Origin of the sequence: Janthinobacterium silvisoli (assembly GCF_014200725.1) — a bacterium.
Lineage (GTDB): Bacteria > Pseudomonadota > Gammaproteobacteria > Burkholderiales > Burkholderiaceae_D > Janthinobacterium.
In genome coordinates, this window is record NZ_JACHCL010000002.1 from 1316977 (window position 1) to 1374647 (window position 57671).

The window sequence follows — 57671 nt, forward strand, 5'->3', positions numbered from 1 at the left end:
TAGTAATTCACCCGGGTCTGCATCTGGGCCGGCCCCTGATACGCAGTGCCGCCTACGCATTCGCGATTGCCGTTAATGGCATTGATGGTCTGGCCGAAACCGTATCCGCCGACCATCGAATCATGCGCCGACCTCCCGGCGCGGCCAGGTTGGGTCATCCAGTACCAGATCGCACTTCTCCACGCGATGGTGGCGTTGGTGGCCAACAATTCCGGATTGTTCACCAGTTGCTCGCCCAGCCCCATGGCGTTGCCCAGACTGCGGTAATTTGAGGTCCAGCTGATTTGGATCGGGCCACGACCGAAATACTGGTCGCCCACGTTATTGCTCTTGCAGGGGACTTGTACCCAGTTCACATCGCAGTACAAGGGCCAGTTGGCGGTGTTGTATTCCCTGACTGCCTTCAGGTTGTCCGACTCGTGCTGCAGGTTGGCGAAGAAGGCGGCCACTTCCTGCTTGTCCAGGGTAGCGTTGCCCGACTTGGCAAAGCTTGGATAGTACGCTGCTGCAGCGACGAAGTCGGCGTATTGGTAGAACGAACTGCGGCTCGGGAACCATGATTCGAACTGAGCTTTTGACAGGCCGGCAAAACTGCCTCCCGGGTCGGGAGTCGGCGTCGGCGTAGTGCCGCCACCGCAAACAGAATCGGTGATCCACGGCTGGCCACTGTTAACGGGACCACTATTGGTCGATGGATTGCTGCCTTGCGTCCAATACGCGGCCCTGTAATTAACGCCGTTGTAGCTCACCGTCGCGCCGCCACTGTAGGCGGTGGCAGGCGACCAGGGGGCATAACATACAGCTGTAGTAGCGAGCAATGCAGTTGTGCTCGCTGGCGAGGACGGGTCGCCACCGCCGCAGGCGAGGAGCGAGCCCCCCATCAGTCCAGCGACAAGCGTGTTCATGAGAGTTCGATTCAAAGCTGACTCCATATTCAAGGTGTTGATATATCAAAAACGAGCGGACGGCAGGTCAAGTACCGGTGCTCCAGGCGTGGCGTTCACTGCGATATCGCGCGGTTTCCAAAAAAACAAATCAGTGATGTTGCCAGAATGCAAGTCTAACCATGGCCAGTCAAGTGGTTTTATCAAGTCATTAAGCTGGGCATACCAGTAGCCTCTCCAAGCACATTTCCGGGGCGGTTGGCCCCGTAGAGACTTGCTTTGGCAGACCATACCAATTTAATGCCTTTGTGCAGTGGTATTGCAGGGCAACTCAGGATGGATAGCTGACCTGCGCCGGCAGGGTAGGTAATCCAGCCAAACTGGACACGCGGTCCAGCGGCAATGTGTCACATTTCAAGAGTCGTGGTCGGGCGGGCAGTACGAATATCGAGGAAAAAATCGGGGCACGAAAGTGGGGGAATATTCCGCGGCCAAATTCGCTATTGCCAAACTAGCTTGCTGCCGTCATAATAGCCGCCCTTGGGTCGTTAGCTCAGCTGGTAGAGCAGCGGACTTTTAATCCGTTGGTCGCAGGTTCGAATCCCGCACGGCCTACCAAGAATTTGCAGTAAAGAAAAAGCCAACCGCATGCGGTTGGCTTTTTTTCATTGTGCGGCCCGTGCCCCCACCTACTCCCACCCTTCCCCATACTTTCCAGGCGTCACGCCCATCACGCGCTTGAACATCGCGATGAAGGCGCTCACATTGTCGTAGCCCAGGTCCAGCGCGATGCTGGTGACGGCTTGGCCGGCGGCCAGCAATTCCAGGGCGCGCAAGATGCGGGCGCGCTGGCGCCAGGCGGAAAAGTTGAATCCGGTTTCGGCCGTGAAACGGCGCACCAGGGTGCGCGGCGACAGGCCGGCCCAGGCCGCCAGGGCAGCTACACTGTGTTCGCCCGCCAGGTCGTCCAGCACGGCCCGCGCCACCCGCAGCAAGCGCGGGTCGGAAGGCAACGGCAAGCCCAGCGCTTCATGCGGTGCGGCCGCGATTTCATCGAGGATCACGCCCGCCACCCTGGCTTGCCGCTCGTCCTGCAGCTGACCGTTCCAGCTGGCGGCACGGACCACGGCCACACGCAGCAAATCGGACACGCGCAGCACGCAGGGTGTGGCAGGCAAGCGATCGCAAGCGGCTTCATCTATATACACGCTCCAGCCCGCAAATGGACCATGCGAGCGCAAGGAGTGGGAGTGATGGGGCGGCATCCACACGCAATGGCTGGCAGGCACTACCCACTGCGCCGCCTCGGCACCGATGGACAGCAAGCCCTGCACGGCGCCAAACAGTTGGCCGCTGGCGTGGCAGTGGGCGGGTGTCAGCCTTTCCTGCGGCTGGGAGATCAGCACAGCATAAAGTGGCACCAGCACCGACGTTGGCTGATTTAACGTATCGATAGTCATAAACAAGGCAGACAAGACAATCGCTCCATCATACAGTGGAGTCTCTCAACCACTACAGGAGTCCATCATGCGCGCAGAAGATCTTTTACCGGATGAACAAAACCAGGGGCAATTCAATGGTCTCACCGTACGCAAGGGTACGGTAGGCGCTTTCCTGCTCAACGCCCGCTCCTGGCTGGACCCTGCCAGCAGCGCCGACCAACGCAAGGATGCGGAGCGCGATATCGTCGAAGCGCTGCCGGCCCTGCACGCGCTGGGCCTGTTTGATCTATTGCAGGTGCGCGATGCGAAACTGCGGGAGCTGGTGTCAAGGCCGGCAGCGTGATCGAGCCAGCCTCGTCCGCCGCATGTATTTCCTCTATCATGCTGCTTTGCCTGCCGCCCTACCCCTTATGCCGTCCACCATTGCCACGCCTGTCCACAGTGAACTCATCATCAAGAAAAGCCGTTTTATCGGCTGCGTACAACCCATGACGGACAGGGCCAGCGCGCAACAGGTGGTGAACGGTTTGAAGGCGCAGCATCCTGGCGCCTGCCATGTGTGCTGGGCGCTGCTGGCAGGTGGACAATCGGCGGCCGTCGATGATGGCGAACCGAGCGGCACGGCCGGGCGGCCCATGCTCGACGTGCTGCGCCACCAGGACCTGGAAGGCGTGCTGGCGACGGTGGTGCGTTATTTCGGCGGCGTAAAGCTGGGTGCGGGCGGCCTGGTGCGCGCTTATACCGATAGCGTGGCGCAGGCGCTGCTGCAGGCAGAGAAAATAGCCATCGTGCGCCAGCGCGCACTGCGCTGCGCCCTGCCCTACGCCATGGAAGGCATGCTGCGCCGCGAGCTGGACGCGGCCGGCGCCACCTTGCTGGAAGTACAGCATGGTGACGCCGTGCTATTCGATTTCAGCCTGGCCGACAACGCCGCCGATGCGCTGCTGGCGCGCCTGGATGAGGCAGGCAATGGGCGCATCGTCTGGCACGACACGCCCGATCCAGACTAATTACTGATTACTTACTGTACGCGGCGCACCTTCGGCGAATTGTTGGTGCCTTCGATCTTCAGGAAGAAGGTGCCGAGAAAATTACGTTCGACCGTCACTTTTGGGTTACTCACCGGCGATAGCGTGGCCGAGCTGCCATCGACGATGCGCCATACCTGTCCATTGCTCAACTTAATTAATTCATTACCGCTCCAGCCATCAAAGTTACCGGTGATGGTGCTGGTGATGGAATTGCTTTCCTGCTCCTTGACTGCTTGCGGCACCTTGACTGTTTCCATGCCAAAACGCTGTTCGCGCTGTGCGGGTGTGGCAGCAGCATTGGCAGTAACAGTAGCGACCGGAATGGCGTCATAGCATTGCACGCGGCTGGCAACCTCGCTGATAGTACGGCATTGCAATAGGGCGGCGTCATCGGCCAGCGCGGCGCCAGAGACGAATAACAGCAAAAACAGGGCTTTCATCGACATTCTTTCCAGATCAGGGTGGGGGCAGACCAGCTTTGCCACACGGGGACGAAATTATATCGCTATCCATCCCCGGTATCGGCAAGGACTCAGCCCTGCTTGGGACGCTTGGCCTGCAGCAAAATAAAATGCGTCCACGCCAGTGCCGGCAAAACCATCAACAGCAGCGCCACGCCGGCCGGCATATCGGGCAGGAAGCGCACGGCGCAAGCGAGGAAGCCGGCGATGGCAAGCCAGAAGCGCCAATTAAAAGCATAGGCCTTGCGCGCCACGGTGGCCAAAGCGATACGCCAGAATTCCAGCAAGGCCCACAGGCCGCCAGCCAGCAAGAGCGCAGCCAGACTATTGACGCCAGGCGCGTCGGCATAGGTGCGTATGAGGTTGTAGAACAGCACGGGGTAGCCGGCCGTGATGGCCAGGGTGGCGGGGCCGGCCGCGATGACGGCTTCGATAAGTTGCCCTTTGGAACGATGATCCATTTTCTCCTTCTGTTCAAATACAGCCGCCCACGGGAAGCGGCCCAACATGCCATGCTGGCATGAAATAAGCGAATCTACAATGCTGTGCAGGTCTTTTATACCTGAGAGGAATATCCTTATAAGGTAATATTCTCAGCCACATCAAGCAGTCCGCCCCCATAGTAAGGTAGAGTGTTTGCCCCTTCCGCCCAGGGCTGGTGCGGATGTTATCAAAGGCAAAGTTCTATAGAATGCCCGTTGCAGTCCAAATAAAACCAAGATAAGGCCCATTATGGCAATCAACATTATCCTCAACCTGCTGGCCGCGCTGGTCGTTATCGGCTTCATGTTCCGCCAGCAAAGCCGCCACGCGACGTTCACCGTGCGCGTCTTCACGGGCCTGGGCCTCGGCGTGCTGCTGGGCGCGGCGGCGCAAGCCATCTACGGCATCGACTCGCTGGCCATCGCCGGCACCAATGAATACCTGGGCATCATCGGCAATGGCTATGTGAAACTGCTGCAAATGATCATCATGCCGCTGATCATGGTGTCCATCATTTCCGCCATATTGAAACTCAAGGATGCCAGTTCGCTGGGCAAGATCAGCGCGCTGACCATCGGCACCCTGCTGATCACCACCACGGTGGCAGCCGCCATCGGCATCCTGATGGCCAAGCTGTTCGGCCTGACGGCTGTCGGCTTGACGTCGAGCGCAGCCGAAGTGGCGCGCGGCATACAGTTGCAGGGCTCGCTGGAAACGGCCAAGGCCCTGTCCTTGCCGAAACTGCTGGTCAGTTTCGTGCCGACCAACCCTTTCCTCGACATGACGGGCGCGCGCAAGACCTCCACCATCGCGGTGGTCGTGTTCTCGATCTTCATCGGCGTTTCAGCCACCGGCATCGCCGCGAAAAAACCGGAAATCTTTGCCTCGTTCGAACACTTCATGAAGGTGGCGCACGCCATCGTCATGCGCATGGTCACCCTGGTGCTGCGTTTGACACCGTACGGCGTGTTCGCGCTGATGTTTGAAGTGGTGTCAAGCTCCAGCGCCGCCGACATCTTGAAACTGATCAACTTCGTGGTCGCTTCCTACAGCGCGCTGTTCCTGATGTTCCTGGTGCACCTGGCGATCATTTCCGGCGTGGGCTTGAACCCGGTGCGCTTCGTGAAAAAAGTCTTCCCTGTACTGGCCTTCGCCTTCACCTCGCGCACCAGCGCCGGTTCCATCCCGATGAGCGTGCAGACGCAAACCAAGCGCCTGGGCACGCCGGAAGGCATCGCCAACTTCGCAGCCTCGTTCGGCTCGACCATCGGCCAGAATGGCTGCGCCGGCATTTATCCTGCCATGCTGGCCGTGATGATCGCTCCGACCGTTGGCGTTGACCCGTTCACCATCAGCTTCCTGCTGCCGTTGCTGGCCATCATCACCATCGGTTCCGTCGGCGTCGCCGGCGTGGGCGGCGGCGCCACCTTCGCCGCGCTGATCGTACTGTCGGCGATGGACTTGCCAGTGGCCCTGGCCGGTTTGCTGATCTCGGTCGAACCGCTGATCGACATGGGCCGCACGGCACTGAACGTCAGCGGCTCGATTACGGCTGGCACGGTGACCAGCCGCGTGATGGGGCAAACCGACCTCGATGTCTATAACAGCGACGACGCTCCCGATCTCGACGAAGCCGAACACACTGTGTAATTTGTACCGAAGGCGCCCATGACGATATGGGCGCTTTTTTTTGGATGATGCAATATGGCAACAACATAAGCATATCCATAAAGAATCGTTAGCCCTGGCAATGGCCTGCCTTAAGCTCGTGTCAAAGTTTCCACAAACACCAGACCGAGATTGAGGACCGCCTTGCCATCACACCACGCCCGCACCTACCCCGCTCCCACCACGCCCCTGCGCACCATCGTCCTGGCCTGCGCCATGCTGGGCGCCGCCCCTGTCTGGGCCGATGACACGCCTCCGGCTGTTTCAGAAGCAGCATCGAATATCGACCAGGTGACCGTGGTCGGTTCGCGCGCGCGCAACCGCACGGTGTTCGACAGCAGCGTGCCGATCGACCGCTTTGGCACGCGCGAGGTGGACAATGCGCTGGCTTCGGGCGACGTGGGCGCGGCCCTGCAGGCGCTATCGCCATCGATCAATTTCCCGCGCATCGAATCGAGCGGCGCGTCCGACTCCGTGCGCGGCATCCAGTTGCGCGGGCTGGCGCCCGACCAGGTGCTGGTATTGATCAACGGCAAGCGCCGCCATACCAGCGCCGTGCTCGATACGGAAAGCAGCTTTGCCGGCACGGTGCCGGTCGACATCAATGCGATACCACCGAACGCCATCGACCATATCGAGATCTTGCGCGACGGCGCGGGCGCCCAGTACGGCAGCGACGCGGTGGCTGGCGTGATCAATATCGTGCTCAAGAAAGCGCGCACGGGCGGTTCCGCCTCCGTCAGCTACGGCGCCAACCACACGCATTTTGACCCGACGAATCAAACCCTGACCGATGGCCAGACCGTCATCGTCAATGCCGACTATGGTGTGCCGCTGGGCGATACGGGCTTTTTCCGCTTCGGCGCCGAGTCGCGCCGCCGCTCGCCCACGGAACGCGCCGGCCCCAGCGACGCGGGCTGGACGTCTTCCAATTCCACGCCGGCCGACCTGGCGCTCGATGGCAAGGTGCTGTTCAAGTCGGGCGACTCGCGCCAGCACAACAACTATCTGTTCTACAACACGCAGTTCACGCTGGACAATGGCATCGACCTGTATTCATTTGCCACTCTGAATGACCGCAAGTCCGACGGCAGCGCCTACTTCCGCTATCCGGGCGACCCGTCGAATGTCTTGTCGCTCTACCCGAATGGCTATCGCCCCGTGACCAATGGCAACAAGCGCGATATCAGCGTAGTGGCCGGTGCGCGCGGCAGCATTGCCGACTGGAACTGGGATGCCAGCGCCCGCCACGGCAGCGACCGTTTCGACTATGGCGTCAGCCATTCCGTCAACGCCTCGCTGGGTGCCGCCAGCCCCACCAGTTTCCACCTGGCCAGTTTTGATTTCCGCCAGAACGCACTGAACCTGGACGCCACCCGCACTGTCGACATCGGCTTGCCTGCCCCCTTGAATGTGGCGGTGGGCGCCGAATGGATGCGCGAAACTTACCAAAGCTCGTCCGGCGACCCGGCGTCATATGCGGCTGGCAGCATCACCGATGCGCCACCGGGAGCGCAGGCCGGTCCGGGCTTGCGGCCTTCGGACGCGTACGACGGCAGCCGCCAGATCCGCTCCATCTATGCCGACGTGGAAAGCGATATCACGCAGCGCCTGCTGCTGGGCGCGGCCGCCCGCTATTCGGACTACAGCGATTTCGGCAGCGCCAGCACCGGCAAGCTGTCGGCGCGCTATAAAGTCACCAACGATTTCCTGCTGCGCGGCTCGTTGTCGAACAGTTTCCGCGCACCGGCTTTGGTGCAAACGGGTTTCCGCTTCGCCACCCTGAACTTCAATAGCGATGGCACGGCCCTGCAAACCTCGGCCCTGTTGCCAGCCAGCGACCCGCTGGCGCGCAGCTTTGGTGCGCAACCATTAAAACCGGAAAAATCGACCAATCTGTCGCTGGGCCTGGCCTGGAAACTGGCCAGCGCCACCAGCCTGACGGTGGATGCTTACGTGATCCGCATCCGCGACCGCATCACGCGTTCGAGCGACTTGCAAAGCGACGCCGTCACGACCTACCTGGAATCGGTGGGCCGCAGCGATATCCAGTCCGTCGCTTATCTGGCCAACTTGCTCGACACCCGTACCAAAGGGCTGGACGTGGTGCTGAACCATGATCTGCCATTTGCCAACGGCAAGCTGAACCTGAACGCGGCCCTGAACCTGAACAAGACCAGCCTGGACAAGGTACGCCAGAGTTCGGCCGCCCTGTCGGCCATCGACCCGAGCTTGACCTTGCTGACCGACACCAGCTTGTTCCGCATCAAGAATGCCTCGCCCACCAGCAAGCTGATTTTGGGCGCCGACTGGCAAACGGCAGGCTGGGGCGTGCAAGTGCGCGCCACCCGCTTCGGCGAACTGAAAGATTTCTCGTACGATAGCGATGCACCGCTGATCGACGGCATTCCTGCGCAGCGCTTCGGCGCTGTCTGGTCGCTGGATCTGGAAGGCCAAATCAAGCTGAGCAAGCAACTGACCTTGAGTCTGGGCGGCAACAATATCCTGGACCGCTATCCGCAAAGGGTGCGGGAAACCAATAACGCCACCTATGGCGGCGCCCTGCCCTACAACTTTATCAACCCCATCGGGGTCAATGGAGCTTACTTTTATGGCAAGCTCAGCTACACGTTTTAAGCGCAACACATTATTATCGTAGACAAGGAAAATCATGCTTCGCAAACATCTCTCCCAACTCGTCGCTGGCGTCTGCCTGAGCGCTGTCATGCTGTCCGCCGCCCAGGCAGCGTCGCCACTGGTGCTGATGACGGACTTCGGCACGGCCGATGGCGCCGTCTCGGCCATGCACGGCGTAGCCTATGGCGTGGACCCGAACCTGAATGTATCGGACCTGACGCACCAGATTCCCGACTACGATATCTGGCTGGGCGCCTACCGTTTGTATCAGACCGCCAATTACTGGCCGCAAGGCACGGTGTTCGTGTCCGTGATCGATCCTGGCGTAGGCACCAACCGCAAGTCGGTGGTGCTGAAAACCAAGGGCGGCCGTTATTTCGTCGGCCCGGACAATGGCTTGTTTACCCTGATTGCTGAGCGCGATGGCGTGGCCGAGCTGCGTGAAATCGATGAAAAGGTCAACCGCCTGGCCGGTTCCGGCGAGTCCTACACCTTCCACGGCCGCGATGTGTACGCCTACGTGGGCGCGCGCCTGGCCTCGGGCACCATCAGCTACGAGCAAGTCGGCCCCGTGCTGCCCAGCGAATCGGTGGTGAAGATTGCTTACCAGCACGCCGTGCGCGACGGCAATACCATCCGCGGCATCGTGCCCGTGCTGGACGTGAAGTATGGCAATGTCTGGACCAATATCCCGAAGGCTCTGCTCGATGAATTACAGGTCAAACTGCATGACCCGCTGCAAGTGCGTATCTTGCACAAAGGTAAGCAGGTGGCCAAGGTCACGGCGCCGTTCGAACATACGTTTGGCGGCGTCGCCAAGGGCAAGCCGCTGGTCTACCTGAACAGCCTGCTGGACGTGGCCGTCGCCATCAGCCAGGGAGACTTTGCCGCCAAGCACCATATCGAATCGGGCGTGGATTGGGAAGTGGAAGTGAGCAAGGTTCCCGCCACCAAATAAGCATTGCAGCGTTGGAGCACGATGGCCAGGCGAACCCACGTCATGGCCGCTTCATTTCCATTCTTCTGCGCTAGCGCAAACGTCTGCCCTGCACCGATTGGTAAATCCGGTGAACCTGTGGCCGTCTCCCCACTCTAATTTTTACAAGCGATGCCAGCCTTGTGGCAGCTACCCAGCTTTTCAACGAGAAAGGAATAATCATGACGGCCCCACTCCTTACCACCAGCAGGCTAGTCCTCGGCACCGCCATCGCATGTGCGCTGCTGGGTGGCTGCAACAAGCACAACGACGCCAATACGGCCCCGGCCGCCACGCCGGCTACCACGCCAGGCTCGGGCAACAGCGGCACCTCGGGCACGAACGGCACGTCCACGCCAGACAACACACCGCCTGCCACTCCATCGACGACGCCAGGCGCCACACCCGGCACCACCAATCCCGACGGCACGACTATGCCGCCAACCACGCCACCGAACAATAACAGCACACCGGGAACAGGAACAGGGACGACGACGCCACCACCCAGCGGCAGTTAGCCACTACGGCGCGTGACAGATGTAGCGTTACTGAGAATAGAAAAGAGCCTTCCGAAGAAGGCTCTTTTCCTGAGTATGCCCCATCAATGCGTGGGCAACTCCTTCACTTCCTGCGGATCATCCTTGCCCGGCGCCGGCGCCTTGATCGCCTGGTGGTCGGCTGCCAGGAACAGATACATGGCCGGCACGACGAACAGGGTAAACAAGGTGCCGATGGACAGGCCCGTAAAGATCACCAGCCCCATCGCGTGGCGGCCCGCAGCCCCCGCGCCCGAGGCGATCACCAGCGGCAGCACGCCAAACACCATGGCTGCTGTCGTCATCAGGATAGGACGCAGACGCACGGCAGCGGCTGCTTCCACCGCTTCGCGCTTGTTCATGCCTGTCTTTTGCAGCTGGTTCGCCACTTCCACGATCAGGATACCGTGCTTGCTGATCAGCCCCATCAGGGTCACCAGCCCCACCTCCGTGTAAATATTGATGGAAGCAAAACCCAGGAAGATGAACATGGTGGCGCCAAACAGGGCCAGCGGCACGGAAACCAGAATCACCACAGGGTCGCGGAAACTTTCAAACTGCGCCGCCAGCGCCAGGAAGACGATCACCACCGCAAACAGCATGGTCACGACGAAGCCGCCCGATTCCTGCACGAACTGGCGCGACTGCCCGGAATAATCGACCGTATAGCCGCTGGGCGCCACTTCAGCCAGGGTGTCGCGCATGAAACCCAGCACCTCGCCTTGTGAGGAACCGGACACGCCCGACAGGGTGACGGAATTTAATTGCTGGAAGCGGTTGATCGACTCGGGCACCACGTCGTACTTGATATGGGCCACGGTGCTGGCCGGTATCATGCTGCCGTCCGGTGTCTTGATGTAAAAGTTCAAGACCTCGGATGGATTCAGCCGGTCCGTCTGCAGCACTTGCGGGATCACCTTGTAAGAGCGGCCCGCGATGGAAAAGTAATTGACATAGCCGCCGCCCAGCGCCGCCCCCAGGGCCGAGCCGACATCTTGCTGCGTCATGCCCAGCGCGGCCACGTTGTCGCGGTCGACCACTACGGTCGCTTGCGGCTTGTCGACTTTCAGGTCGGTGTCGATGAAATAAAACTTACCGGAAGAGCGAGCCTTGTCGAGCACCTGCTGCGCGATGGTATTGAGGTTTTCAAACGGCTCGGTGGTGGTGATCACGAATTGCACGGGCAAGCCCGAGGAACCTGGCAAGGCGGGGAACTGAAAGGCGGCCACGCGTGCACCGGCGATCTTGTTCCAGCCCGCCTGCAAGTCTTGCTGTATTTCCTTGGCGCTGCGCGTGCGCTCGTCCCAGGGCTTGGTCAGCATGCCGCCTATGCCGGCATTGACGGTCGGCACGCCCGTGATCTGGAACATCTGGCTGTATTCAGGCATGGACTTGGCCACCTTGTAGACCTGGTCGGCATACACTTGCATCTGGTCCGAGGTTGCCGTGGGGTCGCCCACCACTTGCGACAGCACCACGCCCTGGTCTTCCTCGGGCGCAAGTTCGGACTGCGACATCTTGAACATCAGCCCCAGTATCAGCATCAGGATCACCGCCATCACGACCAGCACCGGCCAGGTGTCGAGCAGCGAATGCAGGATGCGCTGGTAGCGGTGGTGCACTTTCTCAAACACGCGGTCGATCGCCTGCACGAAGCGGCCCGTGTCCTGTTCCGGCTTGAAGAAGCGCGAACACATCATCGGCGACAGGGTCAGCGCCACGATGCCCGAGACGGCCACGGCGCCGGCCAGGGTAAACGCGAATTCCGTGAACAGCGCCCCCGTCAGCCCGCCCTGAAAGCCGATCGGTACATACACGGCGATCAGCACCACCGTCATCGCCAGGATGGGGCTGCCCAGTTCGCGCGCGGCCAGCAAGGAGGCATCGAGCGGCGACTTGCCCTCCTTCATGTGGCGGTCGACGTTTTCCACCACGATGATGGCGTCGTCGACCACCAGGCCGATGGCCAGCACGATGGCCAGCAAGGTCAGCAGATTGATGGAGTAGCCGAAGGCCAGCATGATGGAAAAAGTGCCGATCAAGGACAGCGGCATGGCGATCACGGGCACGATCACGGCGCGGAAACTACCGAGGAACAGGTAAATCACGATGGTGACGATGAGCAGCGCTTCGACCAGGGTCTTGATGACTTCGGTAATCGAGGTGTTGATGAACACCGTGGAGTCATACACGATTTCGCCCGTCAGGCCCGCTGGCAGCTGCGACTGGAGTTCCGGAAAACTGCTGCGCACGCGCTTGGCGACGTCGAGGATATTGGCTTCCGGCGCCACCTTGATGCCGATAAAGACGGAACGCACGCCGCTGAAAGCGACGTTGAAATCATAGTTTTCCGAGCCCAGCACCACGGTAGCCAGGTCTTCCAGGCGCACGATGGAGTCGCCGCTGCGCTTGACCACCAGCTTCTTGAATTCTTCCACCGAATGCAAATCGGTGCCGGCCGTCAGAGGGATGGTCACCATCTGGCCCTTGCTCGACCCCAGCGCCGCCAGGTAGTTATTATTGCCCAGCGCCGTGCTGACATCGGCCGCCGTCACGCCGAAGGCCGCCATCTTCGATGAATCGAGCCAGGCGCGCAGGGCGAACAGGCGCGCACCCAGCAGTTCGGCAGTCTGCACGCCCGAGATGGAATCGAGCTTGGGCTTGACCACGCGGCTCAGGAAGTCGGTGACGTTATTGGTCGGCAGGGTCTTGCTGTAAAAACCCAGATACATGGCGTCCGTGGTCTGGCCCGTCTGCACCGTCAGCACGGGCGCTTGCGCCTGCACCGGTAACTGGTTCTTTACGGAACTGACCTGGGTATTGATTTCCGTCAGCGCCCGGTTGGCGTCGTAGTTCAGGCGCAAGGTGGCCGTGATGGTCGATACGCCACTGCTGGACGAGGACGACAGGTAATCGATACCCTGCGCCTGCGCGATGGCCGATTCCAGCGGCTGGGTGATAAAGCCCGCCACCGTCTGCGCATCGGCGCCGTAATAGGTAGTCGAAATCGTCACCACCGCGTTCTGCGTCTTGGGATACTGGTTGATGGGCAGGCTGAACAAAGAGCGCAAGCCCAGCACCACCAGCAGCATGCTCACCACCATCGCCAGCACGGGCCGGCGGATAAAGATATCGGTGAAGTTCATGGCGGCGCCTTATTGTTCCTGCGGCGTGGGCCGCGGATTGTTGAGCGGCTGGACCACGTTGCTGATCACCACGGGGCTACCATTCTTGAGCTTGATCTGGCCGCTGGTGACGACTTGCTGGCCTTCGGTCAAGCCCGTCAGCACGGCCACCTGGTCGCCGCGCGTCTCGCCGGTGGTGACAAATACTTGCTGCACCACCAGGTCGCCCGCCTTCGGTGGTGGCGCGGCTGGCGCAGAGCTGGCCGTAGCCGGCTTGGGCGCCTGTGACGCTGCTTGCACCACGAACACGGTGGAACCGTAAGGGTTGTAGGTGATCGCCGTCTGCGGCAGGGTCAGATACAGTTTTTTATCGCCCACTTCCACATTCACATTGGCAAACATGCCCGGCAGCAATTGCCGCTTGGGATTGGCTACCGTGGCTTCCACCTGCACATTGCGCGTGGTGGGATCAACCTTGGAACTGATGGCGCTGACCTTGCCGGCAAAGACCACATTGGCATAGGCGTCGCTGGACAGGTTCAAGACCTGGCCCACTTGCAAGCCGCTCAGGTTCTTTTGCGGAATATAAAAATCGACGTAGATGGGATCGATGGTTTGCAGGGTCACGATCTTGTCGCCGGGATTGAGATACTGGCCCGGATTGACGGTGGTAATGCCCAGCTTGCCGGCAAACGGCGCGCGTATGGTTTTTTTCTGCACCAGCGCCGCTTGCTGGGCGGCCAGGGCCTGCTTGCTTTTCAGGTCGGCCAGGTCACTGTCGATCTGCGCCTGGCTGATGGCTTGCACGGCAAACTGTTGCCGGTCGCGCGCCAGCACGGAGGCGGCCAGTTCGGAGGCCGCTTCCAGTGCGCGCAGCTGGGCGATGTCGGCATCGGCGTTCAGTTGTACCAGCAATTGCCCGGCCGCCACATCCTGGCCAGACTTGAAGTTAATCGTGCGCACCAGGCCCGCAATTTCAGTCGTCACATCGACGCCGCGCACAGCCACCATGGTGCCCACCGATGATAAATGCGGTTGCCAATCGACTTTGCGCACGATGGTCGACGAGACGGTTTGCGGCCCCGGCTTGGGCGCGCTGGCCATCAGTTGGCGGATATGCAGGAAAAATCCCAGCGCCAGCAAGGCGACCAGCAACACTACCGCCCCCAGCATGATCAGCATGCGTTTAGTCATGGATACACTCCTTGTTATTCTTCGTCTTGTCGGGTTTTGCCGAACGGATAAGGATGATTAGTCTGCGCTGACCGTCACCGGCAACTGCGTGCTGGTACTGGCGGCGTCCAGCGCGGGCCGGTTCCACCAGCCGCCACCGAGCGCCTGGAACAGTGCAGCGCTATCGGCATAACGCGCCGCCTGCGCCTGTACCAGCCCTACCCTGGCTTGCTGATAGGTGCGCTGGGCGTCCAGCAAGGTCAGGTAGCTGATGGCGCCCAGCTTGAATTGCTGGGTATTCAAGTCCAGCGAGGCACGCGCCAGCGATTCCACCTCGGCCTGCTCTTTCAGCGCAGAAGCATCGCTGTCGAGCGCGCGCAGGCTATCGGCCACATTCTGGAAGGCGACCAGCACCGTGGAGCGGTAATCGGCGGCCGCCCCCTCATAGGCGGCGATGGCGGCGCGCCGCTTGGCGTTCAGGGCGCCGCCATTGAAGATGGGCTGGGCCAGCCCGGCGCCCAGGCCCCAGATGGCGGAACTGCTGCGCAGCAGCGAAGGGAAAGTTGTGGCTGTCGAACCGTAGCTGCCCGACAAGGTCAGCTGGGGATAGAGATTGGCCGTGGCCACGCCGATCTGCGCGCTGGCCTGGTGCAGCAAGGCTTCACTGGCGCGCACGTCGGGGCGCTGGCGTACCAGGTTCGATGGCAAGGAAACGGGTAAATCCTGTGGCAGTTGCAGCGAGGCAAGGTCGAACTGGGGCAAGCCTGATTCACTGGGCAACTGGCCCGCATACACGGACAACTGGTGGCGGGTCTGGGCCAGGGCCTTTTCCAGCGGCGGCACGGTGGCGCGCGTCTGCGCGACCGTATTTTGCTGTAACAACACCGTGCCGCGGCCTATCGCACCAAACTTGAATTGCTGCTCGATCACGTCCAGCTGTTTCTGCTGTGCATCGAGGATGTCCTGGGTGGCTTGCAACTGGGCGCGCAGCGAGGCTTCGCGTATGGCCGTCGTCACCAGGTTGGAAGTGAGGGTCAGGTAGGACGCTTCCAGTTGGTATTGCTGATAGTCAACTTGGGCCGCCAACCCCTCCAGCTGCCGCTTGTTGGCGCCAAACACGTCCAGGGTGTAGGACACATTGACCGAGGCATTGTATAAATTGAAGACACCACCCGTGCCCGTCAGGCGGCTGGTCTTTTCGCGGTTGAAGCCCAGCTGGGCATTCACGCTGGGATACAGCAGTTCGCCACTTTCGGCACGGTAATTTTCATTCGCCTGGCGCAGGGCCGCCTGGGCTGATGCCAGGCTGGGACTGCGCTTGAGGGCGTCGCGCACCAGCTGGTCCAGCGCCGGCGACTGGAATAGCGACCACCACTGGCCGGGAATGTCCTGGCCCGGCACGAAGCGCTGCGCCTGGCCGGCAGGGCCAGGCGCCGACGCGGTTTGTGGAGGTAGGGCGGTAGGCGTGTAGCTGTCGCCACCGTCCGGCGGCGCGGGAGGCTTGAAGTCGGGCCCCACGGCGCAGCCAGCCAGCAGGCTGGCCATGAACAAGGGAAAAAGGAAACGCAAGGGGCGTGGCGCGGCGCCACTCCTGACGCGCAAGCCGATACTGGACAGCCGGGTTCTGGGGACCATTATTCTTATCCGATACTTTGCATTACAACATCATGACAACGTTGAGGAGCTGCTGGGATACTGGACACGACTAAAACTGGACTGACTGAAACGGGACTTGCCTGGAGACGAGAGACTGGAGACCATACAACTGTGCTGGCCGAGTTTATTCTAGCATCAAATATCGCCTGCGCTCACACCATGATTAAAAAGTTCCTGGCATAAAAAAAGCCTTCCGAAGAAGGCTTTTTCTTGCATAAAACATATGCCGTGCTGAGGTTTACCTTACTTGTTCAGGCTGACCGGTGTGCCTGGTGGCGTACGGCCTTTCAGCAGGAACAGGACGCCTTTTTTCAGCATGCGGTAGACGAAACGCAACAGCAGCAAGGTCAGCACGCATTCGAGGAAGGTCAGGATCAACGCGAACGTGACATGCATGCGCTCGTGGCGCCAGTGGAACTTGGCAACGGCGCCGTCGCGTGCAATCTCGATGCTATCGTAGAAAGTCGGCACCACCAGCAAGGTCAGAATCGTCGACGTGATCGTGCCGCCGATGATGGCAATCGCCAGTGGACGGTAGAATTCGCCGCCCTCGCCCAGGCCCAGCGCGACCGGGAACATGCCGGCGATCAGCGCAAAGGTGGTCATCAGGATGGGGCGCAGACGCATGCGGCCTGCATACATCAGCGCATCTTCACGGCCATAACCTTCTTCTTCACGCTTGCGCGCCGCGTCCAGCAACAGGATGGCGTTCTTGGCCACCAGTCCCATCAGCATGATGATGCCGATAAAACTCATCAGGTTGATGGTATTGCCCGTCAAGACCAACGCCAGCATCACGCCGATCAAGCTCAGCGGCAAGGACATCATCACGCCCAGCGGCGCCGTGAAGGAATCGAACTGCATCACCAGGATCAGATACATCAGGCCGATCCCCATCACCAGCGCGATCAGCATTTCCGTGAACAGCTCCTGCTGATCCTGGCCGGCGCCACCCAGCGACAAGCCATAACCTGGCGGGAAATCCATCGAATTGGCCAGCTTCATGGCGTCCGACGTCACTTCGCCGTTCGAGCGGCCCTGGGCATTGGCCGACACGGTGATCGTGCGCTTGCCATTCTTGTGCTCGATACCGGATGGTCCCTTGCCCATGGTGATGGTGGCGATCTGATCCAGCGGCACCATTTGCGAAGTACCCGTCACGCTGATCGGCAGGCGCTCGATATTTTCGGACGCCACGCGGTCATCAGGATGCAAACGTACGGCCACGTCACGCGTCTCGCCGGTCGGATCGACCCAGTCGCCCACTTCCACGCCGGCAAACGCCACGCGCAAGGATTGCGCCGCATCGTTGACGGAAATACCCATGGAGTTGGCCAGGCCACGGTTCAGTTCAATCTTCAGCTCGTTTTTCGGATCTTGCTCGGACAGGCCCACGTCGACGGCGCCCGGCACCTGGCGCAGCTTGTCCATATAGGCGTTGGTGATTTCCATCAACTTGCGCGAATCCGGGCCCGTAAATTCCACCTGGATCGGTTTTTGCGAACCGTTGCTCAAGTCATCCTGCACCACGTATTCGGCGCCCACCAGGCGCGACATTTTCTCGCGCAGTTCGACCGCGATTTCCTTGGCCGAACGTTTGCGGGTATTGCGCTTGCCGATATCGACATACACGCGCCCGCCGCTGACATTGATGGAGCTATTGGTTTCCTTGGTTTCAGGCAAGGTACGCGCCAGGGCCGCCGCCGCTTCCAGTTTCAAGCGCGAATACTCGATGCTGCTCGACGAAGGCGTACGCACATTGATCATCAGGTTGCCCGAATCCGACGCCGGCAAGAAGCTGGTGCCGCCGTGATTGATATGCACATACACGGCGCCCACCAGGCTGCCGACGGCGATCAGGGCCATCGAGCGGCGGTGATGCAAGGCCCACGCAATCACATTGCCATAGCGGTCGGCCTGATGGTCGAACCAGTTGTTGAAACGCTCCAGCACCCGGCTCAAGCCTTTTTTCGGCGCCGTATGGTGGTCGGCCGGGTCGCCCCAGTAAGCCGACAGCAGCGGATCGAGCGTGAAGGAAATGCCCAGACTGACCAGTACCGAACAGGTTACCGTCAGGGCGAATGGGCGGAACCACTCACCGGAAATGCCGGGCATGAAGGCCACCGGAATAAACACGGCGATGATGGAGAAGGTGGTGGCGGCCACGGCCAGGCCGATCTCGGCCGTGCCTTCCAGCGCCGCCGTGCGGCGGTCCTTGCCCATCTGCATGTGGCGCACGATGTTTTCCCGCACCACGATGGCGTCATCGATCAGCACGCCAATCGCCAGCGACAAGCCCAGCAAGGTCATGAAGTTCAGCGTAAAGCCGCACAGCCAGACGGCGATAAAGGCCGCGATCACGGACGTCGGCAAGCTCAGTGCCGTGATCAGGGTCGACCGCCAGGAATTCAGGAAGGCGTACACCACGAAAATGGTCAGCACGGCGCCCAGCACCAGCGATTCGATCACATTGTTCAAGCTATGCTGCGCGTTTTCGCCGCCATCGCGCGTCACTTCCAGGGACGTGCCTTTGGGCAAGGTCTTGTTGATTTCCTTCACCATGTCGCGGATCTTGTTGGCCACGCTGACGGTGCTGGCGTCACGCACGCGGGTGATCGAGATACCCACGTTCGGCTTGCCGCTGCGGATGCTCATGCTGTTGACTTCGGCAAAGCCATCCTGGATGGTCGCCACCTGCGCCAGGCGCACGATTTCCTCGCCGCGGCGCTTGACCACCACTTGTTCGAAGTCGGCAGGCGACTCGATGCGGCCCACCAGGCGGATGCTTTTCTCATCCATGGTGCCGCGTACCTTGCCGACTGGCGCATTGGTATTCTGGTTGCGCAAGGCGTTGACTACGTCGCTGACCGACACATTGTATTCACGCAACTTTTCAGCGCGCAACAAGACCGATAACTCACGTTTCAGCGAACCGCCCACATTGACCAGCGCCACGCCATCGACGGCGCGGAAACGGTCTGACAACACGTCTTCAGCCAGGCGCGAAATTTCCGCATGGCTTTGCGTATCCGACGACAGCGCCAGCTGCATGATGGGGTCGGCGGCTGGATCGATGCGCTGCAGTATCGGCTCGCGCATTTCCAGCGGCAACTTGTAGCGCACGGCGGCAATCGAGTTGCGGATATCATCGGACGCTTCGATCAAGTTGGTCTTGAACGAAAACTTCAGGAAGATGGTGGCCGAACCTTCGTCGGCGCTGCTATTGATTTCCGTGACGCCGGAAATGCTTTGCAAGGACTTTTCCAGGCGGTTGACCACTTCGCGCTCGACCGTGTCGGGCGAGGCGCCTGGATAGGGAATGCTGACCACGATGAACGGGACTTCCACATCGGGATTCTGGTTGACGCGCAATTTCTTGAGCGCCAGCAAACCGACGCACATCATCGCCAGAATCAGGACGATGGTGGCGGTCGGCCGTTTGATACTGAAATCGGAAAGAAACATGGCTTAGTTTCCTTTAGCAGCTGCAGGCACGTCGGTGCTGGCCATGGCGGCCGGCGCTGCCTTGACGGGCACCAGATCCACTTTCTGTCCATCCTTGAAGGTCGAACCTGGCGTGCGCAGCACCTTGTCGCCACTGGCCAGGCCATTGGTCACTTCCCATTGGCCAGTGCGCACGTCGCGCGCACCGATGCGCAAGGTAGTCTTGCGCAAAGCCTTGTCCTTGACGGTCCAGGTGTAAGTCTGGTCGCCCGCCTTCACCAGGGCTGACTCCGGTATCATCAGGGCGCTGACGCTTTCGGCTTCGATGCGGCCTTCCGCATACAGGCCGGCCACGCGCGGCTGTTCCTTGCCCGTGAAATCGACCAGCACGGCAACCTGGCGGGTCACGGCATTGGCGGCCGGATCGACACGGCGCACCTTGCCCGTAAAATCCAAGCCAGGATAACCATTGATGCGGAACAAGACGGTCTGCCCCACCTTGACGACGCCGATCTTGTCGGCCGATACCAGGCCTTCCAGGCGCATGCTGGTAGGATCGATCACCTTGATCAATTCCTTGCCGATTTGCGCCGTATCGCCATTCGATACCTTGCGCTCGCTGACGATACCGTCAAACGGCGCGCGCACCAGGGTGCGCTGCAATTGCTGGCGCGCCTGGGCAGCGCGGCTCTTCGCGGCCGACAGGTCGCTCTGGGCATTGTTGCGGCGAATTTCCGCGTCTTCCTGAGCCTGCGTCGAGGTCATGCCCGAAGCGCGCAGGGTTTTCATGCGCTCGAACATGCGCTGCGCCTGCTCCAATGTCTGGGTTGCGGCACGGGTCGCTTCATCGGCCGAATTGAGGCTGTCGCGGATGGCCGTCTCGTCCAGGCGCACCAGCACGTCGCCACGCTTGACGGCTTCGCCATTTTCCTTCATGACCTGCACCACCACGGCCGACACTTCGGCGCGCAGGTCGGCATTGCGCTCTGGCTGCACGGAACCGGTAATCACCGGGCCGGACGAAAGCGCGTTGCTTTGTATGGTCAGCACATCTTCCGGAGAGATCAGCAGGTTGCTGGCAACAGTGGCAGCGTTGCCCTTGCCGGGGTCTTTGGACTCCTTGCCACAAGCGGTCAAGGCAGCGGCGATTGCCACAACTAACAGGGTTTTGCGCAACATGGATATTTCTCCGAAATGATAGTACCGCCTACCTGGCTGACAACTTTTTGAATTGCGGCTGGGCATACGGGCGTTATTTTTATTAAAACTACAAGCCGCAGAGTATCCATGAGTGCCTCTGGCAGTGTCAATCGGCGGCTTCCTGTAATGCCTGATTCCGGGGATGAAACGTAGTTTTTACGCCCTGAAACGCAAAACCCCGCCTTGCGGCGGGGTTTTCAGATGAGGGGAAAGTTCTGCTTATCGGCCGAACACCGCATTCACCAGGAAGCCGATCGCTACGCCCGTGCACAGGCCGCCGGCAATTTCCACCAGGGTATGGCCCATGCGTTCGCGCAGCCAGGTGTGCGCAGGGCTGGCCGTTTCCTTGGCCACGCGGTTGATGGCGGCGGCTTGCTTTCCCACGTGCTGGCGCAGGCTGTTGGCGTCGATGATGACGATGAAGGCCAGCGTGACGGCCACGCCGAAGGCAGGATTGCCTATGCCTTCGCGCAAGGCGATCAGGGTCGCCATGCTCGATACGACGGCGCTATGGTTGCTGGGAAAGCCGCCATTGCCGACCAGGCCAAACGCCCATTGGCGCGTGCGGGCGCTGTTGATCAGGAATTTGATCGGTCCGACCAGGATCCAGGTGATCAGGGGAGTGACGAGGTAAGCGATGTCCATGCGGTATTCCTTGTGCAATATAAGTAAGAAAAACAATCCGCCATTATCGCAGATCCCCTACCGCCATAGACAGAAGGCCGTTGGCCACAGCCATCACTGTTTCATCAGCCATAGTTTAAAGTCGGCAACAAAATCACTTTCGCTGACACCAAAGCTAGTCTTAAACGCCAGCTGATGATTCTGGCCCGCATGGCCGCTCAGGCGGTAATAATTGGCCAGCTCCGAAAAGAAAGACTCGCCGCTGACTGCCTTCAGATACATCATCATCAAGGTCGCCATTTCATAATTGCCGCGATGCTCTTTCATCATCTTCAGCCAGTCGGGCCCGGTTCCTGCATTGACCAGGTCTTCCGGCGTCAAGCCCGTCCTATTGCCTGTCCGCCACCATTTAAGGGAAGTCTGGCGCCAGGCATAAGCGCGCTCCGGCTCGCTGCCATCGAACAGCATCTGTTCCGAAAACAGGTATTCGATCAGCTTGGCCGGCCCTTCCATCATCCAGTGCGGCGGGCGAAAGGCTGACTTGCCTTCGGCCAGCTGGTACTGGATCTGGTGTGTCAACTCGTGCATGGTGGTGCGCACGGCCCGCTCATTGAGTTTATTCAGATTGCCCTTGCTATCGAACTTGATGGCGATCTGCCCGCGCCGGTTCGACATGCCACCGCTCACTTCGCTCTCCACTTCGGCAACCTCAGCCTTGGTGTGCATATCCTGCGCCAGCACCTGCTGATAGTCTTGCGGGCCTGCGGCCAGATAGACCGTAACGTCATGCTCAAGCTGGACATGCCACAAATCGTGCACCAGCTCATCGAAGCGCAGCGTAGCCTGGCGCACCAGTGGCAAGGAATTTTGCTCGATGCTGGCGGCAAAAGCGTCCTGGACATAACCGCCCATGCGCACATGGATGTGCGGGCTGACATCGCCCACAGCCTGGGCATAACCTGGCTGCAGCGCACGCGTATCCCGTTGGCGTTGTTCCAGGCCAGCCAATTCGTGTTCGCTGATGCCAAAGCAGTTGCTGAATGCGGCCGGCTGATTAAAATCGCTGCGCGCGCTGGCCAGCAGATAAGACTTCACTGCCTGGTGAAAGCCATCCCCCAGGCGCTGGCGCAAGATGGCCATGGCGATCCGGCTTTTGGGCGAAGGACGGGCCACTACGCGGGCCATGCTGCCGGCAGGCGCCGGCTGGTGCTGCGCCACCTTGCCCATATCCCAGACGGGAATCTCGGCTTCCAGTTCCGGCGCCGGCGGCAAATGCAAGGCGCACAGCGCATCCTGGGCCAGGGTATCGGCCAGCGCCGACAATAACCAAGGCGGCAAGCGATCCAGATTGCCTGCGCTCAAACGCTCGAAGGCCTGGTACATCAGCACCCGCGATGGATACAACAAGGCACGTTCACGCAGTTCCGCTTCGCTCAAGCCCGCTTCAAGCACGATGCGCGCAGCGGGCGCATCGACCCTGTCGGTGGGCGAAGCGGCGATCACCCACTGCCGCAGCGGGCCCGGATCAATCTCATAGTGATCGCGCAATAATGCGGATGCCGAAGCCAGGACTGCCTGGGTACGCGAAGGCCAGTCGCGCGCGACTGCCTGCGACCAGCGGTCCTGGCCCGCCACCACCTGTACTGTAGTCATGGGGGCTGCCATTAATGGCGCAGACAAGGCAAGCAGGGACAGCAAGGGAAACACATAGCTGGCGCAGCGCGTCGGTGCAGAAAAGAAAGGGAACATGGAATGATGGCTATGTTTTTAGTGTAAAGGTCCCGGGGCGGGATCAGCGTCTCGTTATTGACCAGATATCACAATACAGGAGTAACCGCGCGCATATTCTACGCGAGGGTCTTCATGCTGCAAGTCCTGTCATCTTCTTTTACAAACACACGCGTCCACCCAACAATTCGCCAATGGCGAGTTAACTAATATAAAATCCCCCGCGTTATAGACAACAATTCCAATGTATTAATGCGGCTATCGCTATCCATAGGGCCGATAGCGCATTCATAAGAACAATTTCTTTCAACGGGGTTAATCCATGCAGCATTTCAGGCTTTCCTTTATCGTCACCTTCCTCCTGATGGCCGTCGCCGGCTGGTGGGGTTATAGCCATGGCGGTGTGCCTGGCTTGCTGCAAGCGCTGTGGATCACGGGCGTGCTGGGCATCATGGAAGTATCGCTGTCATTCGACAATGCCGTGGTAAATGCCTCGGTGCTGCGCCACTGGAATGAATTCTGGCAAAAGCTGTTCCTCACGGTCGGTATCCTGGTGGCCGTGTTCGGCATGCGCCTGCTGTTCCCGCTGGTAATCGTGTCGGTCGCCACCGGCGAAGGCTTGCTTGCCGTATGGACCATGGCCACCACCACGCCCGACATCTATGCGCAGCACCTGACCAACAACCACGCACAAGTCGCAGCCTTCGGCGGCGCTTTCCTGCTGCTGGTATTTCTGAACTTCCTGTTCGATGATGAAAAAGAACTGCACTGGCTGGGCTGGGCCGAGGAAAAAGTCAACGCCCTGGGCACCGAAAGCCTGGCCGTGCTGATCACCATGGGCGCCGTCGCCGCCTGCGTTTCCATGGGGCCAGAGGCTCAAAAGTACAGCGTGCTGGCTTCGGGCTTGGTCGGCATCGCCGTATATATCGGCGTGAACTGGATCAGCGGCCTGCTGGAAGAAAATGAACCGGATTTGCAAGATGAAGACGACGAAGAAAATGCAGCACCTGCCAAAAGCGGCAATGGCGATTTGATCAAGACAGTGGCGCGCGGCAGCATCGGCGGCTTCCTCTACCTGGAAGTGCTGGACGCCTCCTTCAGCTTCGACGGCGTGATCGGCGCGTTTGCCATTACCAATGATGTCGTCATCATCATGCTGGGCCTGGCCATCGGCGCCATGTTCGTGCGTTCGATGACAGTTTTCCTGGTACATAAAGGCACGCTGGACGAATTCGTCTACCTGGAACATGGCGCCCATTACGCGATCGGCATACTCGCGTTGATCATGTTCGCCTCCGTCAAGTACCATATACCGGAATGGTTCACGGGCCTGTCCGGTGTGGCCTTCATCCTGGTGTCGCTGTGGTCTTCACTGCGCCATCGAAAACAACAGGCTGCATTAGCTTGAAATCGGGGCAACTGTCCCCATGTAGGAAAGTAATGGCTGGAGTAATAAAAACACTCCGCCATGCTGGTAAAGAAACACCACTTTTAAGTCTTAACTAAAAAGGAGCACGACATGGCAATCAGTTTGCAAAAAGGCGGCAACGTCAACCTGAGCAAGGAAGCACCGAATCTGCGCAAGATCATCATCGGCCTGGGCTGGGATCCGCGTTCGACCGACGGCGCCACCTTCGACCTTGACGGCAGCGCCTTCCTCCTGAAAAGCGACGGCAAGGTCCGTGGCGACTCCGACTTCATCTTCTACAACAACCTGAAATCGACCGACGGTTCCATCGTCCACACGGGCGACAACCAGACCGGCGAAGGCGAAGGCGACGATGAGCGTATCGAAATCGACCTGTCGCGCGTGCCAGCCGACATCGACCGCATCAGCATCACCGTCACCATCCACGACGCCGACGCGCGCCGCCAGAATTTCGGCATGGTCTCGAAGGCCTACATCCGCTGCCTGAACGCGGAAGGCGAACGCGAGATCGCCCGCTACGACCTGTCCGAAGACAGCTCGACCGAAACGGCGATGATCTTTGGCGAAATCTACCGCTACAGCGGCGAATGGAAATTCAAGGCGATCGGCCAGGGTTTCAACGGCGGCCTGGGCCCCCTCGCCCGCTCGTTTGGCGTGAATGCTTAAAAGTCACGCTCATTAAACCTACTGCGCTACTCAACCCGACATTGAGCTTGCTCGCTACGGTTTTCTGAGGTGACTTGCGCTAGTATCTATACCGCCGCCTGCACAGAGTTCAGGCGGCTTTTTTTTGGAGATTACCATGCCAGTATTTAGTGTCACGGGTGACGTCGATCCCTTTTTGCACGTCAGCCTGAAACAGGGCGAGACCATTTATTGCGAATCGGATGCGATGGTGATGATGGAAACGGCGCTTGACCTGAAGGGCAAGATGACCGGTGGCCTGGGCAGCGCCATCATGCGCCGCTTTGCCAATGGCGAATCGTTCTTCCAGCAGCATATCGAAGCGGTGCGCGGCAACGGCGATTGCCTGCTCTCGCCTACCCTGCCCGGCGCCATCGAAGTGGTCGACGTGGGCGCGCGCCAGTATCTGCTCAATGATGGCGCGTTTGTCGCCGCCACTTCGGGCACGGAAATGAAGGTGCGCACGCAAAGCCTGGGCAATGCTTTGTTCGCCCAATCGGGCGGCTTCTTCGTGATGGAAACCTCGGGCACGGGCCAGGTCGTGGTATCGGGCTTCGGCTCCATGTTCCAGCTCGACGTCGAGCCGGGCAAGGATGTCGTGATCGACAATTCCCACGTGGTGTGCTGGGACAGCACCCTGAAATATGAAGTTTCCGTCACCACCAGCGGCTCGGGCGGCATCGGCGGCTTCCTCGGCAATATCGTCAACAGCGTGACCAGCGGCGAAGGCATCGTGCTGCGCTTTTCCGGCTCGGGCAAAGTCTACGTCTGCTCGCGCAACCGCGACGCCTTTTTGAAATGGACGGCGTCGGGCGGCAAAGCCAGCTAAACCTGCCACCGCTGCGATCACCTCCTCCTTCCGCGCACAGACATGCTGTGCGCGGCTTTTCTCTTTTCACCCGGTTTCCCGTACATGCACAGAGTCTGGTTCAACAAAACGTTTTCCTCGGTCGCCACGGCCATGCGGCTGATACGCGAGGCTGACCTGCTTGCGACGAATGGCAAGCCCCGCTATCACCTCGTTTGCAGCAATACCAATGCGCATGCAGCCGCCTTCCTGGAAGCCCACGAATACGCCGTCGAACCAGCCGGCCTGACGGGTGTAGCCTATGTGGAATGGTGTCTGGACTTTTGCCGCACGCGCGAGATCACGATTTTCTGGCCTGGCAAGGAAGCGGGACGCATCGCCAGCGCCAGCGCGCGCTTTGCCGCGATCGGCGTGCGTCTGCTCAGCGTCGCCAGCGAAGAAGTGCTGGCCCTGATGCATGACAAGGCACGCTTTTGCGACGGCCTCGATTTACCGATGGCGCGCCCGGCCGACTACCGCGCCGTGAACACCATCGCCGAATACGACGCCGCCTACGCCGAGCTGCGCCCGCTGCACCGCACCCTGTGCATCAAGCCATCCGAATCCGTGTATGGCCTGGGTTTTGCCGTGCTCGATGAAGTACGCTCCAGCGCCCAGCTGCTGCTGGCTGGCGCCGCCTACCAGATCAATGCGCAAGAACTGCGCAGCGGCCTGGCGCAAATGCAAACCTTCAAAACCTTGCTGCTGATGGAATACCTTGACGGCCATGAATACAGTGCCGACTGCGTGGCCGATCAGGGCCGCCTGGTATGCGCCATCCCGCGCAAGAAACTGCATGCGGCAGGCAGTGGCCAGCTGATAGAACTGCGGAAAGATTTGCTGGCAGCCTGTACAAAACTGGCGCGCGACTATCAGCTGAACGGCGTGTTCAATATCCAGTTCCGCGAGGGGGCAAACGGCCTGGCGCTGCTGGAAATCAATCCGCGCATGTCGGGCGGCATCGGCATGGCTTGCGCCGCCGGCCCCAACCTGCCCTACCTGGCGCTGGCCGGTTTCGACCAGGGCTATGACAAGCTCACCGTGCCGCCCGTGCGCGAGGGCATGCGCGTGGCCGAGACGGCGCACGCCGTGGAGCTGCCATGAATATCGTCAAAAAACAGATGCCCACGGGCGAACTGACCTTGAAAGTGGACGATGCGCGCTTTCCGCTGGACTGGCTGGTCGGCTTTGCCGCGCGCGCCAACGCCAAGCGCGGTTTCCTGTTTCTGTCCAAGGTGCTGGGCAAACACTGGCCCGTCACGCCACGCGCCATGGAAGCCATCCACGACGACCTGGCGGCGCAGATTCCACCGAGCCTGCCGGGCCCCGTGGTCTTTATCGCCATGGCCGAAACGGCCGTGGGCCTGGGCCAGGGCGTGTTCGAAGCGTGGTTGCGCGCTAACCCCACGGGTAAGGCCTTGTTTTTGCACAGCTCGCGCTATCGGGTCGGCAGCGTACCCTTCTTTGAATTCGAGGAATCGCACAGCCACGCGCCGCGCCAGTTCCTGCACCTGTCGGACGCCGCCAGCCTGCTGTTTTCCACCGCGCGCAGCCTGGTGCTGATCGACGATGAAGCATCGACCGGCAACACCTTCGCCAACCTGGTGACAGTGTGCCGCGCGCGCTATCCGCAACTGGAAAAACTGCACCTGGGCGTGATCACCAATTTCATGGGCAAGGATGCCAACGCGGGACTGAGCGAACGCTTCGGCCTGCCCACCAGCATAGGCGCCGCCTTGTCGGGCCAGTATGCGTTCCAGGTGGGCGCCGTGCCTGCGCCATCGGCCGCACCGGCGCAACGCTTCGAAGCGGAACAGGAACGGGGCGCCAGCCCTGCCTTTGGACGCATCGGCGTGGGCCGCGCCTTGACACCGCCACAGGGCCTGGCCGTGCAACTGGCGCAGGAAATCGCCACCGGCGACACGGTACTGGTGCTGGGCACGGGCGAATTCATGCACCCCTCGTTCTTGCTGGCGCGCGAACTCGAAGCGCTGGGCAAGAGCGTGGTGGTGCAATCGACCACGCGCTCCCCTATTTTGTCGTGGGGTTCCGTCGGCTATATCGTATCGTGCGACGACAATTACGGCGAAGGCATCGCCAACTATCTGTACAACGTCGCACCGGGCCAGTACCAGCACGTCTTGATCTGCCATGAAACGCCGGCCAGCCCGGCCCTCATGCAACTCGCCGGCCAATTGAACGGCCGCCTGTTCCACTTTCAGTCAGAGACCAAAATTGAAGAAATTCCTGTTTGTTGACCTGGACGATACCCTGTTCCAGACGCCAAAAAAATGCGTGGGTGAAGTCGATTTGCAGCCGGCTGCCTACCTGAAAAACGGCGATGCCTGCTCGTTTACCACAGCGCGCCAGCGCGCCTTCTTTGAATTTGCCCAAAGCGGCATGACCCTGATCCCCGCCACGGCACGCAATGGCGACGCGTTTCGCCGGGTCGACCTGCCATTCACCAGCTACAGCGTGCTCGATTACGGCGGCATCGTGCTGCAGCCGGGTGGCGCGCTCGATGCGGGCTGGCTGGCACTGATGCAGGAAGACATGCAGACGGCCTTGCCGGGCCTGACAGAGGCCATGCGCATCATCGACGACTTCCAGGCCAAGGCAGGGTTGCCTTCGCGCGCACGTCTGATCGAAGACTATGGCACACCGTTCTACATCGTCGTCAAGGACCACGAGGCGCGTGGCGAACGGCTGGCCGAAATTGAACAGCAAGTGCTGCAGGAGTGGATCGCCACAGATGGCAAGGATTACTTTATCCACCGTAACGGCAACAACCTGGCCGTGCTGCCCAAAACTCTAAACAAGGCGCGCGCCGTCGCTTACCTGCGGGCAGAACTGGAAGCAGAACACGGTCCCATTTTGAGCTTTGGCATGGGCGACAGCCGCTCGGACGCCCGCTTCATGGCCGAATGCGATTACGCCATCGTTCCCAATGGCACGCAGCTGGCTGCACTCACGGTGGCGGCGCTATGACAACCTTGCATTTCAGCGGCAGCTACCGCCAGGATGACGTGGAATTTTTGCTCACGCCGATGGCGCTGGAACCGATCCTGGACCTGGCCGAAAAAGAGCGGCTGATCCAGTCGGGCCAGCGCCATTACAGCGAAATGCTGTCGCCAGAGTCCCTGCCCTCGCCCGCCTACCTGGCCCTGTTCCAGAGCGCATTTGCCGCCAACCGATTGCAGATGGCGCGCGACTGCCTGCGCCTGGCCGCCCTGATCGCGGCACGCCGCAGCGGCCCCGTCACGCTGGTGTCGCTGGCGCGCGCGGGTACGCCCGTGGGCGTGATTCTGGGTCACGTATTGCGCCAGGTATTCCAGCGCGAGTGTTGCCATTATTCGGTTTCCATCATCCGCGACCGCGGCATCGACGCCAACGCCATCCAACACATACTGGCGCAGGGCCACGCGCCGGAAGCTATCGTGTTTGTCGATGGCTGGACTGGCAAGGGCGTGATTTCGCGCGAACTGCGCCAGGCCGTGCACGACTACAATGCGCAGCACGGCACGGCAATCGACGGCGGCCTGTTCGTCCTGTCCGACCTGGCCGGCACAGCTACCTGCGCCGCCTCGTCCAGCGACTATCTGATACCGTCGAGCATACTGAACGCCACCGTGTCAGGCCTGGTCAGCCGCTCGGTGCTCAATGCGCAAATCGGCGCAGATGACTTCCATGGCTGCGTTTATTACGAACAGTTCGAAGCGCACGACCAGTCGCGCGCCTTCGCCGATGGCCTGGTGGCCGATGCCCTGGCGCTGGCCGCAAGCGATGGCGTACCGCCGGCAAAAGCAGTCGATAGCGACGCCATGGCAGCCCGCTCGCAAGCCTATATGGCGCAGGCGCAGCGCGACTACGGCGTCGAAGACATTAACCTGATCAAGCCCGGCATCGGCGAAGCGACGCGCGTGCTGCTGCGCCGCGTGCCCGAGCGCCTGATCGTGCGCGACACCACAGCGCCGGACGTGGCGCATTTGCTGCTGCTGGCACAGGAAAAAAACATCCCCGTCAGCGTAGAACCGGCGCTGCCTTACCAGGCCGTCGCCCTGATCAGGAGTGCCGTCGATGGATAACAGCATCCACCCGCAAAATGAACACAAGGCAGCGCTGGGCGCCTCCATGTATGTGCCGACCACGCATAAGGATTTGCTGGCGATCGCCAACGGCGACAAACTCGGTCATCTGCGCTCGGTGATCTTTTGCACGGAAGACGCCATCGCCGAACGCGATCTGAGCTACGCGCTGTTCAACCTGTCGCTGGCGCTGCAAAATATGCGCGACGAGTCCGATACCCTGCGCTTCGTGCGCGTGCGTAACGTGGAAGTGCTGGCGCGCGTGCTGGGCATGCCCGGTGCGGATAAACTGAGTGGCTTCGTGCTGCCCAAATCCACGCGCCACAACTTTGCCGCCTATTTCGAGCTGGTACGCCACACACATCATTCGCTGATGCCGACCCTGGAAACGGTGGAAGTGTTCGATGACGAAGAAATGAAGCTGTTCAGGATGGCGCTATCCGCACCCGAGGTGCGCCGCCGCATCCTGGCGCTGCGCATCGGCGGCAACGACTTGCTGGCCTTGCTGGGACTGCGCCGCCCCACCACCGGCACGATTTACCAGACGCCGCTAGGCCAGGTGATCGGCCGCCTCGTGACTATCTTCAAGCCGCACGGCTTTCAATTGACGGCGCCCGTCTTCGAACACTTGTCGCAAGGCCAGTGGCTGGACGCCGAGGTGGCGCAGGATATGGCGCACGGCATGATCGCCAAGACCGCGATCCACCCGGAGCAGGTGCCGCAGATCGAGCGCCATTACCAGGTCTCGCAATCGGATATCGAACTGGCGCTGCGCATCATCGACCCGGACAGCCCGGCCGTCTTCCGCATGCAGGATGCGATGTGCGAAGTGGCGACCCATAGCAGCTGGGCCCTGCGCATCATCGAACAGGCGAGGTTGTTCGGTATTCGCCATACCGACGATGGCGTAAGCGCGCCATCCCAGCAAGTTAATCATCAACTCACCAGCGACGAAGGGACTACACGATCATGACCAATTTCACACGCGGACAAAAAGGCAAACTGGCTGACCTGGGCTTGAACGGCCCCTTCGCCGTCACGCTCGACATCGTTTCCGGCTCGATGGAAGTCGATGTCAGCTGCTTCGGCGTCGATGCCAGTGGCAAGCTGTCGGACGACCGCTACATGGTCTTCTACAACCAGAAAAGTTCGCCCGACAACGCCGTGACGGTCGCCTTGAACGGCCCCCGTTCCGTATTCCAGATCGACCTGGCCCGCCTGCCCGCCTCGATCGACAAGCTGGTCTTCACTGCCGCCACAGAACAGGGCAGCATGCGCGCACTGGGCGCGTCCAGCCTGGTGCTGGGCTCAAACGCCACCTTCGCGTTTGCAGGACAGGACTTCCAGGACGAGAAAGCCGTCATCATCGCTGAACTGTACCGCCGCGACGGCAGCTGGCGTTTCGGCGCCGTGGGCCAGGGTTTTGCAGGCGGCCTGGCAGCGTTGCTGAAACACTTCGGCGGCAGCGAAGCTAGCCAAGCTACGCCGGCCCCTGCACCGATCCCGGTGCCAGCGGCGCCGCCCGCCAATAAAATCTCGCTATCGAAAATTCGCCTGGAAAAACGCGGCGACAAGATCTCGCTCGACAAACGCGACAGCGGCGGCTATGGCCGTATTCGCGTCAACCTGAACTGGAACCAGAATACGCCGCAAAACCCGGCCGCCACCGGCAGCCAGAGTACGGGCTTCCTGGGCAAGCTGTTCGCCAAGCCGGCCGAAACGGCCGGTGGCATCGACCTCGATATCGGCTGCCTGTTCGAAATGACGAATGGCGCCAAGAGTGCCGTGCAGGCGCTGGGCAATAGCTGGGGCGCCTTCGACCGTCCGCCGTACATCCACCTGGAAGGCGACGACCGCACGGGTAGCGCCAGCGACGGCGAAAACATCTTCATCAACGGTACGCATTTCGACCAGATCAAGCGCGTGCTCGTGTATGCCTTCATCTACGAGGGCGTGCCCAACTGGGCAGCCACCGATGGCGTGGTAACGATAGAAATCCCTGGCCAGCCCACGGTGGAAGTGCGGCTGGACAGCCATAGCCAGCACGCCATGTGCGCCATCGCCATGCTGGAAAACCACGGCGGCAATCTGCAGGTGACGAAATTGGTGGAATACTTCGGCGGCCAAGGTAAAATCACTGCGCATCAGGCGATGGACGAACGTTACCAGTTCGGCCTGAACTGGAAAGCCGGCAGAAAAGACTAATTTTAAGAGAAGCCCACCATGACCCCTACGACCAAAAAAGTCACATTCGCCTTCGTCATCTTCATCGTGGCCGGCATTCTGCTGCTGGCTGCGTACACGTGGATGGCGCTCAGCTTTTCGTATTCGGAAGGCGAACGGGCTGGCTACCTGCAAAAGTTTTCCAAACGGGGCTGGATCTGCAAGACCTGGGAAGGCGAGTTGCTGCTGACGGCGCTGCCAGGCACGATCCCGGAAAAATTCCAGTTCAGCGTGCGCGATGAAGCAGTGGCCAAACAATTGTCAGCGGCCGCGGGCAAGCATATTCTCGTCAGCTACAGCCAGCACAAGGGCGTGCCGACCCAGTGTTTCGGTGAGACGGAATATTATGCGGACAAGGTGGTGCTGAGTCCTTGATGCTGCTTCCTGCATAAAAAAAAACGGGGCCAGACGACTAGTCTGGCCCCGTTTTTTATGCCCGCCTGTTTTTTAGCGTGCGCGCCACACTCCCGCCGCGCCAGCGTGCTCCAGCTGCGCCGAACCATCATTCAAGCTGGCTTGTTCAGCCTTGGCGCGGGCCGAGGCCAGCGCGCTGGCAAATTCGCCGTGCTGGTGCTGCTGTTGCAGGCTGACGCGCAAGCTCGCCAGTTCGTGTTCCTGCTTCTGCGCGCGCTGCATTTCCAGTTCCAGTAATTGCTGCTTTGCTTCGGCCATGGCGCGCGTGGTATCAGCCACCTTGCGCTGCAATGCCGCGTGGGCCTGGGCGCTGGCCAGCAAGGCTTGCTGCGCCTGCGCCTTGTCGCTGGCAGCCTTCTGCGCATCCAGTTCCAGCTGTTCGCGCTGGCGCATGGCGTCCAGCGCCTGCTGTTCCAGCATGGCGCGCTCTTCGGCGGCGGCAGTCGCCTGCTTTTCTGCTTCCAGGCGGCTGGCGATGGCTTTCGATGCACGTTCTTCGGCAGCGCTGGTCTGGCGCTGCTGCACCAGTTTTTGCGCGATCAAGGCCAGCGATTCGCGCTCGGCGCTGACAAAGTCACGCTCGGAGGCCAGCAAGGCCTCGGCTGCCTGCGCTTTTTCACTTTCCACGCGGGCGCGTTCAGCATGTACCTGGCCCAGCTCCACGGCCAGGCGCGCCTGTGCCTGTACCGCTTGCGCGGCGGCAGCCTTCTGTTCGCCTTCCACCAGCGCCTGGTCCATCAGGGTGCGGATGGCGTCCGCTTCCTGCTGGGCCGCTTGCGTCAAGGCCAGTTCGGCTGCCTGCTGGCCGCGCAGCAGTTCGGCTTGCGCCTGTTCGGCGCTAGCGCGTTCCTGGGCCGCGTTCAAGGCCAGCGCTTCGGCATCGAGCTTACGGTGCAATGCCTCGATGGCGGCTTGTTCGGCCTCGGCGCGCTGCTGTTCGGCCATCTGCAGCAAGGCTGCCTGGGCGGCTTTTTCCTCGGCCAGCGCAGCAACTTGCGCCTGCGTCACCAGCTGCGCATCGACGCTGGCAATGGCTTCCTGTTCGGCTGCATTCTGGCGTGCCGCCAATGCCTGCTTTGTTTCTGCCTGTTCGACGCGCTCTTGCGCCAGATACACGGCGCGCTGTTCTTCTTCCGCCAGCAAGGCAGCGGCGGCAGCAGCCGCTTGCTCGGCCACTTCACGTTCCTTGGTGTGCGCCAGGGCAGCCGTTTCCGCTTCCAGCTTGGCGTGGCCGGCGGCTTCTGCATCCTGTTCGGCTGCCACGCGGGCCAGCGCCACGGCGCGCAGCTGGCGGTCCACTTCGATGCGCGCTTCGGTAGCGGCCAGGATGCGCAGGTCGGCATCGCGGCGCGCCTGGGCGCTGGCGGCTGCCACCATTTCCAGGCGTTCGCGGTGGACCGCTGCGTCGCGCAATTCTTTTTCGGTCTGCAAGCGCAGATGCAGCGACTGCGCCGCATGGCGCTCGGACTCCGCCTGTGCCAGGGCGATCGCTTCACGCTCCTGTTCCAGGTGGGCCAGCGCGCGCGCTTCTTCCAGCGCACGCACTTCAGCGGCGGCCCGGTTAAAAGCAGACTCCAGCGCGATCTGGTCGGCACGCTCGCGCTGCACCGTCAATTCCAGCGCTTCGCTTTCGGCCTGGGCCAGCATCTGCGCCGTCTGGCGCGCACCGTGCGCATGGCGCTCGCGCTCACGGGCCAGCACGGCCATGCGCGCATCGGCCGTAGCGATGCCCATCATTTCATCCTTGGCTGCCTGCACGGCGGCCACGCGTTCAACAGCCTGCAAGCGAGCCTGCTCCGTCTGTTCCTGCAATTCTTCGGAGGCGCGCGCGGCCTGCTCGGCCAATTCCGACTGCACGGCGATTTGCTCGCTGGCGCGCTTGCGGTGTTCCTGTTCGACGCGGGCGCGCTGTTCGGCAGCCAGGCGGATTTCATTGTCCGCTTCCACGCGGGCGCGCAATTGCTCCGTTTCCTGCTTCACCGCTTCCAGGCGGGCCACGCTCGCCTGCGCAGCGGCGCGCATGGTTTCCAGGCGTTCGCGGTTGGCGGCAATCGCGTCTTCGGCAGCTTGCGCATTTTGCTGTGCTGCCGCAGCGGCGGCGGCGTCGATGGCGGCGCGGTCTTCGGCCAGCGAACGCACGCGCGCTTCGGCCAGGGCCCGGCTTTCGGCGGCGCAAGTGGCTTTGGCTTCCGCTTCCACGCGGGCGATGGCTTCGTGGATGGCTTTTAATTCCGTTTGCTGGCGGTCGGGAACGCCCCTGGTCTCGACGACCGGTTCCGCCTCAACTTCGGCCACGGCCTGTGGCGCTTCGGCAGGGCTAGCCTCTGGCGCCGCGGTAGCCAATTCATTGAAATCATGCAGCGAGACGATGCTGTCCTGGTCAAACTCGTCATCGGCGGCATATGCGCTATTGAGGGAGGCGGCCTGGTTGTGCTGTGCTTGCATGATTTCTCGCTTATTCGTGTCAATTCCATCGTTTTATGGAACTATTAGCGCCATTATCGAGCAGGCATGCGCCATTCAGCAGCCCAAGAAGAAGGCAATTTACGGCCTTGTTCCCAATTTGAACCGTACTTTAAGCGTCCGAGAAAATGCTCAGGGCAATGCAACGCCGCCATGGGCGTTTTATCGCACGCTTAAATTGGCCATAAGGGCGCTTCGTCCATCAACGCCACCTGTTCACGCAGCTCCAGAATCCGGTCCTGCCAATAACGCTGCGTATTAAACCAGGGGAAAGCGACGGGGAAGGCGGGGTCGGTCCAGCGGCGGGCCAGCCAGGCCGAGTAATGGATCAGCCGCAGGGTGCGCAGCGCTTCGACCAGGTAGAGCTGGCGCGGGTCGAAATCGCAAAAATCTTCATAACCGGCCAGGATGTCGCTCATCTGGCGCACCATATCGCCCCGCTCGCCCGACAGCATCATCCATAAATCCTGGATCGCCGGCCCCATGCGGCTATCATCGAAATCGACGAAATGGGGGCCGGCGTCCGTCCACAGCACGTTGCCGCCATGGCAATCGCCGTGCAGGCGCAGCACGGCCGTGTCGCCGGCGCGGTCATAGCAGCGCTTGACGCCGTCGAGCGCCTGCGCCGCCACGCTGGAATACGCGGCCAGCAGCTCGGGCGGAATAAAATCGTTGGCCAGTAAAAAGTCGCGCGGCTCGGCGCCAAAAGTCGTGGGATCGAGCGCCGGGCGCTCCTTGTAGGCCGACAGCGCCCCCACGGCGTGGATGCGGCCGATAAAGCGCCCTATCCATTCCAGTGTGTTCGGGTCGTCCAGCTCGGGCGCGCGGCCGCCATGGCGGGGAAACACGGCAAAACGAAAACCCTGGAATTGGTGCAGGGTAGCCCCATGGACAGCCAGCGCCGGCACGACCGGGATCTCGCGCTCGACCAGCTCGGACACAAACGCATGTTCTTCCAGGATGGCGGCATCGCTCCAGCGCTCGGGGCGGTAAAATTTGGCCACCAGCGGCGCGCTATCCTCGATACCGACCTGATAAACGCGGTTTTCATAGCTGTTCAGCGCCAGCAATCGGCCATCGCCGCGCAAACCGATGCTGTCCAGGGCGTCGAGCACGCAATCGGGGCTCAGTGCAGAAAAGGGATGGACGGGCCGGGCGTCCTCGTGCGGCGGGTTTTCGTTGTGCATAAGCGCCATTGTAAGGGGCTGGCAGCTGCATGTGTGCAAACACTTCGGCGGCAGCCGGCAGCAAGGCGTATACTAGCGGCTTACATTACACAAAGAGCAAGCCATGCAACTCGAACAGCCATTATCAGAAAAAGAATTCGACGAACTAGACCAATTCCTGTTGTCGGAGCGCTGCTCCGAAGACGCAATGACCATGGATATGCTGCACGGCTATCTGACGGCCGTCGCCATCGGCCCGGAACCGATCATGCCGGCCGAGTGGTTGCCGCGCGTCTGGGGCGAAGACATCAAGGATGCGCCGAAATTCAAGAACGGCAAGGAAGAAGAACGCATCATCAACCTGATCATGCGCTTCATGAATGAAGTGCTGGTGACGTTTGAAGTGGCGCCAAAAGAATTCGAACCGCTGTTCGTCGAGCACGAGCACGCAGGCCAGACCCTGATCGACGCCGAAGCCTGGTGCTGGGGCTTCTGGGACGGCATGGAACTGCGCCCTGGCTCCTGGGATGAAATCTGGGACTCCGAAGTGGGCGACCTGATGCAGCCGGTATATCTGCTGGGCGCCGACGAGATCGAGGAAGAAGAACTGCAACTGGTGGAAGACCCGGTCAAGGCGCACAAGCTGGCCCAGGAACTGGAAGCCAACCTGCCCGCCATCCACCGTTTCTGGGTGCCACGCCGCAAACCGGCCGTGCAAACCATCAAGCGCGAAGAGCCCAAAGTGGGCCGCAACGACGACTGCCCTTGCGGCAGCGGCAAGAAGTTCAAGAAGTGCTGCGGCGCCGAAGGCAGCGCAGAGTAATACCGTAGCATAGTCATAACCATGCGCCGGAGTCCTTCCGGCGCAGCCCTCCCCCTGCAGCACCCGGCGCTATAATCGGCGCATGAAACTCCCCGACCTGAATCTGCTGATCGCCCTCGACATCTTGCTGCAGGAAGGCAGCGCCGTGGCCGCTGCGCGCCGCATGAACCTGAGTACACCCGCCATGAGCCGCACCCTGGCGCGCATCCGCGAGGCCATCGGCGACCCGGTATTCGTGCGCTCGGGGCGAGGCTTGACGCCGACCCCGCGCGCGCTGGAATTGCGCGAACAGGTGCGCGGTGTGGTGGAACAGGCGCACGCCGTTTTCACCTCGGGCCGCGAAGTGGACCTGGCGACCCTGGAACGCACTTTCAGCCTGCGCGCCAACGATGTCTTTGTCGGCGCCTATGGCGGCAAGCTGCGCGACATGCTGGCCAGCCACGCGCCCAACACGGTGCTGCGCTTCGTGCCCGAAGGCGATGGCGACACCGATGGCGACGCCCTGCAGGCCGGCCGCATCGACCTGTATATCGGTTCCCTGCGCAGCTTCGCGCCCGACATCAAGCGGCAAAGCCTGTTTAGCACTTCGTTTGTCGGCATCGCCCGCGATGACCACCCGATCTTCGATGGCACCATCGACCTGGCCCGCTTTATCGCCTACGACCATATCAGCGTCTCGCGCCGGGGCCTGGCACGCGGACCGTTCGACACGGCACTGGCCGAACGGGGGCATACGCGCCGCGTCTCCCTGATCACCGCCAATTTTCACTCGGCCATCTTCGCCGCCGCCGATTCCCGGCTGATCCTGCCACTGATGCCGCGCCATATGCTGCCCATCGTCGAACGCCTGGGCTTGAAACTGCGCGCCTTCGATTTGCCGCTGCCCGTCGAGAGCGTAGAAATCGTGCAAGCCTGGCACCCGCGCCTGGACAACGACCATGCGCACCAGTGGCTGCGGCGCATGCTGAAAGACGTATGCCGCGATAACTGAAGCAGCACAACCATTGCATCAGACGCAATCGAGCATTCCTGAATTATCAATTTTCACAAGATTAACGGCTACCTATACTGCGTGGACTGATCCCTCTCCACGGAGTTATTGTGTCTGCCGTCCTGTCTCCTGCCTTATCCACCGGCTCTACCGGCGCCGCTCCTGCCGCGCCGCCGCCAGCACAACAAGCCATCTTCGGCCTGCGCCTGGCCACCGGCCTGTGCGGCGTGCTGCTGGCCGTGCTGGTGTCCGGCCTGAATGAAAACATCACCAAGATCGCGCTGGCCGATATCCGCGGCGCGATGGGCATCACGCGCGATGACGCCAGCTGGCTCGTGGCCCTGTACGCGGCCGCCTCGGTATCGGCCATGGCTTTCGCGCCCTGGTGCGCCGCCACTTTCTCGCTGCGTCGCGTGACCCTGGCCGCCATCGCCACCTGCATGCTGATGGGTTTTCTGTGCCCGTTCGCGCCCAATCTGCCCGTGCTGCTGGCCATGCGCATGGTGCAGGGCGCAGCCGGCGGCGCGCTGCCGCCCATGCTGATGACGGTGGCGCTGCGCTTTTTGCCACCCAATATCAAACTGTATGGCCTGGGCGGTTATGCGCTCAGCGCCACGTTCGGCCCCAGCCTGGGCACGCCGCTGGCCGCCTTCTGGACCGACTACCTGGGCTGGCAATGGGCCTTCTGGCAAGTCATCCCGGGCAGCATCGCCGCCCTGCTGATGGTGTCCTGGGGCTTGCCGCAAGATCCGCTGCGCCTGGAACGCTTGCGCCAGTTCGACTGGCGCGGCCTGCTGCTGGGCTTGCCCGCCATCAGCATGCTGGTAGTCGGTCTGGTGCAGGGCGAACGGCTGGACTGGTTTGCCTCGCCCTTGATCTGCCTGCTGACAGGTGGCGGCGGCCTGCTGCTGGTGCTATTTTTCATCAACGAATGGTCCCACCCGCTGCCCTTCTTCAAGCTGCAGCTGCTGGCCAGGCGCAACCTGAGCCACGCGCTGCTGACCTTGGGCGGCGTGCTGTTCGTGCTGCTGGCCGTGATCATGATCCCCTCCGCCTACCTGGCACAGGTGCATGGCTACCGCCCGCTGCAGACGGCGCCCGTGATGCTGACGGTCGCCCTGCCACAGTTGCTGGCCTTGCCGCTGGTGGCCGCGCTGTGCAATCTGCGCGCCGTCGACTGCCGCTGGGTGCTGGCCATCGGCCTGGGCCTGCTGGCGATGTCCTGCCTACTGGGCGCGCGCATGTCGCCGGACTGGATACGCGATCATTTTTATGCCTTGCAGGCGCTGCAGATTTTTGCCCAGCCCATGGCGGTGATTCCGCTGCTGTTGCTGGCCACCACCGGCCTGGCGCCAGCCGACGGTCCATTCGCCTCGGCGTGGTTCAACACCATCAAGGGCATGTCGGCCATCGTGGCCGGCGCCTTGCTCGATGCGTCGATCACGCGCCGCAACCATTTTCATTCGACTGTGCTCAGCGAGCGCCTCGGCAACTTGCCTGACGGTGTAGACATGACGGGCATGGCGCAGCGCATGCATGCGCAAGTCGTCACCCTGACCTCTTCCGACCTGTACCTCACCGTGGCCGCCATCGCGCTGGCCATGATAGTGCTCATCCCCATCCTGCCGACGCGCATCTACCCGCCGCGGGCAGCCTGATTTTTATTTTACGAAAGAGCCACCATGAACGTTCCCATCCTGCGCTCACGCGCCTTTTTATTCGGCCTGGCTGTACTGGCCTGCGCCCTGGCCTATGGCGCCTGGCACTGGCTGTTTTCCAGCCGCGATGAACAAAGCACCAACGATGCCTTCGTCAGCGCCGACTACACCATCGTGTCGCCCAAGGTGGGCGGCATCGTGCAGCAAGTGCTGGTGGAAGACAACCAGGCCGTCAAGGCAGGCCAGCTGTTGCTGACCCTAGACGACCGCGACTACCAGGCAGCCGTCGCCGCAGCCCGCGCGGAAGTGGCGGGCGCCGTGGCGCAACTGGCCAATGCGCGCGCCACCAGCGAGCGCCAGCAATCGGTGATCGAGCAAGCCTCGACCCAGGTCGAGGCCAATCAGGCCGAAGCGGCGCTGGCAAAACAGGAACTGGAACGCTACCAGCAGCTGGCCGGCCAGGGCGCGGGCAGCGTGCAAAACGCCCAGCAAGCGCAGTCGCGCTTTGACGTGAACCGCGCCCACCTGGCGCAACATCGCGCCGCCCTGGCTGCTGCGCGCAAGCAAACCGACATCCTGCAAGCGCAGCAGCAAGCGGCTGAAGCTACGCTGCAGCGCGTCCAGGCCAGCCTGCAACGGGCCGAACTCGATCTGTCGCACACGCAGCTGCTGGCGCCCATCGGCGGCATCGTGGGCCACCGCGCCGTGCGCGCGGGCGCGCTTGTCAATCCGGGGGCCAGCCTGCTGGCCGTGGTGCCCCTGAACCGTAGCTTTATTGTCGCCAACCTGCAGGAAACGCAGCTGGCCCATGTGCGCCAGGGCCAGCACGCCAGCATCACGGTCGACGCCTATCCGGGTCTGGCACTGCGCGGCAGCGTGCACAGCATCGCCCCCGCCACCGGCGTGACGTTTTCCGCCATCGCCCCCGAAAACGCCACCGGCAATTTCACCCGGGTGGTACAGCGCATTCCCGTAAAGATCGCACTCGAGCCGGGCCAGGATAGCGAACACCGGCTGCGCGTAGGCATGTCGGCCGATGTCAGTATCGATACCTCGCTGCGCCAGATGCCCCTGCAACAGCTACAGGTGAGCGCACGATGAAAACCGTCACCCTACTCTTCGTAACAACCCTGGGCCTGGCCGGCTGCGGCAACGTCGGTCACGACTTCCAGCGCCCGCAAGCAGCATTGGGTACGCAATGGCTGCAAGCCGATGGCCCCCATTTCACGGCGCTGCAAGCCACGGCGGCCGAACAGCGCTGGTGGGACAGCTTTGGCGACGCCACGCTGTCGTCGCTGGTTCAGCGCGCCGCCAGCAGCAACCTGGCCGTGCAGGCAGCGGCCAGCCGGCTGGAACAAAGCCGCGCGGCGCGTGGCGTGGCGGGTGCGGCGCAAGCCCCATCTCTGAGCGCCAATGGCGCTTACAGCCGCGCGCGCAACAGCGGGCAAGGTTTGATCGATGCCTCTGGCCTGAATGGACAGTCCGCCTACAATCTGTGGCAAACCAATCTGGACGCCAGCTGGGAGCTGGACCTGTGGGGCCGCGTGCGGCGCGAAGTGGAAGCGGCCGATGCGCGCACCGGTGTGGCGCAAGAGCAGCAACGGGGCGTGCTGCTGGCCGTGATGGCGGAAACGGCGCGCGACTATATCGAACTGCGCGGCGCACAGCAAACCCTGGCCATCACCGAACGATTGCTGGCGATTGCACGCCGCACGCAAGAACTGAGCCGCATCCGCAGGCAGCTAGGTGCGGGCACGGATCTGGATATCGCCGAAGCTGCCGCCCACGTGGCCACCATCGAAGCACGCCTGCCGCCCTTGCAGCAGCATGAAACGCGCCTGGTCAACGCCATCAGCCTGCTGCTGGCCCTGCCGCCGCAAGCGCTGCAGACCGAGCTGGCGGCAGCGGGGAAGATTCCGTTTGTCGCCATGCCGGTGCAGCTGGGGGTGCCGGGGGAACTGGCTGAACGGCGCCCGGACATCCGCGCCGCCGAAGCGCAGCTGCATGCGGCGACGGCCGCCATCGGCGTGGCGCAAGGCGATTTTTATCCGCGCATCACCTTGTCTGGCAGCGTCGGCCTGCAAACGATGCAGCTATCCGATATCGGCTGGGACGCCAAAAGTTTTGCCTTCGGTCCCGGCTTCAGCCTGCCACTGTTCGATGGCGGCCGGCTGCGCGGCAGCTTGCTGCTGCGCGAGGCGCAGCAGCAGGAAGCAGCCATCGCCTACCGCCAGACGGTGCTGGCCGCCTGGCATGAAGTGGAAGATGCGCTGTCGGCTTATCAGGCGCAGGAACGGCGCCAGGCCAGCCTGGACGAAGCTGTGCGCCAGGGCCGCCGCGCGCTGCAGGGCGCCGAGCTGCAATACCAGCAGGGCAGCGTGGACTTGATGCATGTGCTGCAAGTGCAAAATGCGCTGCTGGCCAACGAAGCGGCGCTGGTCGACAGCCGCGCCGCCGCGTCGCTATCGCTGGTGGCGGTCTACAAGGCACTGGGCGGCGGATGGGAGGTGGTAAATTAAGGCGCTCAATCAAGACGCGGCGTACAGGCGCGGCTTGCGCAAGCCGCTGCTAGCACTGCCGCCACGTGCCGGAATCACGCACACATCGCCATCGGCATTGGTGGCCGTCGTCAGCGCAATGCCGTACAGTTCTTCCAGCGCCGGCAAGGCCTGGGCATCGCTGGCGATATCGTCCGTCAGCTGGCCCGAGCGCACCAGCAGCAGGCGGTCAAAACCCAGCAAGGCGTGGTTGATGTCGTGCAGGATGGCGATGACGGCGTGGCCACGCGCACGGGCAAAACTGTCCAGGCTTTCCAGCAGGTCGAATTGCAGGCCGGGGTCGAGGGCGGCCAGCGGTTCATCGACCAGTATCAAGCCATTCTCGCTATCCCACATCTGCGCAAAGATGCGCGCCAGCTGCACCCTTGCCTGTTCGCCGCCGGACATGGTGTCCAGGGTGCGCCCCAGCAGATGCGTGGCGTGCGCCAGCGCGGCCGCTTGCGCAACGATGTTGTCCAACTGCGGGTCGGCCAGGCGCGCCACGCGGCCCAGGCCGATCACCAGTTCCGACAGCAAGCCAAACGCCACGTTCGACGCTTGCGGCAAGACAGCGCGGCGCAGGGCCATCTCACCCAGCGACCACTGTGCCAGCGGCCGGCCAGCGAATTGCAGCTGGCCAGACTGGGGGCGCAGTTCGCGCGCCATCAGTTTCAGCAGGGTCGATTTACCGGCCCCGCTGGGCCCCAGGATGGCGACCCGTTCGCCCACTCCGATCGTGAGATTGAAAGGACCGAAATACTGCTGCCCTAGTCGGGCGGTGGCAAATTCTAGTTCCAGTAGCGGCATGTTGGCCCCTCTAGGCATTGCTGTGGCGGAAACGCCGCAACAGCATCAGGAAAAATGGCCCGCCCAGCAAGGCCGTGAAAATACCGACGGGGACTTCCGCCGGAATGGCCACCGTGCGCGCCAGGGTATCGGCCAGCAACAGCAGCAAGCCGCCCGCCAGCATCCCCAGCGGCAGTACTTTGCGCTGGTCGGCGCCCAGCCAGGTCCGCACCAGGTGCGGCGCGATCAAGCCGATAAAACCGATGCCGCCGCACCAGGCCACGGCAAAGCCGGTCAGCAGCGCCACCAGCACGATCACCTGCGTGCGCAGCTTGCCCACGTCGATGCCCACATGCTGGGCCGACGATACACCCAAGGCCAGCGCGTTCAAGGCGCGCATCAGGTGGCGCGTGGCCCACAGCGCAACGAGCATCACCGCCAGCAGCGCGGCGACCTGGCGCCAGCTGCCGGCCGACAAGGAACCCAGGGTCCAGAACGTCAGGGTGCGCAATTGATCGTCGCTGGCCATGTAGATGCACAGGCCCATAACGGCCACCGTGATCGCGTTCAAGGCCACGCCCGTCAGCAGCAAGCCGACGATGGAACCGGGCGTGGCCCAGCGCGCGACCCTGTCGAGCAAAACACAGATCAGCATGGCGCCGCCAAACGCGGCGGCTGGCAGCAGCCACAGGCGCAGCTCGGGCGCTACGTGCAAGCCGGCGGCAAACACGATGGTGATGGCGCCAAAACAGGCGGCGCCGCTGCTGATGCCCAGGAGGCCAGGGTCGGCCAGGGGATTGCGGAACAAACCCTGCGTCAAGCCACCGGCCAGCGCCAAGATGGCGCCTATCAGCACGGCAAACAGGGCGCGCGGCAAGCGTATATGCCACAGCACATAGGCGCCGCCCGAGAGTCCATCGTCGCCAGATTGCAACGGCGCCAGCCAGTCATTGAGCGTCACCGACACGGCGCCCGCCTGTACGGCGATGATCAGACCGGCGGCCAGGGCCGCGAACAGCAAGCCGGTAGCGCTCCAGCGCCAGCTTGCAAGCCGCGTGGGCCTCAAGCTTGCAGCACTCATGCGGCCATGGCTTTCGCAAACGCGGCATCGAGCTCGGTCAGCGCCTGCGGCATGCGCGGACCAAAGCCCAGCAGCAGCATGGCTTCGAGCGAGACGATGCGGTGCTTGCGTCCGGCTGGCGTCTGTTCGAGACCCGGCAATTTCAAGATGCCTTCCACCCCGCCCGAGGCTTTCAAGCCCTGGTCGGTGACCAGCACCACGTCGGGACGCGCGGCGATCACCGCTTCCGGCGTGAGCGGCTTGTATCCGGCAAATCCTGCTTGACCACCCATCACATTGACGGCGCCCGCATAGGCCAGCATGGCGTCGGCGCCCGTCTCGCGCCCCCCGACCATCACCTGATTCGGTGCGTGCGCGAGGATGAACAGCACACGCACCGGCGCATGTGCAGACGACTGGCGGCGCTGCTGCACGCTGGCCAGCGCGCCATCCCATTGCTTTTGCAGGGTCTGCGACAAACGCGCCGCCGGTTCAACGCGGCCAGTCAGCTGACCTACTTGTTTTACCCGCTCCAGTACGCCTTCAAACTTGTTGTTCGCGTTCAGCACGGACACCGATACGCCCGCGTCGCGCACCTGGCGCAGCACGGTCGGCGGCCCTGCTTCTTCGGTGGCGATCAGCTGGGTCGGCGCCAGCGACAGCAGCCCTTCGGATGACAGGGTGCGCGCATAACCGACCTGCGGCAGCTTTTGCGCCGTGGCGGGAAATAGCGAAGTCGTATCGACGCCCACCAGATCGGCTTGTGCATCGAGCGCGTAGACGATCTCGGTCAATGCGCCACCCACGCTGATGAGGCGGCGCGCCCTGGTCACCGGCTTGCCCGCGTCGGCCACGGCGGCCAGCACTTGCATCGGCGCGGCCAGCGCCAATGCGCCAACGCCCATTTTTTTCAGCGCGATCCGGCGCGCGACACTGGCGGCGATCAAGCGGCGCATAATTCGTACTCCTGTTGTGCTTTTTCGACGATGTTGCGCCATTCGCACAATTCATGCGCGCCTGGTTTACGTTCACCAAAGAACATGACGATTGTGTCGCCCTTTTCATCGAACAGTTCGACCGACGTGACCAGGCCGTCAACGGTGGGCTTGCGCACCACCCAGGCGCTGGCGACATGGTCTTCGCGCAAATGCAGATTGAAGCGCGCATCGAGGATATTGATCCACGGGCCCATCACGGCGATCTTTTGCACGGGGCCGGAGTGGATCTGGATCATGCCGGCATTGCCGACAAACGCCATGATGGAGACGTTTTCGCGGGCCGCGTCATTGAGCAGGTCCAGCACGCAGGCTTTGTCGAGCTGCTGCACGAAACGCGCTTCGGCCAGGCGCAAGCCTTGCAGGCGCGAGACTGAATATTTTTTCAGCAAGGTGAAAAATTCATGCGTGTCGCGCAAGTCTGCCCAGGCCGCACGAAAACCGGCCACGTCGATTTGCGCATCGGGTAGTTCAACGGGCGCGGGCGCAGGCGCCGTGACGGCGATGCCGGGTTCCTGATCGTCGTCGGCAAAGCGCGTCACCAGCGCCTCGTAGGCAGCCAGGTCGCTTTGCGGCTTCAAAAAAATCTTGTGCACGGCATGGCCGGCCGCATCAAAGAATTGCAGGCTGCGCTGCACTTCCTTGTCGCCCACTTTTTCGGTCAACTCGCTGACGGCAAAACCATGGACCCACTGGCGGTAAAACACGCGCAAGTCGATGTCGCCGCCCAGCACCAGGCCGACATGGTGGTTGTGGCTGGCATTGCGATAGACACCGGTTTTTTCATGCACGCACGAAACGTTGCGCGTCAGGGCCATGACTTCGCCCAGCGGCTCCAGGGCGGCGATGATGGCCGGCCAGTCGGCCTGCAGGCGCTCGGCGCCCAGCAAGGCGCCATCGGCCAGCGACAAGCCCGCGTGTGCGGCAATCAGCTCGCCTTCGGAGATATTGAGCTCAGTGGCGATATCGCGGTGGCGGGCTTTTTTTTCACGGCGCAGGCGGGCAAATTCGCCAGCGATGCTGTCGGTGCTGCGTGGGGTGAGCTCGGATGGAGACGGCACGGTGTATTCCTTTCAAGGCAAACACTGGCTGGCGTCACGCTGGCTGGTCAGGATGGATCGTGCATTGATTATAAATGAGAATCATTCGCAACTGAAATTTATTTGTGCGCGCCCCTGCCTAACCACGACGGGCAAAAAAAACGCCGCGATGAACGCGGCGCAAAGGAAACCTGATTTACGGGAAATCAGATGAGAAAAAAGTGAGTGGTGGCTCAGGCGCTCGCCTGTGCGGCGGGCATGGCCTCGGCCTCTTCCTTGGCCTCGGCCTTGGGCGCCGACCGCTGCGCCAGCAAGATCACGGCCGCCAGCACCATGGCGCCACCCAGCAGTTGCGTGCCGCTAACCTTTTCGCCCAGCAAGGTCACGCCAAAGGCCATGGTGATCACCGGCTCGAAGGTGGAAATAATCGAAGCCTTGGCGGCACCAATCTGCGCCACGCCGGCAAAGAAGGCGGCGATCGCGACCGCTGTCGAAAACAGGGCGATCACGCCGACCGCCAGCCAGCCGGTGGCCGTGCCCGGCAGCGAGACGCCTTGATACACTGCAATTGCGCTATTGGCCAAACCAGCCGTGCCCAGGATCACCACGCAGGCGGCCAGTGGGTGGATGTTTTCCTTGCTCTTGGCCAAGCTATTACCGAACAAAATGTAGACGGCATACACGCCAGCCGCCATCAACGCCAGGGCGATGCCGATAGGCTGGCCCTGCAGCTTGCCCCCCAGGGTAATGGCCATGCCGCCGATCGCCAGCGCCATCAGGAGCAGCATACGGCGGTCCAGCTTTTCCCAGCCCAGCGCCAGGGCCAGGATGGTGACCAGCACCGGATACACATACAGCAGCATGCCGCACAAGCCGCTGCTGGCGTACAGCAGGGCATTGAAATAGCCTTGCGACTGGGCCGTGTACATCAGGCCCATCAGCATATAACCGGCCAGCAGGCGGCCGCGCGGCAAGCGCCAGCCACCGAGCCAGACCAGCGGCAGCAGCAGTGCGGCGGCAATCACGAAACGCAAGGCCAGCATGGTCGACGGGTTGACCCCGGACGCATAGGCAGCCTTTGCAAACACTGCGGAGCTGCCGAAACCGGCGGCCGACAGCAACACCAACGCAACAGCGCGGCGATCAGACATGAAAACCTCGTCAAATAATCGGGTAGATATGGGGTCAAGCAGGAATAGCCAAGCTGGGTAAGCGGATCGCCTTTACAGGCTGCCGTCCTGACATGTTATGCATTAGGGATATTGCGGGTCTTGTAACGCATAGTCGGCATCATATTCTCTTGCATAAGATGAGACAAACCAATATTCTTCACGGATAGGCTCAGTAATATTAAGGCTTACCGATTTAGGCTCACCGATTTAAGGCTCACTTGTATGTCCCGCTATCTGCCCCCGCTCGCCTCCCTGCACGCCTTCGAGGCTGCCGCCCGCCATGAAGGCTTCCAGCGGGCCGGTGAAGAGTTGCATGTCTCGGCCGGCGCCATCGGCCACCACGTCAAACAATTGGAGGCTTGGCTGGGGGTAGTCTTGTTCCAGCGCATGCCGCGTGGCGTGACGCTGACCAGCGCGGGCCAGCGCTATGCGGCCGCGCTCGGCCCCATCCTGATCCAGCTGGCCGATGTATCGGAGCAGGCGCGCCGCCAGGGCGATGAAAAAGTGGTCACGGTAACGGCCACCAGCTCGCTGGTGTCGCGCTGGCTGATGCCGCGCCTGGGCCGGCTGCGCGACCGCCATCCGAATATCGAATTGCGCGTGCTGGCATCGATGCATCCGGTGGACCTGGTGCGCGATGGCGTGGATGTGGCTATCCGCCTGGGACCGGGACGCTATCCGGGCTTGAAAGTGGATTTATTGATGGAGGAATGGTTTTCAGCCGTCTGCAGTCCAGGCTTCCGGGCCAGCGCCAGCAATCTGCGTACACCAAGCGACTTGCTGCGCTATCCGCTGCTGCACGATGAACCGGAAGTGCATTTGCCTGGAGAAATCGACTGGGCCCGCTGGCTGCATAGCTGCGGCGTGCATTACAGTGGCAATAGTGGCAATAGCGGTGCGCGCTTCTCACACACGTATTTATGCCTGGACGCGGCCGCCAGCGGCCAGGGCGTGGCGATTGCGGCCGGCCCGCTGATCGACGACGACTTGCGCTCGGGCCGCCTGGTGCGCCTGTTCGAACACAAGGTGCTGGGACCGCTGTGCTACTACCTGCTGCGCTCGCCCCAGGCGGAAACCCGGCCCCAGGTACATGCATTTTGCGAATGGCTGATCGCCGAGGCCCGCGCCGACCAGGAAACTGTCTGGCCGGCGGTGGAGTAACTTACAATTTAATGAAGTGCTCGCGGTAATACTTGAGTTCTTCGATCGATTCCAGGATATCGGCCAGCGCCGTGTGCTTCTGGTGCTTTTTGAAACCGGTGGCGATTTCAGGCTTCCAGCGCTTGCACAGCTCTTTCAGGGTCGACACGTCCAGGTTGCGGTAGTGGAAGAACGCTTCCAGCTTCGGCATGCCGCGTACCATGAAGCGGCGGTCCTGGCCGATGGTGTTGCCGCACATGGGCGACTTGCCTGCAGGCACATATTTTTTCAGGAAGGCGATCAGTTCCGCTTCCGCCTGGGCTTCCGTCACGGTCGACGCTTTTACCTTCTCGATCAAGCCCGAACGGCCATGCGTGCCCTTGTTCCAGGCATCCATCTTGTTCAAGGTTTCATCGGATTGATGAATCGCAAAGACAGGACCTTCGGCCAGCAGGTTCAGGTGCATGTCCGTGACCACCACCGCCACCTCAATGATGCGGTCGGTGTCAGGCTCCAGGCCCGTCATCTCCATGTCGACCCAGATCAGGTTCATTTCATTGGGACGGGCAGGAACGGCGGGTGCGGATGCAGTTAAGTCGGTCGCTTGTGACATAATTCTCTCTTGGCCTATCAAACTAAATAATCAGCCATTTTCTCACAGGCACAGAATGTATTCACTCGCGTTTTCGATTTTGTTTGTTTCCATCCTCATTTTGACCCTGGTCGTGCGCTTCTGGCTCGCTTCCCGGCAAATTCGCCATGTGCTGGCCCACCGCGCAGCCGTGCCCGCAGAATTTGCCGAAAAGATCCCGCTGGCCGCGCACCAGAAGGCCGCCGACTACACGGTCGCCAAGACCAAGTTCGGCTTGCTGACCTTGCTCGTCAATAGCGGCGTGCTGATCGGTTTTACCCTGCTGGGCGGCCTGCAATGGCTGGCCGGGCATCTGCAGGCGCTGACGGGCACGGGCATGTGGTCACAGATCGCGCTGATCGTGGCCTTTGCCGTCATTTCCGGCCTGATCGACCTGCCTTTCGATTATTACCGCCAGTTCGTGCTGGAACAGCGCTTCGGCTTCAACACCATGCGCCGTGGCCTGTTCTTTGCCGATATGCTCAAGGGTGCGCTGCTGGGCGCCGCCATCGGCCTGCCGCTACTGTGGGTAGTCTTGAGCCTGATGGCCAAGTCGGGCGACCTGTGGTGGCTGTACGCCTGGTTCGTGTGGAGCGGCTTCCAACTGCTGATGATGGTGCTGTACCCTACCGTGATCGCCCCACTATTTAATAAATTCGTGCCGCTGGCCGACGAGTCCCTGAAAAGCCGCATCGAAGGCTTGATGCAGCGCGTGGGTTTCGCTTCGAAAGGCTTGTTCGTCATGGACGGTTCCAAGCGCAGCGCCCATGGCAATGCGTATTTCTCGGGCTTTGGCGCCAACAAGCGCATCGTTTTCTTCGACACCCTGCTGTCGCGCCTGGCGCCGCAGGAAATCGAAGCCGTGCTGGCGCACGAGCTGGGGCATTTCAAGCTCAAGCACATCGTCAAGCGCATCGCCATGATGTTTTTGATCTCGCTGGGTTTCCTGGCGCTGCTGGGCTACCTGAAGACGCAGCCGTGGTTTTATGCGGGCCTGGGCGTCAATCCCGTGGCGCTGACCTTATCTGGCCAGGGCCAGGGGACGGATGCGCTGGCCCTGCTGCTGTTCATGCTGGTGTTGCCGGTCTTTACCTTCTTGCTGGGCCCCTTGAGTTCGCTCAGCTCGCGCAAGCACGAATTCGAGGCGGACGCCTTTGCCGCCACACACACGCAAGCGGACGACCTGGTGTCGGCGCTGGTGAAAATGTATGAAGACAATGCCTCGACCCTGACGCCCGACCCGCTGCACTCTGCTTTTTATGACTCGCACCCGCCGGCCAGTGTACGCATCCGCCACCTGAAAGGAGCAGCCGCATGAGCACCGATACCGTTCCATTGGAACAACAAGATTGCTCGCCGCAGCAGCAGGCATTGAGCGACGTTGACGCGGCCGCGCTGCTGGCCCTGCTGCCCCAGTGGTCGCTGCAAAACGGCAAGCTATGCCGCGACTTTGGTTTCAAGAATTATTACCAGACCCTGGCGTTCGTGAACGCCCTGGCGCATATGACACACAAACAAGACCATCACCCGGAGCTCATCATTAATTACAAAACCTGCGCCGTGCGCTACGACACCCACTCGGTCAACGAGGGTGCCGGTGGCCTGTCGGCCAACGACTTCATCTGCGCCGCCAAGGCTGACCTCATCTACGATAGCGGCGTGACGGCACCATGAGCGACAGCAAATTAAGCGGCGTCATCATCGCCGCCCACGGCCGCCATTACCTGGCCGACGTGGATGGCGCCAAGCTGCAATGCGTAACGCGCGGCAAGAAGACCAATGTGGCCGTGGGCGATATCGTGCACCTGACGCGCACGTCCAGCGACCAGGCAGTGATCGACCGCATCGAAGAACGCAAGACCCTGCTGTACCGCTCGGACCAATATAAATCCAAGCTGCTGGCAGCCAACCTGACGCAGCTGTTCATCGTGGTGGCGACCGAACCGGGCTTTGCCGACGACCTGATTTCGCGCTCGCTGGTGGCGGCCGACGCGGCCGGTATCGAGGCGCGCATCATCCTCAATAAAACCGATGTGACGGCCTCGCTGGAAAAAACCCGTGAACGCCTGCTGCCGTACTCCTCGCTCGGCTACCCGGTGCATGAAGTGTCGGCGCGCGCCCAGCCTGAACACGCGGTAGCCACCTTGGCGCCGCTGCTGGCAGGCCAGTCATCGATCTTGATCGGCCAGTCAGGCATGGGCAAGTCCTCCCTGATCAACCTGCTGGTGCCGGACGCCGACATCGCCGTGCGCGAAATCTCGGCCGCGCTCGACACGGGCAAGCACACCACCACGTTTACGCGCCTGTACAAGCTCGACGAATTGGGCCAGCACAGCTCCATCATCGATTCGCCGGGTTTCCAGGAATTCGGCCTGTATCACTTGAGCGAAGGCATGCTGGAACGCGCATTCCGCGAATTCCAGCCCTACCTGGGCGGCTGCAAATTCTACAATTGCCGCCATTTGATCGAGCCCCAATGCGCGATCCTGCAAGCCTTGGCCGACGGCAAGATCGCCAGGATGCGCCACACCCTGTATGGCCAGCTGCTGCACGAATCGGCGCAAACGCTGTATTGATCTTCAGTTCCCTGCCGCTGCCTGCGGCAGGGACTCAAACCAAAGCAAGCTCTGTAATTCCCAGTAAAACAAAATTTAATTTTGTCACTGGAATCGTTATCCGGCATTAATCCCAAATCCATCCCGGTTTTTTGCGTTTCAGCGCCAGAAACCTGCCTTTCATCGCCTGCCGCTGGCTGCGGCACATGACGTTTGCTACCTTGATATCTGTCCCTGCAGGAAACCTGGCAGCGACGACACGGTCTAACTTCTTATCCTCAACCCTGATTGAAGGTGAATATCATGCAAACCTCACGCCGCCTCTCTTTTACCGCTGCCGCCCTGGCCGCCACAGCATTGCTGACGCTCGCTTGCGCCAGCTCCCTGGCGCAAGCCGCCCCTCCCGACAGTGTCCATGTCAGCGTCGGTGCGCCCTACCACGTCACCGCGCAGGAAGCGCTCGATATTGAAAACAGTTATGCACTATCGAATCAACAGATACTGGTGGTGCGGGTGCAGGATCAACACTTCTTTGGCCGGCTGGCCAACAAGGACCAGCTCATGCAAGGACAAAGACAGGAAGTGGAAATCTACGCCCAGGCACCCGGCAAGTTTGTCACCAAGCGCGGCGCCAGCTTTGTATTCAGCAATGCTGGCGAGCATGTGGTGATTGATGACGCCCAGCTATTACCAGGACTGCGCGTGCCGGCCGACAGCCGCAACGCCAGCACGCGCGATGGCAGTACCAGCATCCGGCTGGTGTCGCGCTGAACTGGTGCGCGGCCGCCACGCCTGCGTGTGGAATCGCTGCCACAAACCGAACACCTCCCCCGATGCAGCTTACAATGCGGTCACTGATGGCCGTGTGATCACCGGCCATGATTACTGTTTGCGGGGGAGATGGTTTGCATGGAGATGTACGCGCTCGAACATGATATAGCACTGTGGGAAAGCGCTTTATTGCCCTTGCACGGTACGGCGCGTCTGCCACTGCTGCTTTTGCTATCCTGGCATTTGCGGCAACGTGACTGTGGCCGCTCCAAACTGCTGAGCGAGGAAGCGGGCGCCCTGTTGCCGCTGGCCAGCCTGACATCCGAGGAGCAAGCGCAGGCCGCTGCGCGGCTGCAACTGGTGCAGGCAGAACTGTTATGGCTGCGCGCCGAACTCGACGCGGCCGAAGCAATGGCCATGCGCGCCCATGCCACACTCAGGGCGCTGAATGATGGCGCCGGCTGCGCGGACGTCCACTGGCTGCTCTCTTCGATCGCCGTCGACCGTGGCGACCATGCGGGCTGCGATGCCCAATTGCAGGCGGCAGGTATCGAGGCGCGCAGTGCCGGCGACACCATGCGCGCCGACCTGGCCGATGCGGCAACCGCGCGCTGGGCGGTGCTGCGCGATGCACAGACAGCCCAGGCGCGCTGGAGTGATCACTTTCCCGCCCAGGCCACACACGGCGATGGACAGCTGGCCGCACCGCTGGCGGCCTGGGTGCACGACTTCCATGGCTTACTGGCACGTAATTCACGCGACCTGGGCCGGGCCGCCGGCCACTATATGCAAAGCTATGAAGCGGCGCTGGAAAGCGGGCAACTGCGTGCAGCGATCACGGCCGCCGCCAATATTGGCGACTGCCTTGCCAACCTCAACGATCATCAATCGGCGCTGGAATGGATGCAGTGCGCGCTGGACCTGGCGCGCCCGACGGGCTGGCCGCGCAGCATCGGCGCTTGCCAGATGCATACGGCGGAAACCATGCGCAAGCTGGGCCGCCTGGATGCGGCGGAAGAATTGCTGGGCGAAGCGCTGCGCCTGCTGGCGCCCATGTCCGGCGCGCGCAGCTACGCCAATGCCCTCTTCTATTTTGGCGAGCTGAGCCTGGACAAGGGGGAATACGATACGGCGCTGGGCGCCTTCCGCCAGCTGGCGCAACGCGCCGAGGCCCTGGGCCAGGCTGATTTTCGCTGCCTGGCCCAGCGCGGCAGCGCGCACGCGCTCTCTTACCTGGACCGGCCGGATGACGCACATCTGGCAGCCCGGCGCGCGCTGCAGCTGGCCACCCAGCAGGGCGACGCCATCAACCAGATCGCGGCCCTGCGCGTGCTGGCGATGCTGCATGCGCGCCACGATTTGCCGCCGCCGCCCGGCATGGCCGAGCGCAATCCGGCGCTGCATTATCTGCGCCAAGCGCTGCAGGTCGCCGACGCCATCGATGGCTATTCGCCACCGGGCGAACTGTTCGACGCGCTGGCCCGCGAATACGCGCATGTGGGCGACTATGCGCGCGCCTACGATATCGCCCTGGAAGCGGGTGCTGCACGTGAAAAAAGCCACACGCAGCAAGCCACCAACCGCGCCATCGCCATGCAGGTGCACCACCAGACGGAACATGCGCGCTCGGAGGGCTACCATCACCGCGAACTGGCCGCCTCCGAAGCGCGCCGCGCCGAAGTGCTGCAGCAAACCAGCGACACGCTCGAGCGCCTGTCGGCCATCGGCCAGGAAATCACCACCCACCTGGATGCGGACGCTGTGTTCCAGGTGCTGGACCGCCACGTGCATGCGCTGCTGTCGGCCCATACCTTCGCCGTCTACATGCTGGACTCTGCCGGCACGGTGCTGCGGCGCGCGTACGGCATGGAGGCAGGCCAGCTGCTGCCCGACAACGCCATCCCGCTCAATAATCCGCGCGCCTATTCCGTGCGCTGCCTGCTGGGCCGCAGCGAAGTGTATGTGCCCCAGGTACCGGCCAGGCGCCACGCCTATACCGTGCCCGGCACCCGGCATAACCAGAGCGTGCTGTACGTGCCCTTGACGGTGGGCGAACGGGTGCTGGGCGTGATGACGGTGCAAAGCTGCGATGCGGATGCCTACGGCGAGCGCGAACGGCTGATCTTCCGCACCTTGTGCGCGTATGGCGCCATCGCGCTCGACAACGCCAATGCCTATCGTCAGTTGCAGGATGCCCAGGCAAAGCTGGTGTCGCAGGAAAAACTGGCCGCCCTGGGTTCGCTGATGGCCGGCGTGGCGCATGAACTCAATACGCCGATCGGCAACAGCCTGCTGATCGCCAGCACCCTGCAGCAAAGAACGGAAGATGTCGAGCGCCTCATGAATGGCCCGGGCCTGCGCCGCTCCGAGCTGGCCAGCTATATAGACGATGCAGCCAAGGGGGCGGCGCTGGTGATGCGGGGACTGCATAGCGCGGCCGAACTGGTCAACAGCTTCAAGCAGGTGGCCGTCGACCGCACTACCGAGCAGCGGCGCCAGTTCGACCTGCAGCAGCTCAGCAACGAAGTCATCGCCACCGTGATGAACCGCATCCGCAGCTCGGGCCACAGGATCGAGACCGAGATCGCATCGGGCATCGCCCTCGACAGCTATCCAGGCCCCCTGGGCCAGGTGCTGACCAATTTGATCAATAACGCCCTGCTGCACGCTTTTGGCCACCTGGATAAAAATGGCAACGGCAGCGGTGGCGTAATGCACCTGCACGCCACAGCCAGCGCCACGCATGTGCAGATCCGTTTCAACGACAATGGCGCCGGCATCGCCGAACGGCATCTGTCGCGTATCTTCGACCCCTTCTTCACTACCAAGCTGGGCCAGGGCGGCAGCGGACTGGGACTGTCGATCAGCTACAACATCGTCACAGCCTTGCTGGGCGGGCAGATCCAGGTCGCCAGCAGCAGCGCCGGCACCTGCTTTACGCTAGATCTGCCACTGGTGGCGCCCCGGCTGGACTCGGCAGAGCCTGCCAATATCTATTAGAACCGCAGAGCCCTCATGGGGGCGGCATAATGGGGACGATACTTGTCTACACAAGTACCCGGCCCGCCTATCTTTCCAATCTAAAAGCAAAACCCTTATAATTGAACGGCTGTAGTTCTTGCCATTGCAATATTTTTAACTTGGCAATATGCATCGCGTCGCGCCACCAGGGCGTGCACAACGGTCAACTCAGCAGCGCGCCGGGGCAAGGCTCATCAGCGAAGTTGTCAAGCTGAGACACCCGGCGGGAAAGGCACGCCGCCGGCGGCCTGCGCATCTTCACGTGGTCATTATGTCGACAAAAAAACCGATCAAGCATTACCTCCAGTTCTCCGATTTCACGTTGGAAGAGTACGAATACGTGATCGAGCGCGCCCACCTGATCAAGCGTAAGTTCAAGAACTACGAGATCTATCACCCACTGATCGACCGAACACTGGTCATGGTCTTTGAAAAGAACTCGACCCGCACCCGCCTCTCGTTCGAGGCCGGCATGCACCAGCTGGGCGGCGCCGCCATCTACCTGAACACGCGCGATTCCCAGCTGGGCCGCGGCGAGCCGGTGGAAGACGCCGGCCAGGTCATGTCGCGCATGTGCGACATCATCATGGTGCGCACCTTCGGCCAGGACATCATCGAGCGTTTCGCCGCCAATTCGCGCGTGCCGGTGATCAATGGCCTGACCAATGAACACCATCCATGCCAGGTGTTTGCCGATATCTTCACCTATATCGAACACCGCGGCTCGATCGCCGGCAAGATCGTTGCCTGGATCGGCGACGCCAACAATATGTTGTATTCGTGGCTGCAGGCGGCCGAAGTATTCGGTTTCCACGTGAATGTCTCGACGCCGAAAGGCTATGATATCGACCTGTCGCAAGTGAAGACGGAACGCTACACCTTCTTCGACAACCCATCGGACGCCTGCGGGGGTGCGCACCTGGTCAACACGGACGTGTGGACCAGCATGGGTTACGAAGCAGAAAACGCGGCCCGTATCGCCGCCTTCGATGGCTGGATCGTCGACGGCGCCAAGATGGCCCGCGCCGCGCCCGACGCGCTGTTCATGCACTGCCTGCCTGCCCACCGCGGCGAGGAAGTGGCCGCCGAAGTAATCGACGGCCCGCAATCGGTGGTGTGGGACGAGGCGGAAAATCGCCTGCACGTGCAAAAAGCCCTGATTGAATACCTGTTACTGGGTAAAATCAACTAAGTCTTTATAATTGGCAGCACCCGGCAGCAGCAGTATTACATTGAATACAACGACAACTGGAAGCAATATGAGCGACATTAAAAAAGTAGTCCTGGCCTATTCCGGCGGACTCGATACCTCCGTCATCCTGAAATGGCTGCAAGATAACTACCAGTGCGAAATCGTCACCTTCACGGCCGACCTGGGCCAGGGCGAAGAACTGGAACCGGCACGCGCCAAGGCGATCAAGTTCGGCATCAAGCCGGAAAACATCCATATCGAAGATGTACGCGAAGAATTCGTGCGCGATTTCGTCTTCCCGATGTTCCGCGCCAATACCGTGTATGAAGGCGAATACCTGCTGGGCACCTCGATTGCCCGCCCATTGATCGCCAAGCGCCTGATCGAAATCGCCAACGCCACCGGCGCCGATGCGATTTCGCACGGCGCAACCGGCAAGGGCAATGACCAGGTGCGTTTCGAACTGGGCGCCTACGCGCTGAAACCAGGCGTAAAAATCATCGCCCCATGGCGCGAGTGGGATTTGCTGTCGCGTGAAAAACTGCTGAAATACGCAGAAGACGCCGGCATCGAAATCGACATGAAACACAAGAACGGCGGCGCGCCCTACTCGATGGACGCCAACCTGCTGCACATCAGCTTTGAAGGCCGCCACCTGGAAAACCCAAGTGCCGAAGCCGAAGAAAGCATGTGGCGCTGGACCGTCAGCCCTGAAAAAGCGCCGGACGAAGCCGAATACCTGGACATCGAATACGAAAAAGGCGATATCGTCGCCATCAACGGCGTGCGCATGTCGCCGGCCACTGTATTGGCTGAACTGAACAAGGTGGGCGGCAAGCATGGCGTAGGCCGCCTGGACCTGGTGGAAAACCGCTATGTCGGCATGAAATCGCGCGGCTGCTATGAAACGCCAGGCGGCA

At 61.6% G+C, this 57671-nt stretch carries 48 protein-coding genes and 1 tRNA gene (2 of these 49 only partly in view); 30 read left to right on the plus strand and 19 right to left on the minus strand.

The features are described 5' to 3' along the window. A protein-coding gene (locus HDE75_RS16080; RefSeq protein WP_183676746.1) for a glycoside hydrolase family 19 protein crosses the window boundary here: on the minus strand, positions 1 to 818 show its 5' portion. 55 nt of this gene lie to the left of the window's left edge; the window shows 818 of its 873 coding nt (coding positions 1-818); it begins with the start codon at positions 816 to 818; the stop codon falls past the left edge of the window. Between the two features lie 608 nt (positions 819 to 1426). Between HDE75_RS16080 and HDE75_RS16085 the strand changes: the two genes are divergently transcribed. After that, positions 1427 to 1502: transfer RNA gene (locus tag HDE75_RS16085), tRNA-Lys, on the plus strand. A 71-nt stretch (positions 1503 to 1573) separates the two neighbouring features. Here the strand turns inward: HDE75_RS16085 and HDE75_RS16090 are convergent. After that, positions 1574 to 2359 carry an AraC family transcriptional regulator gene (locus HDE75_RS16090; RefSeq protein ID WP_260174116.1) on the minus strand — a complete coding sequence of 262 codons (786 nt, stop codon included), beginning with the start codon at positions 2357 to 2359 and terminating at the stop codon, positions 1574 to 1576. A 52-nt stretch (positions 2360 to 2411) separates the two neighbouring features. Here HDE75_RS16090 and HDE75_RS16095 point away from each other — a divergent pair, with 52 nt between their 5' ends. Next, positions 2412 to 2669: a hypothetical protein gene (locus tag HDE75_RS16095; protein WP_183676745.1), complete on the plus strand. Its 258-nt coding sequence runs from the start codon at positions 2412 to 2414 to the stop codon at positions 2667 to 2669. Between the two features lie 67 nt (positions 2670 to 2736). Further along, on the plus strand, positions 2737 to 3336 hold the full coding sequence (locus tag HDE75_RS16100; protein ID WP_183676744.1) for an IMPACT family protein: 600 nt from the start codon (positions 2737 to 2739) through the stop codon (positions 3334 to 3336). Positions 3337 to 3347: 11 nt separating this feature from the next. On the opposite strand, the gene HDE75_RS16105 is transcribed toward HDE75_RS16100, so the two are convergent. Then, positions 3348 to 3797 (minus strand): hypothetical protein, encoded by a 450-nt coding sequence (locus HDE75_RS16105; RefSeq protein WP_183676743.1) that lies wholly within the window; start codon positions 3795 to 3797, stop codon positions 3348 to 3350. Between the two features lie 92 nt (positions 3798 to 3889). Then, complete coding sequence (locus HDE75_RS16110; RefSeq protein ID WP_183676742.1) at positions 3890 to 4279, minus strand: hypothetical protein; 390 nt, start codon at positions 4277 to 4279, stop codon at positions 3890 to 3892. A 271-nt stretch (positions 4280 to 4550) separates the two neighbouring features. Here HDE75_RS16110 and HDE75_RS16115 point away from each other — a divergent pair, with 271 nt between their 5' ends. The 4 genes from HDE75_RS16115 (at position 4551) to HDE75_RS16130 (ending at position 10100) form a co-directional block, all read left to right on the plus strand. Then, positions 4551 to 5951 carry an L-cystine transporter gene (locus HDE75_RS16115; RefSeq protein ID WP_183676741.1) on the plus strand — a complete coding sequence of 467 codons (1401 nt, stop codon included), beginning with the start codon at positions 4551 to 4553 and terminating at the stop codon, positions 5949 to 5951. Positions 5952 to 6113: 162 nt separating this feature from the next. Next, entirely contained in the window at positions 6114 to 8606 is a 2493-nt protein-coding gene (locus tag HDE75_RS16120) for a TonB-dependent receptor plug domain-containing protein (RefSeq protein WP_260174117.1), read from the plus strand. Positions 8607 to 8640: 34 nt separating this feature from the next. Then, positions 8641 to 9564: an SAM hydrolase/SAM-dependent halogenase family protein gene (locus tag HDE75_RS16125; protein ID WP_183676740.1), complete on the plus strand. Its 924-nt coding sequence runs from the start codon at positions 8641 to 8643 to the stop codon at positions 9562 to 9564. 200 nt (positions 9565 to 9764) lie between these two features. Further along, entirely contained in the window at positions 9765 to 10100 is a 336-nt protein-coding gene (locus HDE75_RS16130) for a hypothetical protein (RefSeq protein WP_183676739.1), read from the plus strand. An 83-nt stretch (positions 10101 to 10183) separates the two neighbouring features. Here the strand turns inward: HDE75_RS16130 and HDE75_RS16135 are convergent, their stop codons facing one another. The 7 genes from HDE75_RS16135 to HDE75_RS16165 form a co-directional block, all read right to left on the minus strand. Beyond that, positions 10184 to 13264, minus strand: a complete 3081-nt coding sequence (locus HDE75_RS16135) for an efflux RND transporter permease subunit (RefSeq protein ID WP_183676738.1) — start codon at positions 13262 to 13264, stop codon at positions 10184 to 10186. A gap of 9 nt (positions 13265 to 13273) precedes the next feature. Continuing rightward, positions 13274 to 14437, minus strand: a complete 1164-nt coding sequence (locus tag HDE75_RS16140; protein WP_183676737.1) for an efflux RND transporter periplasmic adaptor subunit — start codon at positions 14435 to 14437, stop codon at positions 13274 to 13276. Between the two features lie 57 nt (positions 14438 to 14494). Then, positions 14495 to 16051 (minus strand): efflux transporter outer membrane subunit, encoded by a 1557-nt coding sequence (locus tag HDE75_RS16145; RefSeq protein ID WP_183676736.1) that lies wholly within the window; start codon positions 16049 to 16051, stop codon positions 14495 to 14497. 264 nt (positions 16052 to 16315) lie between these two features. Continuing rightward, positions 16316 to 19537 carry an efflux RND transporter permease subunit gene (locus tag HDE75_RS16150; RefSeq protein ID WP_183676735.1) on the minus strand — a complete coding sequence of 1074 codons (3222 nt, stop codon included), beginning with the start codon at positions 19535 to 19537 and terminating at the stop codon, positions 16316 to 16318. Positions 19538 to 19540: 3 nt separating this feature from the next. Beyond that, positions 19541 to 20695 carry an efflux RND transporter periplasmic adaptor subunit gene (locus HDE75_RS16155; RefSeq protein ID WP_183676734.1) on the minus strand — a complete coding sequence of 385 codons (1155 nt, stop codon included), beginning with the start codon at positions 20693 to 20695 and terminating at the stop codon, positions 19541 to 19543. A 240-nt stretch (positions 20696 to 20935) separates the two neighbouring features. After that, positions 20936 to 21361, minus strand: a complete 426-nt coding sequence (locus HDE75_RS16160; protein ID WP_183676733.1) for a divergent PAP2 family protein — start codon at positions 21359 to 21361, stop codon at positions 20936 to 20938. A 93-nt stretch (positions 21362 to 21454) separates the two neighbouring features. After that, positions 21455 to 22993 (minus strand): hypothetical protein, encoded by a 1539-nt coding sequence (locus HDE75_RS16165; protein WP_183676732.1) that lies wholly within the window; start codon positions 22991 to 22993, stop codon positions 21455 to 21457. 397 nt (positions 22994 to 23390) lie between these two features. On the opposite strand from HDE75_RS16165, the gene HDE75_RS16170 reads away from it, so the two are divergent. The 10 genes from HDE75_RS16170 (at position 23391) to HDE75_RS16215 (ending at position 32711) form a co-directional block, all read left to right on the plus strand. Continuing rightward, positions 23391 to 24476, plus strand: a complete 1086-nt coding sequence (locus HDE75_RS16170; protein ID WP_183676731.1) for a DUF475 domain-containing protein — start codon at positions 23391 to 23393, stop codon at positions 24474 to 24476. 111 nt (positions 24477 to 24587) lie between these two features. Continuing rightward, on the plus strand, positions 24588 to 25163 hold the full coding sequence (locus tag HDE75_RS16175; protein WP_183676730.1) for a TerD family protein: 576 nt from the start codon (positions 24588 to 24590) through the stop codon (positions 25161 to 25163). 136 nt (positions 25164 to 25299) lie between these two features. Further along, on the plus strand, positions 25300 to 26010 hold the full coding sequence (locus HDE75_RS16180; RefSeq protein WP_183676729.1) for a TIGR00266 family protein: 711 nt from the start codon (positions 25300 to 25302) through the stop codon (positions 26008 to 26010). Positions 26011 to 26094: 84 nt separating this feature from the next. Beyond that, positions 26095 to 27132, plus strand: coding sequence for an ATP-grasp domain-containing protein (locus HDE75_RS16185; RefSeq protein ID WP_183676728.1), 1038 nt, complete (start codon positions 26095 to 26097; stop codon positions 27130 to 27132). After that, positions 27129 to 28286: a phosphoribosyltransferase domain-containing protein gene (locus HDE75_RS16190; RefSeq protein WP_183676727.1), complete on the plus strand. Its 1158-nt coding sequence runs from the start codon at positions 27129 to 27131 to the stop codon at positions 28284 to 28286. The genes HDE75_RS16185 and HDE75_RS16190 overlap by 4 nt, the downstream gene beginning before the upstream one ends. Beyond that, positions 28264 to 29016 carry an HAD family hydrolase gene (locus HDE75_RS16195; RefSeq protein WP_183676726.1) on the plus strand — a complete coding sequence of 251 codons (753 nt, stop codon included), beginning with the start codon at positions 28264 to 28266 and terminating at the stop codon, positions 29014 to 29016. Before HDE75_RS16190 ends, HDE75_RS16195 begins: the two co-directional genes overlap by 23 nt. Next, on the plus strand, positions 29013 to 30113 hold the full coding sequence (locus tag HDE75_RS16200; RefSeq protein WP_183676725.1) for a cysteine protease StiP family protein: 1101 nt from the start codon (positions 29013 to 29015) through the stop codon (positions 30111 to 30113). Before HDE75_RS16195 ends, HDE75_RS16200 begins: the two co-directional genes overlap by 4 nt. Next, positions 30106 to 31086, plus strand: coding sequence for an HpcH/HpaI aldolase/citrate lyase family protein (locus HDE75_RS16205; protein ID WP_183676724.1), 981 nt, complete (start codon positions 30106 to 30108; stop codon positions 31084 to 31086). The genes HDE75_RS16200 and HDE75_RS16205 overlap by 8 nt, the downstream gene beginning before the upstream one ends. Further along, positions 31083 to 32318, plus strand: coding sequence for a TerD family protein (locus HDE75_RS16210; RefSeq protein ID WP_183676723.1), 1236 nt, complete (start codon positions 31083 to 31085; stop codon positions 32316 to 32318). Before HDE75_RS16205 ends, HDE75_RS16210 begins: the two co-directional genes overlap by 4 nt. Before the next feature lie 18 nt (positions 32319 to 32336). Beyond that, on the plus strand, positions 32337 to 32711 hold the full coding sequence (locus HDE75_RS16215) for a hypothetical protein (protein ID WP_183676722.1): 375 nt from the start codon (positions 32337 to 32339) through the stop codon (positions 32709 to 32711). A 72-nt stretch (positions 32712 to 32783) separates the two neighbouring features. Here the strand turns inward: HDE75_RS16215 and HDE75_RS16220 are convergent, their stop codons facing one another. After that, positions 32784 to 35195, minus strand: coding sequence for a coiled-coil domain-containing protein (locus tag HDE75_RS16220; protein WP_221291873.1), 2412 nt, complete (start codon positions 35193 to 35195; stop codon positions 32784 to 32786). 191 nt (positions 35196 to 35386) lie between these two features. Beyond that, the gene (locus tag HDE75_RS16225) at positions 35387 to 36400 is read right to left on the minus strand and encodes a serine/threonine protein kinase (RefSeq protein WP_183676721.1); all 1014 of its coding nucleotides are present in this window, start codon (positions 36398 to 36400) and stop codon (positions 35387 to 35389) included. Positions 36401 to 36503: 103 nt separating this feature from the next. On the opposite strand from HDE75_RS16225, the gene HDE75_RS16230 reads away from it, so the two are divergent. From HDE75_RS16230 to HDE75_RS16250, 5 genes are all read left to right on the plus strand, one after another. Beyond that, complete coding sequence (locus HDE75_RS16230) at positions 36504 to 37202, plus strand: UPF0149 family protein (RefSeq protein WP_183676720.1); 699 nt, start codon at positions 36504 to 36506, stop codon at positions 37200 to 37202. Between the two features lie 82 nt (positions 37203 to 37284). Further along, positions 37285 to 38193 (plus strand): LysR family transcriptional regulator, encoded by a 909-nt coding sequence (locus tag HDE75_RS16235; protein WP_183676719.1) that lies wholly within the window; start codon positions 37285 to 37287, stop codon positions 38191 to 38193. Positions 38194 to 38303: 110 nt separating this feature from the next. Next, on the plus strand, positions 38304 to 39851 hold the full coding sequence (locus HDE75_RS16240; protein ID WP_183676718.1) for an MFS transporter: 1548 nt from the start codon (positions 38304 to 38306) through the stop codon (positions 39849 to 39851). A 24-nt stretch (positions 39852 to 39875) separates the two neighbouring features. Beyond that, entirely contained in the window at positions 39876 to 40952 is a 1077-nt protein-coding gene (locus HDE75_RS16245; protein WP_221291874.1) for an HlyD family secretion protein, read from the plus strand. Continuing rightward, positions 40949 to 42370, plus strand: a complete 1422-nt coding sequence (locus HDE75_RS16250) for an efflux transporter outer membrane subunit (RefSeq protein ID WP_183676717.1) — start codon at positions 40949 to 40951, stop codon at positions 42368 to 42370. Before HDE75_RS16245 ends, HDE75_RS16250 begins: the two co-directional genes overlap by 4 nt. A gap of 9 nt (positions 42371 to 42379) precedes the next feature. Here the strand turns inward: HDE75_RS16250 and HDE75_RS16255 are convergent, their stop codons facing one another. The 5 genes from HDE75_RS16255 to HDE75_RS16275 form a co-directional block, all read right to left on the minus strand. Further along, a complete protein-coding gene (locus HDE75_RS16255) occupies positions 42380 to 43195 on the minus strand; it encodes an ATP-binding cassette domain-containing protein (RefSeq protein ID WP_221291875.1) in 816 nt (271 codons plus the stop codon). 10 nt (positions 43196 to 43205) lie between these two features. After that, positions 43206 to 44255, minus strand: a complete 1050-nt coding sequence (locus HDE75_RS16260) for a FecCD family ABC transporter permease (protein WP_183676715.1) — start codon at positions 44253 to 44255, stop codon at positions 43206 to 43208. Next, positions 44252 to 45190, minus strand: a complete 939-nt coding sequence (locus HDE75_RS16265) for a heme/hemin ABC transporter substrate-binding protein (RefSeq protein WP_183676714.1) — start codon at positions 45188 to 45190, stop codon at positions 44252 to 44254. Before HDE75_RS16265 ends, HDE75_RS16260 begins: the two co-directional genes overlap by 4 nt. Beyond that, a complete protein-coding gene (locus tag HDE75_RS16270; RefSeq protein ID WP_183676713.1) occupies positions 45178 to 46290 on the minus strand; it encodes a hemin-degrading factor in 1113 nt (370 codons plus the stop codon). Before HDE75_RS16270 ends, HDE75_RS16265 begins: the two co-directional genes overlap by 13 nt. Before the next feature lie 212 nt (positions 46291 to 46502). Then, positions 46503 to 47420 (minus strand): DMT family transporter, encoded by a 918-nt coding sequence (locus HDE75_RS16275; protein WP_183676712.1) that lies wholly within the window; start codon positions 47418 to 47420, stop codon positions 46503 to 46505. Positions 47421 to 47663: 243 nt separating this feature from the next. Between HDE75_RS16275 and gcvA the strand changes: the two genes are divergently transcribed. Beyond that, complete coding sequence (gene gcvA / locus HDE75_RS16280) at positions 47664 to 48602, plus strand: transcriptional regulator GcvA (protein WP_183676711.1); 939 nt, start codon at positions 47664 to 47666, stop codon at positions 48600 to 48602. Between the two features lies 1 nt (position 48603). Here the strand turns inward: gcvA and orn are convergent, their stop codons facing one another. Then, positions 48604 to 49194: an oligoribonuclease gene (orn, locus tag HDE75_RS16285; protein WP_183676710.1), complete on the minus strand. Its 591-nt coding sequence runs from the start codon at positions 49192 to 49194 to the stop codon at positions 48604 to 48606. Between the two features lie 55 nt (positions 49195 to 49249). On the opposite strand from orn, the gene HDE75_RS16290 reads away from it, so the two are divergent. From HDE75_RS16290 to HDE75_RS16320, 7 genes are all read left to right on the plus strand, one after another. Next, complete coding sequence (locus HDE75_RS16290) at positions 49250 to 50530, plus strand: M48 family metallopeptidase (protein WP_183676709.1); 1281 nt, start codon at positions 49250 to 49252, stop codon at positions 50528 to 50530. Beyond that, a complete protein-coding gene (locus HDE75_RS16295) occupies positions 50527 to 50886 on the plus strand; it encodes a 4a-hydroxytetrahydrobiopterin dehydratase (RefSeq protein WP_183676708.1) in 360 nt (119 codons plus the stop codon). Before HDE75_RS16290 ends, HDE75_RS16295 begins: the two co-directional genes overlap by 4 nt. Next, positions 50883 to 51788, plus strand: coding sequence for a ribosome small subunit-dependent GTPase A (rsgA, locus tag HDE75_RS16300; RefSeq protein ID WP_183676707.1), 906 nt, complete (start codon positions 50883 to 50885; stop codon positions 51786 to 51788). Before HDE75_RS16295 ends, rsgA begins: the two co-directional genes overlap by 4 nt. 282 nt (positions 51789 to 52070) lie before the next feature. Next, positions 52071 to 52538: a hypothetical protein gene (locus HDE75_RS16305; RefSeq protein ID WP_183676706.1), complete on the plus strand. Its 468-nt coding sequence runs from the start codon at positions 52071 to 52073 to the stop codon at positions 52536 to 52538. Between the two features lie 138 nt (positions 52539 to 52676). Continuing rightward, the gene (locus HDE75_RS16310) at positions 52677 to 55538 is read left to right on the plus strand and encodes an ATP-binding protein (protein WP_183676705.1); all 2862 of its coding nucleotides are present in this window, start codon (positions 52677 to 52679) and stop codon (positions 55536 to 55538) included. 292 nt (positions 55539 to 55830) lie between these two features. Next, a complete protein-coding gene (argF, locus tag HDE75_RS16315) occupies positions 55831 to 56751 on the plus strand; it encodes an ornithine carbamoyltransferase (protein WP_183676704.1) in 921 nt (306 codons plus the stop codon). A gap of 67 nt (positions 56752 to 56818) precedes the next feature. Then, a protein-coding gene (locus tag HDE75_RS16320; RefSeq protein ID WP_102297967.1) for an argininosuccinate synthase crosses the window boundary here: on the plus strand, positions 56819 to 57671 show its 5' portion. 383 nt of this gene lie beyond the right edge of the window; the window shows 853 of its 1236 coding nt (coding positions 1-853); it begins with the start codon at positions 56819 to 56821; its stop codon lies off the right edge, out of view.

What these genes read in the sequence shown, in the direction of transcription:
- HDE75_RS16235 (WP_183676719.1), top strand. Translation starts at nt 37,285, where the DNA reads ATGAAACTCCCCGACCTGAATCTGCTGATCGCCCTCGACATCTTGCTG.
- HDE75_RS16110 (WP_183676742.1), bottom strand. Translation starts at nt 4,279, where the DNA reads ATGGATCATCGTTCCAAAGGGCAACTTATCGAAGCCGTCATCGCGGCC.
- HDE75_RS16150 (WP_183676735.1), bottom strand. Translation starts at nt 19,537, where the DNA reads ATGTTTCTTTCCGATTTCAGTATCAAACGGCCGACCGCCACCATCGTC.
- HDE75_RS16190 (WP_183676727.1), top strand. Translation starts at nt 27,129, where the DNA reads ATGAATATCGTCAAAAAACAGATGCCCACGGGCGAACTGACCTTGAAA.
- HDE75_RS16210 (WP_183676723.1), top strand. Translation starts at nt 31,083, where the DNA reads ATGACCAATTTCACACGCGGACAAAAAGGCAAACTGGCTGACCTGGGC.
- rsgA (WP_183676707.1), top strand. Translation starts at nt 50,883, where the DNA reads ATGAGCGACAGCAAATTAAGCGGCGTCATCATCGCCGCCCACGGCCGC.
- HDE75_RS16130 (WP_183676739.1), top strand. Translation starts at nt 9,765, where the DNA reads ATGACGGCCCCACTCCTTACCACCAGCAGGCTAGTCCTCGGCACCGCC.
- HDE75_RS16105 (WP_183676743.1), bottom strand. Translation starts at nt 3,797, where the DNA reads ATGAAAGCCCTGTTTTTGCTGTTATTCGTCTCTGGCGCCGCGCTGGCC.
- HDE75_RS16170 (WP_183676731.1), top strand. Translation starts at nt 23,391, where the DNA reads ATGCAGCATTTCAGGCTTTCCTTTATCGTCACCTTCCTCCTGATGGCC.
- HDE75_RS16160 (WP_183676733.1), bottom strand. Translation starts at nt 21,361, where the DNA reads ATGGACATCGCTTACCTCGTCACTCCCCTGATCACCTGGATCCTGGTC.
- HDE75_RS16260 (WP_183676715.1), bottom strand. Translation starts at nt 44,255, where the DNA reads ATGAGTGCTGCAAGCTTGAGGCCCACGCGGCTTGCAAGCTGGCGCTGG.
- HDE75_RS16215 (WP_183676722.1), top strand. Translation starts at nt 32,337, where the DNA reads ATGACCCCTACGACCAAAAAAGTCACATTCGCCTTCGTCATCTTCATC.
- HDE75_RS16135 (WP_183676738.1), bottom strand. Translation starts at nt 13,264, where the DNA reads ATGAACTTCACCGATATCTTTATCCGCCGGCCCGTGCTGGCGATGGTG.
- HDE75_RS16200 (WP_183676725.1), top strand. Translation starts at nt 29,013, where the DNA reads ATGACAACCTTGCATTTCAGCGGCAGCTACCGCCAGGATGACGTGGAA.
- HDE75_RS16145 (WP_183676736.1), bottom strand. Translation starts at nt 16,051, where the DNA reads ATGGTCCCCAGAACCCGGCTGTCCAGTATCGGCTTGCGCGTCAGGAGT.
- argF (WP_183676704.1), top strand. Translation starts at nt 55,831, where the DNA reads ATGTCGACAAAAAAACCGATCAAGCATTACCTCCAGTTCTCCGATTTC.
- HDE75_RS16295 (WP_183676708.1), top strand. Translation starts at nt 50,527, where the DNA reads ATGAGCACCGATACCGTTCCATTGGAACAACAAGATTGCTCGCCGCAG.
- HDE75_RS16175 (WP_183676730.1), top strand. Translation starts at nt 24,588, where the DNA reads ATGGCAATCAGTTTGCAAAAAGGCGGCAACGTCAACCTGAGCAAGGAA.
- HDE75_RS16245 (WP_221291874.1), top strand. Translation starts at nt 39,876, where the DNA reads ATGAACGTTCCCATCCTGCGCTCACGCGCCTTTTTATTCGGCCTGGCT.
- HDE75_RS16155 (WP_183676734.1), bottom strand. Translation starts at nt 20,695, where the DNA reads ATGTTGCGCAAAACCCTGTTAGTTGTGGCAATCGCCGCTGCCTTGACC.
- HDE75_RS16185 (WP_183676728.1), top strand. Translation starts at nt 26,095, where the DNA reads ATGCACAGAGTCTGGTTCAACAAAACGTTTTCCTCGGTCGCCACGGCC.
- HDE75_RS16255 (WP_221291875.1), bottom strand. Translation starts at nt 43,195, where the DNA reads ATGCCGCTACTGGAACTAGAATTTGCCACCGCCCGACTAGGGCAGCAG.
- HDE75_RS16275 (WP_183676712.1), bottom strand. Translation starts at nt 47,420, where the DNA reads ATGTCTGATCGCCGCGCTGTTGCGTTGGTGTTGCTGTCGGCCGCCGGT.
- HDE75_RS16180 (WP_183676729.1), top strand. Translation starts at nt 25,300, where the DNA reads ATGCCAGTATTTAGTGTCACGGGTGACGTCGATCCCTTTTTGCACGTC.
- gcvA (WP_183676711.1), top strand. Translation starts at nt 47,664, where the DNA reads ATGTCCCGCTATCTGCCCCCGCTCGCCTCCCTGCACGCCTTCGAGGCT.
- HDE75_RS16125 (WP_183676740.1), top strand. Translation starts at nt 8,641, where the DNA reads ATGCTTCGCAAACATCTCTCCCAACTCGTCGCTGGCGTCTGCCTGAGC.
- HDE75_RS16115 (WP_183676741.1), top strand. Translation starts at nt 4,551, where the DNA reads ATGGCAATCAACATTATCCTCAACCTGCTGGCCGCGCTGGTCGTTATC.
- HDE75_RS16140 (WP_183676737.1), bottom strand. Translation starts at nt 14,437, where the DNA reads ATGACTAAACGCATGCTGATCATGCTGGGGGCGGTAGTGTTGCTGGTC.
- HDE75_RS16310 (WP_183676705.1), top strand. Translation starts at nt 52,677, where the DNA reads ATGGAGATGTACGCGCTCGAACATGATATAGCACTGTGGGAAAGCGCT.
- HDE75_RS16250 (WP_183676717.1), top strand. Translation starts at nt 40,949, where the DNA reads ATGAAAACCGTCACCCTACTCTTCGTAACAACCCTGGGCCTGGCCGGC.
- HDE75_RS16100 (WP_183676744.1), top strand. Translation starts at nt 2,737, where the DNA reads ATGCCGTCCACCATTGCCACGCCTGTCCACAGTGAACTCATCATCAAG.
- HDE75_RS16220 (WP_221291873.1), bottom strand. Translation starts at nt 35,195, where the DNA reads ATGCAAGCACAGCACAACCAGGCCGCCTCCCTCAATAGCGCATATGCC.
- HDE75_RS16265 (WP_183676714.1), bottom strand. Translation starts at nt 45,190, where the DNA reads ATGCGCCGCTTGATCGCCGCCAGTGTCGCGCGCCGGATCGCGCTGAAA.
- HDE75_RS16095 (WP_183676745.1), top strand. Translation starts at nt 2,412, where the DNA reads ATGCGCGCAGAAGATCTTTTACCGGATGAACAAAACCAGGGGCAATTC.
- HDE75_RS16225 (WP_183676721.1), bottom strand. Translation starts at nt 36,400, where the DNA reads ATGCACAACGAAAACCCGCCGCACGAGGACGCCCGGCCCGTCCATCCC.
- orn (WP_183676710.1), bottom strand. Translation starts at nt 49,194, where the DNA reads ATGTCACAAGCGACCGACTTAACTGCATCCGCACCCGCCGTTCCTGCC.
- HDE75_RS16205 (WP_183676724.1), top strand. Translation starts at nt 30,106, where the DNA reads ATGGATAACAGCATCCACCCGCAAAATGAACACAAGGCAGCGCTGGGC.
- HDE75_RS16290 (WP_183676709.1), top strand. Translation starts at nt 49,250, where the DNA reads ATGTATTCACTCGCGTTTTCGATTTTGTTTGTTTCCATCCTCATTTTG.
- HDE75_RS16230 (WP_183676720.1), top strand. Translation starts at nt 36,504, where the DNA reads ATGCAACTCGAACAGCCATTATCAGAAAAAGAATTCGACGAACTAGAC.
- HDE75_RS16165 (WP_183676732.1), bottom strand. Translation starts at nt 22,993, where the DNA reads ATGACTACAGTACAGGTGGTGGCGGGCCAGGACCGCTGGTCGCAGGCA.
- HDE75_RS16305 (WP_183676706.1), top strand. Translation starts at nt 52,071, where the DNA reads ATGCAAACCTCACGCCGCCTCTCTTTTACCGCTGCCGCCCTGGCCGCC.